This window comes from Hyphomonas sp. CACIAM 19H1, assembly GCF_003325995.1.
GTDB lineage: Bacteria > Pseudomonadota > Alphaproteobacteria > Caulobacterales > Hyphomonadaceae > Hyphomonas > Hyphomonas polymorpha.
Genome location: NZ_CP016437.1, coordinates 823,040 through 878,577, shown reverse-complemented (window position 1 = coordinate 878,577; position 55,538 = coordinate 823,040). Strand labels below are relative to the sequence as shown.

The window sequence follows — 55,538 nt, the reverse complement described above, 5'->3', positions numbered from 1 at the left end:
GCCCACAGGCGAATTCATGTCGGAAGCCGACGCCATGCTGGTGGCTGACACGCTGTCTTCAGCCGCGACCATCGATGACGCCATGACGCTCATCTATGAATCGATCTCCCTGCCGGGCAGCGCCGTGCTCTCCAATTGCTTCGGCAAATAGCCCCCGCGCTGGCCTGCCTGCTGGTTGCAAGCGCCGCGGGCGCCGAGATCCTTCCCTCTGCCTTGCCCCCGGTCCAGCCGGGCGACCTCCTGTTCAAGGGCGCCGGCACCGGCACGGGCACTCAGATCGCGGCCATCTGGTCTCAGGGCGACAAGCGCTGGGGCCATGTCGGTATCGCGGTGGCCAATCCCGATGGCAGCCTCTCGGTAATCCATGCCGATACCGGCGCGCCCCGGCAGACGGGCAAGGTGGTCCGCGTCAGCCTTGCCGCCTATCTTTCCGATGTCAGCGAGCTTGGCCTCTACCAGATCGATCTCACCGGCACGGCGCGCGCCGCCTATCTCGCCTATGCCGAAGTCGCCGTGGGGCGCCCGTTCGACCGCGCCTTCTCGCTGGAGACCGATACGCGCCTTTATTGCACCGAGCTGGTCTGGCGGGCGATGTCCGAGGCGCTCGGCGAAGACGCCCTGCCGGCCAAGAGCACGCGGCTCGGCGCAGTCTATATATCCGTGTCGGATCTGACGGAGCATCCCCTGCTGACGGAGACCGCCATGGTGCGGGCGGTGGCGGCAGAGGAAGGGGGAAAGGGTGGAGACAGGCAAACGACCCGAGCGGAAACTCGTTAGGGCTGCTCGGTTCCCCGCCTGACCCGATTGGCGAGCGGCTCGTCCGCCGCCTGCCTCCGAGGGCTATATGCGTGAGCAGCCCCCGAATCGCAAGCCCGGATTGCCGCTGCGCTATCCTCCATGCTTTCAGCATGTTACGCCATGCGCACACGACTGACGGAGGGGTTTCCGATGAAATCGCGCATACTGGCCGCAGCCAGCCTGGCGCTTGTGCTGGCGGTCACGCCGGCAATCGCCGACACGAAGAAAGACAAGACGCCGTCCAAACGCTTCACGGCGGAGCGCGTTTTCGACATGGAATACGCCACCGATCCGCAGATTTCGCCGGACGGGAAAACCATTGTCTATGTCCGCCGCGCGATGGACCGGCTGACCGACCGCGACATCGGCCAGCTCTGGAGCATCGACACGGCCACCGGCAACCACCGCCCGCTGATCGTCAGCCCCGAAGGCGCCTCCAGCCCCCGCTGGTCGCCCGATGGCTCGCGCCTCGTCTATTCCGCCAGCAATGGCGGCAAGCCGGAAATGCGCGTCTATTATCCCGATACCGGCCGCAGCCATCCGCTGGCCCAGTTCCTGCAGGCGCCGTCGCAGGCGGTCTGGTCACCGGACGGCAAGTTCATCGCCTTCTCGATGTTCGTACCCGGAGAAACGCCGAGCTTTGCCAAGGCGCCTGCAACGCCCGAAGGCGGCAAATGGAGCGATCCGGTCAAGGTGTTCGATCGCCTGCAGTTCCGCTTTGATGGGAGCGGCTATCTCAAATACGGCACCACGCAGATCTTCGTGCTCCCGGTGGATGGCGGCACGCCGCGCCAGGTAAGCTTTGAGGAAACAGACATGGGCGGGCCGGCATGGCTGGACAACACCACCCTGCTGGTTTCCGGAAACCTCGCCGAAGACCACGAGCTCGACCCCATCGAGAGCGAGATCTACGCCATCAGCCTCGGCGATCTTTCCATCCGCCCTCTGACAAACCGGGACGGGCCGGATTACGCCCCCGTTGTTTCGCCGGACGGCAAGACGATTGCCTATCGCGGCTATGACGACAAGGTACTGTCCTATCAGCAGGACAATCTCTATCTGATGAATGCCGATGGCAGCGGCGCGCGCGAGATCGCCGCAGACTTTCCCGGCAGCGTGGACCAGACCGTGTGGGCGCCCGATGGCAAGAGCCTGCTGGTATTGTCCGAAGATCATGGCGTGCTGAGCCTCTTCCGCATCACCACAGGCGGGGCCGTGACCCGGCTGCTCACCGATATCGGGGGCACCTCCATTGGCCGCCCCTATGCCTCGGGCAGTTTCTCCGTCAGCGGAGGGAAAAAGCCGCTGATCGCCTATACCGCCGGCTTTGCCGAGCGCCCCTCCGAGATTGCCTCCGCCGGCATCGATGGCAAGGACGCCAAGGTGCTCACCGCGCTGAACGACGATATCCTGCCCTATCTGGAAATGGCGCGCGTCGAAGAGATCAAGGTGCCCTCCAGCCATGACGGGCTGGAGATCGAAGCCTGGGTGGCCCTGCCGCCAGACTTCAAGGCCGATGGCAGCTTCCCGATGATCCTGGAAATCCATGGCGGGCCCTTCGCGATGTATGGCCCCTATTTCGCCAGCGAGATCCAGCGCTATGCGGCCGAAGGCTATGTCACCGTCTGGTCAAACCCGCGCGGCTCGACCGGCTATGGCGAGGACTTTGCCCACGCCATCGACCTGGCCTATCCCGGCTATGACTATGACGACCTGATGAGCGTGGTGGATGAACTCATCCGCCGCAACTATGTCAGCAAGGACCGGTTGTTCGTGACCGGAGGATCGGGCGGCGGCATCCTCACCGCCTGGATCGTCACCAAGACCGACCGCTTTGCCGCCGCCGTGTCGGCCAAGCCGGTGATCAACTGGTACACGATGGCGCTGGCCGCAGACATTGCCCAATATGTCCGCCGCCACTGGATACGCGCCGACCCATGGACCGATCCGGACGCCTTCCTCAAACGCTCGCCGATCAGCTTTGTGAACAAGGTGACCACGCCGACGATGCTGCTGGTGGGCGAGGAAGATTTCCGCACCCCCGCCTGGGAGGCCGAACAGTTCTACACCGGCCTCAAGATGAACGGCGTGGAAACCGCCCTCATCCGCATTCCCGGCGCCCCCCACCACATCACCGGCCGCCCCAGCCGCCTCATCGCCCAGACGGACAATGTGATGGGCTGGTTCGCGAAGTTTGATCCGGTGAAGCAGGCGGAGAAGAAGGACGAGGCGGCAGAATAACCAGTCCTCCGCCCTCAGATGAAACAGGAAAGCCCCGGAGCCTGCTCCGGGGCTTTTTTTGTCATTGTGAACCAACTCAGCGCGCCGGCACATGCGCCGCGATGAGGTGCGGCCCCGGCTCGCTGAAGGCGCGCTGGAGGGCGGCGTCGAACTCTTCCGCCGTGGTGGCATTCACCGCAGGCACGCCCTGCGCCTCGGAAAGCTTCACCCAGTCGATCTCCGGGCGGCCGAGGCCGAGCAGGTCAGCGGCCACGCGGCCGGGATTGCCCGCGCCGGTGCGCGCCAGCTCGATATTCAGGATACGGTAGGAATGGTTGACGAACACGACATTGACCACGTCCACGCCTTCCCGCGCCATGCTCCACAGCGCCTGGTTGGTATACATGCCCGCGCCATCGCCCGTCAGGCAGAGCACCTTGCGGCCCTTCGCGCCGGCCGCCGCGCCCAGCGCCAGCGGCATGCCCTGCCCGATGGCCCCGCCGGTCAGCATCATCCAGTCATGCGGCCGCGCCCGGCCCGTCATCAGGAAGCTCGGCAGGCCGTTGGAAACGCCGTCATCGGAAACAAACGTGCCCTCCGGCATATGGCGGGCAATCGACGCGCCGACCGTGGCGGCGTTCAGCGCGCCGGTGGGCGCGTCCGGAATTTCCAGCGTGGGCGCCGGGGCAGCCTCTGTCAGGCCGAGCGTATCTGCGAGCGCTTCGAGGATGGCCGCGCTGTCGCTTTCCGGCCCGCCGATCACCAGCGGCGTGCAGCCTTCGGGCACCAGCAGGCTCAGCTTGCCGGGATAGGCAAAGAACGCGACCGGCACCTGCGTACCGGCCACCAGCATCAGGTCCGTGCCGTCAAGGTCTGCCATCGCGCCTTCGGCAAAATACTGCATCCGCTCGGGCGCAAAGATGCCCGCCCCGCGCACCTGCCGGGGAAAGAATGTATCCGTCAGCACACGGATGCCAGCCGCCTTCAGGCGCGCCGCATGGCCAAGGCCGGGCCCCGTCAGCGCGCTGCCGCTGATCAGGATCATCGGCCGCTTGGCGGCCTTCACCGCTTTGGCCGCCGCCTCCACCCGCGCGGCGTCCGGCGCGCGCAGGAAAGGTTGGGCGCGCGTCTTGCCGGGCTTGCCGCCTTCATTCCAGGCCGAATCTGCCGGCAGGATCAGAGAGACGGGGCCCGGCACGGGGCCAAAGCTCGCCGCCCAGGCCTCGGCTGCCAACTCGCCCGTGGCGGCCACGCTGTCAGCCGATTTGATCCAGACGGAGTTGGGCCCGGCCAGCCCCATGATGTTGGAGGTCAGCGGCGCGTCATAGCGCAGATGCGGCACGGCATGATCGCCGATCACATTGATCATCGGCGTCCAGGCGCGCTTGGCATTGTGGATGTTTGCCCCGCCATTGAGGAAGCCCGCGCCCAGATGCAGCAGCGTCATCGCCGGGCGGCCGGTAACGCGGGCATAGCCATCAGCCGCGCCCGTCGCCACGCCTTCGAACAGGCAGAGCACCGAGCGGATGCGCGGCTCGCGGTCCAGCGCGGTGACGAGGTGCATCTCCGAAGTGCCGGGATTGGCGAAACAGGCAGTAACGCCATGATCTGCCAGTGTGGAAACAAGGGCCTCTGCGCCGGTCATGGCGGCGGACGTGTCGGACATGGACGAACCTCCCCTAAATTTGCTGCTGGCGTTCCCTAGCGGGTTTTGACGCCAGCGCAAAACCAAAGCGGGCCGCAGACAATTAGGAAGCAAGGGGAGCTTCCTGACTATCCGCGACCCGCCCATAAGCCAAAGGGGAATGGCTGAAGCTTCCGGTTACCCAGTCGCTCCGCGGGGCATGTTTAAGCACTTTGGATAAGGAATCGAGCCCTTAAGGGCAGGTTTCTACCCGGTAAGCGCCTTTTGCCACAGAATTTTCCGTCAAATCAGGAGTCTTGCCGCTGCAGGCGCGTCCGAATAGAGCAGGTCCAGCTGGTCTGCCCGCAACGCCTGGGTGCGCGACTGGTTGATATAGCCCTTCTCGGTGATTTCCCCCAGATCGGCGCGCGGCTCCTGGGGTTGCAGAAGGATGCGCGCAATCCGGGCCGCCGCATTAGAGTGGGCCTTGTTGTGCGCGGCAAGCCCGGCCCGCACGGCCTCCTGAACCTTGGGATGGGTGACCAGCTGATCGGCCGGCAGCGCCTCCCCCACCAGCCGCTGGCACCAGGCAAGATTGAGGAAGCCGAGGAGGCCGATCTCATCCTTGTTGAGCCCGCACACCACAGCATCCGACAGCGCCCCGCCACACGCCGCCACGGCCGCCACGCGCACCGCCCCGGCCGAAACCCAGGTGCCGCTGGCCAGCTTGAATTCCTCCACTGTGCGCCCGTCAAAGGCAAGGCCGCGCTCAGGCTGGGCAGGATCAACAAACTTCACCGCGTCGCCCAGCCGGTAATAGCCTTCTTCATCGAAGGCTTCTGCAGTCTTCTCCGGATTGCGGAAATAGCCGGGCGTAACGTTCACGCCCTTCACCCGCAGTTCCAGCTTTCCGCCCGTGGGCACCAGCTTGAACGTATTGCCCGGCAGGGGCAGGCCGATCAGCCCCATCTTGTCATTGGGCCAGTGAACGTTGGAAGCGGTCGGCGAGGTTTCCGTGGCGCCATAGCCCGCCGAGAGCGAGATACGCTCCCCGGTCACGCGCACCGCCACTTCCTGAATGCGTTCGTAAATATCCTGCCCCATCGAGGCGCCGTCATACGCCATGGAGGTGAGGCGGGAGAAGAACACTTCAGCGAGCGCATCATCCTGTTCCAGCGCCGTGGCCAGCGCCGCCCAGGCCTGCGGCACGGTGGTGTGCTGGGTGGTGGGAATTTCCTTCAGGTTACGGATCATCTCGGGAAGGCGCGCGGGCGTCGGCGCGCCCTGGCAGATATACAGCGTGCCGCCCCAGTCCAGCATGTTGTGCAGGATGGAATGGGTGCCGTAAGTGTGGCTCCAGGGCAGGAAGTTCAGCATCACCTGCGGCCCGCCGGTAATCTCGTCGAGGCGTTCCTCGTTCCACACAGAGCGGATCATCTTGGCATTGGCCGCCACCATGCCATGGGTGTTGATCACGGCTTTCGGCTCACCGGTGGAGCCGGAAGTGAGCATGTATTTGGCAACCGTTTTGGGCGTCAGGCGCGCATATGCCTCGTCCACCGCCGGTCCGGCCTGCCCGGCAAAATCCTCCAGGCTGACAGCGCGGGGCACATCGGGCGCATTGCGGGAATAGATTACCAGCCTGTCAGTGAGGTCCAGGCTGTTCAGGGCGCGCTGATATTCCTTCCCATCCTCGACATAGATGAATTTCGGGCTGGTGAGCTGGTCGATATAACCAAAGCGCAAGAGGTCCTGGCTCAGCGTGGCGTAAGCGGGCGTCACCGGCACCACAGGGCTCGCCGCCCACATCGCGCCATACATCACCAGCGCATTGTCGATGGAATTCTTCGACAGGATCATCACCGGCGCGTCCTGGCCCGCCCCTTCGCTGAGGAAAGCCGCCGCAAGGCGCTTCACCGCACCAAGACCGTCCGCATAGGTCATCCGGCGCCAGTCATTCGCGCCGGGGTCTTCCAGCCAGCGCTCGGCCAGCCACACCTGGCCGGGGCGCTCAGCGCCCCATTTCACCAGCGGCGCCAGCATATGCGGCGGGTGCGCCTTCAGGGGGTGGCCGCTGTCGAGATAGATCGTGCCATCGGCGCGCCGGTCCACCTTCAGCTTCAACGGCAGGTAAGGCACCTCGCGGAACGGAATGTGCGCAGTCTTGCTCATGGGCGAACGTCAACCTCCCCGTAGGACAGTCTGACGCCGCCCCGTTTCATGTTATTTTGCGGCCTGATTGCTCGCCCAGCGCGCGGAAAAGGGCAAGCCCCCCGCCTGCGCCTCAGCCTTCCCCGCCGGCGAGTTCCTTCAGGATGATGTACCAGTGATCGAGGCCGGAATAGAAGGCATCGACCGACAGGCGCTCGTTCAGGCCATGAGCGAAGGTGTCGTTCGGCTTGGCCGCCGAGCCCCCGATGCCCAGCGTGTCATAGCCGAGATTGCGGTAGTGCATCCCGTCCGTGCCGCCCGACGACATGTGCGGCATGACCGTCAGCCCCTCCAGCCCGCGCGCGGCCAGCGCCACATTCACCGCCGCCAGCACCTCCTCCGGCAGGTTCGATTCCGGGCTTTCCACCAGGTCCGAGACCAGCTTGATCTTCAGTCTCTCATTGCCCGCCACGTCCTTCAGCGTCTTCTCGGTCGCCTCGATGCCGACGCCGGGGAAGATGCGGCAATTGACGGTGGCCGTCGCCCGTTGCGGCAGGGCGTTCTCAGCATGCCCCGCGCGCAGCATGGTCGCCACGCAGGTTGTGCCCGTGGTGCCCACCGTAGACGGCTCCGCCCGCAGCGCGGCGATGGCGGCCTCATCTGCCGGCTTCTCGGCGAAGGCGCGCATGGCGTCCCCCAGCGGCCCCGGCGTCTGCGCGCCGGAAATCTTCATCGACGCCAGCGTCACCGGGCTGTGCATCACCGGGAACTTGTAGGCCTCGATCTTCTTCAGCACATCCGCCAGCTCGTAGATGGCATTGTCCGCCCTCGGAGCAGACGAATGCCCACCGGGATTATCGATCGTCAGCTCAAACGTGGCATAGGTCTTCTCCGAGCCTTGAATGCCATAAAGCAGCGCCTTGCCATCCATGCCCAGCGACAGCCCGCCCGCATCCGCATTCAGCACATAGGCCGGGTCGATCTTCTCAGCGGTGTACAGGGCCTGCGCGCGGGTAGACACCATGCCGGTCTCCTCGTCCCCCGACAGCGCAATGATCAGGTCGCGGCTCGGCTTGAAGCCCTCCTCCTTGAGCCGCAGGAAGGTGGAGATCAGGCTGACCACGCCATATTTGTTGTCTGCCGTGCCCCGGCCGAAGAAATAGCCGTCCTCCTCGATCAGGTCGAAGGGATAGCGCTCCCAGGTATCGGGCAGCGCATCGACCACATCCATATGCGCCAGCAGAACGATGGGCTTCTCCACCGCCTTGCCTTCCTCGGCGCGGTACCAGACCATCAGGCCCTGGATCCGCTCGCCATCATTCTCGTAATCGGTCACTTCAATGTCGGCGTCGGTGAACCCGCCCGCTTTCAGCTCCTCCACGAGATATTCCACCAGTTCGGGAACCTTCCCCTGCCCCTGCGCCGTGCGCACCGCGATGGCTTCCTCATAGAGGCTGCGGGCCTTCTGCTCATGCGGGGCGCGCGCCTCCGCAAAGGCCGGAGAGGCAGCCAGCAGCAGGGCAGCGGAAATCAGCAAGGCGGGTCTAAGCGTCATGGGGTCCTCTCGGCGGGCAGGCAGTTTCTTTCCGGCGCAACGGTATGGCCAGTCCCGCCCCTTGGCAAACCCCGCCCTGGCACGGCTTGTGCATCGCCGTTTTTCCGGCACCTATAGGCTGGGCCATTGTTCCGCAGGGCACGCGCCATGACAGACCGCAAGAACACCGCTTTTCCCCCCACACGCGCAGGGCATCTGCTGCTCGCAGGGGTGCTGGTGGCGGGCGCCGTGGCAGCCTATGCTCTGTTTCTTTCAAAATCAGGCACCGCTGACCGCCTTTCCGCCGATCCGGCCATCGAGCGGACCCTTGAAAACCTCCGAACCGTCTCGGCCGGCATCTACGCCGATGAGACAAGGCTGGCGGCCGTCCATTTCGGGGATGCATCGCCTGAAGACGAGACGGACATCCCTGCATTGGAGGACCGGATCAAGGCTCAGCGGGCAGAGGCCGCCCAGCTCTGGCAGGATCTCGGCGCGCTGATGGAGCTTCCCCCGCCCGGCGGCGGCGCTGGCGGCCTTGTCCGCTTTCCCTCCACGGCGGTGGAAAAGTCAAACTATGATCAGGTCTACCACCCCATCGTCGGGCCCCAGCCGTCCAAGATGCCGGGCGGTTTCTCCTTCCGCTTCGACCGCGTCATTCCGCAGACGGACGGTTCCCTGCTGCACCGGCTGGACGCGCGCGCGGGCGGCGCCATCAAATGGGAGCGGGAGCTGCGCCGTGCCCGCACCCAGGGCCACTACACGGTCGAAGCCACCATAGACCGCATCTGGCCGGGTGTCGTCTACGCCCCGCTCTGGCTGTTCGCCGAAGGCCCGCAGGCCTGGGGCCACGAATTCGATTTCGAACTGGTCAATGGCGCCCTGGAGTTCAACCTGCACAATGGGCGCGGCGGCTTCAACATGCACCGGGCAGAGAAGGATCTCACCGGCCACCGGATGCGCTATGAAATCATCCGCCGCCCCGGCAAGGTCACCATGCGCGCCACCAGCCTCACCGACGGCTGGGGCGAGGAACTCGTCATCACGCCGGAAAAGGTCGCCGCCTGGGCCAGACAGCCCGGCGCCCCGGAGGGTCTCACCTTCCCGCCGGACAATGTGGCCATGTTCCCGGTCACCGAGCTGTGGCGATGCAAATGGCCCGAATGGTGCGGCAAATGGGAAGACCTCCCGCCCGGCACCTATGTCGACATGATCGTTCACGGCTACCGGGTTGATCTCTGACCCCGCCAGGCACCGGTCAGGGCTCGAAACCCTCATTTTCGATATACACGACTGCGCCGCAATGCTTGCAATGAACCGCGTCCCGCTCATGGCGCGTGAGGCCGCAATTGGTGCATTCGACTTCCGCCTTGCTCGCCGGAGTGACGAGCGCCCGCAGAAGGCGCAGGAACAGCGTGACCCCCAGCAGCATGATGATGATCGGCAGGACGCGGCCGGTCCAGCCGACAAGCTCAATATCGCCATAGCCGGTGGTCGTCAGGCTGGTGACGGTGAAATAGAAGGCATCCAGATAATTCCGGATATCCGGGCTTTTGGCCACCTGATCGGCATAGACGAGCGCCGACATGATGAAGAGGAAAACCACAAGATTGATTGCCCGCTCCATCAGCACGCGGTGGAGCTGAAGATACCGGGCCAACGGGCTTTCGGTCCGCAGGAAGCTGAAAGCGCGTGCAATCCTCACGGCACGGATGATACGCAGGAAGGCATAGTTCTGCGAGACCAGCGGGGCGAACATCGTGAACACCACGATCAGGTCTGCAATGTTCATGAAGCGCAGGAAAAAACGCTTCCGTTTGGGGGAAATGTAAAAACGCGCGGCCAGATCGGCGGTAATGATCGCGCCGATCACATAGTCCAGCCAGTAATGGCGCCCCTCCTCGCCGACAAAAGGCGAGACCAGGAAATAGCTGATCGTCAGCATGTCGAACACAAGGATCGACCAGCGGAAAGTCAGCGGCCATTTGCCCACGCCTTCGTAAAGCCAGATCAGCGTCCGGCGCGGGCCGAGGGGTTTCTCCGCCGCCGCTTTGCTCAATCCTGCGGCTCCAGCGTTTCGTTGAAGCGCACGGGCTGGCCGCCGCCTTTCTTCACGATCTCGCCATCGCGCATCACAAAGCCGCCACGCACAATTGTGCCCACCGGCCAGCCGGTCGCCTCAAAACCGTCAAACTGCGTCCAGCCGCATTTCGATTTCGACCAGTCAGCCGTGATCGTCTGCTTGTGCTTCAGGTCCACAATCGTGAAGTCGGCATGATAGCCTTCGGCGATCCGGCCCTTGTCGGCCAGGCCAAACACGCGCTGCGGGCCAGCGCTCGTCAGCTCCACAAAGCGCTGCAGGCTGAGCTTTCCGTCATTCACATGCGTCAGCATCACCGGCACCAGCGTCTGCACGCCCGGCATCCCCGAAGGGCTGGCCGGATAAGGCCGCTGCTTCTCTTCAATCGTGTGCGGCGCATGATCCGTCGCCAGAACATCCACGATCCCGGCATTCACTGCGCGCCACAGCGCCTCGCGGTGGCGCGCCTCGCGCACCGGCGGGTTCTGCTGGGCAAAGCCCTTCAGCCGGTCATAACAATCAGGCGCCGCCAGGGTGAGGTGGTTGGGCAGCACTTCAACGCTCGCCACATCCTTGGCGTTCACCAGGAGGTCCATTTCCTCGGCGGTGGAGATGTGCAGCACATGGATGCGCTTGCCGGTCTTGCGCGCCAGGCGCAACAGGCGGCGCGTGGAAGAAACCGCCGCCTCCACATCGCGCACGATGATATGGCTGTTCCAGTCGCCCGTCACCGCCAGGCTGCGGCGCTCCTCAAGGCGGTACTCATCCTCCGAATGGAACGCGGCGCGGCGCTTGATGGCCCGCAGCACAGCCTCCACCCCGGCATCATCCTTGATCAGAAGATCGCCCGTCGAGGCGCCCATGAATACCTTGACGCCGCAGCAGCCGAGCATCCGCTCCATCTCCGGCAGCAGCGCCACATTGTCATGCGTCGCCCCGGCATAGAAGGCATGGTCGATGTCCATCCGTCCCTTCGCGCGGGCGAGCTTGTCCAGCATCGCATCGGGCGTGATGGTCGACGGGTTGGTATTGGGCATCTCGAACACGGCGACGACGCCGCCCAGCGCGGCCGAGCGCGCCTCGGTTTCAAGGTCAGCCTTGTATTCCAGGCCCGGCTCGCGGAAATGCACCTGCGTATCGATCACGCCCGGCAGGATGTGCAGGCCGGAGGCGCCATAAATCTCTCCCGCCGCAGCCTTGGAAAGATCCCCGATCCGGGCGATGCGCTCGCCAATGATGCCGATGTCTGTCTGGGCTTCGCCGCCAGGGGTGACGACCGTGCCGCCGCGCAGGATAAGATCGAAAACTTGGGTCATGCCCGCCTTATCGCGCCGCTTGCAGGAAAAGTCACGCGCAGGTCTGCCGTTCCGGCCGCAGACCACGCAGGCATTGCGGCCGCCGCCGGGCGGCCTTAGATCAGGCCCATGCACCGCCTTCCAGACCGCGCCATTCTCCGCCTCACCGGCCCCGACACGCTCGCCCTCTTGGAGCGCACGGTCACCCACAAGGTGATGGACTGGCCAGAGGGCGAAGCGCGCTACGGCGCCCTGCTCACCCCGCAAGGCAAGATCATTGCCGACTATATCGCCCATCGCACGGCAGACGGCGTGCTGATCGATGTGCATCAGGATGCCGCCGAAGACCTGCTCAAACGCCTGAAGATGTTCCGCCTGCGCTCGGCGGTCGAGCTTGTCCGGGATGAGGCGCTGGTCTCCGCCATCAGCGCAGACGGCGCCCCCGATCCGCGCAGCGCAAAGCTGCCGCGCCGCGCCGTGGCCCCCGCCGCAGAAGCCGCCCCCCCGCTCGAAGGCTGGGACGCGCTGACCATCGCCGCCGGCATCCCCGAATGGGGCCGCGACTACCGCGCCGCCGAAGTCTTCCCCACCGACATCAACATGGATCTGATGAACGGCATCGACTACAAGAAAGGCTGTTTCGTCGGCCAGGAAGTGGCGAGCCGGATGAAGCGCAAGGGCCTCATCCGCAAGCGCACCGTCCGCCTGCGCGGGCAAGGCCTGACGCCCGGCGCCGAAGTCCGCGCCGGGGCGCTGGTACTGGGCCAGATCACCAGCGCCGCCGCCGGCGAAGCGCTCGCCCTGATCCGCACAGACCGGTTCGCCCAGTCCATCGCCGGCCAGCAGCCCGTCACCGTCAACGAAGCCTCCGCCGAGATCGAAGGCGCGCCCTGGCTGATTGCCGAAGTCAAAGCCCATCTGGAGGCAAAGGCCGATGAGTGAACCCCATTCCTGCGGCTGGGCGCCGGTCACAGACCCGCTCTACCGCGCCTATCATGACGAAGAGTGGGGCGTGCCCGAGCGCGATCCCCGCGCGCTGTGGGAAAAGCTGCAGCTTGACGGGATGCAGGCGGGCCTCTCCTGGATCACCATCCTGCGCAAGCGCGAGAGCATCCGGCAGGAGTTTGACAGCTTCGACCCGGCAAAGCTCGCCCGCTGGACCCCCAAACGCGCCGAAAAAGCGCTGCAGAATCCCGGCATCATCCGCAGCCCCAAGAAGGTCGAGGCCGTCATCGGCAATGCGCAGGTCTATCTGGGCATGATGGAGGCGGGCGAGGATTTTTCCGATTATTGCTGGGGCTTTGTCGGCGGCAAGCCGATCATCAACAAATGGAAGAATTTCCGCGAAGCCCCCACCAGCATGGACTGGTCGGAGAAGATGTCGAAAGACCTCAAGAAGCGCGGCTTCAAATTCGTCGGGCCCACAATTGTCTACGCATGGGCTCAGGCTGTTGGCATGGTCAACGACCATGAGGTAGGGTGTCCCCGTCACAAGGGTGTGCGGGAGAGATCATGAAAACGATTATGTTTGTCACGGCAGTGGGAATTCTGTCGGGTGTCGCCGGTTGCGCGAGCGGCGCGCCATCGAACGCTTATGCCAATCCGCTCGATGCCTGCGCCAGCATCCAGGACGATGAAGACCGCGCCCGGTGCATGCAGAACATGGTGGCGGATGTCGCCCTCACAACCAAGCGGGAAAAAGACCGCAAGAAAGGTCCATGATGATGCGCCGTTTTGCTGCCGCGGGCGCCCTTCTGGCGCTGATTCCCGCCGCAGGTTGCACCACCTGGCAGGACCGGGCCGAAGCCAAGGCCCTCTCCGCCTGCCAGGACAAGGTGGACGCCGATGAGCGCCGCCTCTGCCGCGAAACCGTGATCGCGGCGGAAAAAGCCAAATATGACAAGGAGTCAGAGGCCTGGGAGGAAAACGTCCGCGCTGCCGAAGACCGGGAACTGAACCGCAAGGTCTATGGCGGCCCCGGCCAGGTCGACAAGTAAGCCCTCTTCCGGCGTCCCGGACAGCGGGTCAGCCTTGTGCTGGCCCCGCAACGCGCGTTACAGCTTGCAAAATAAGGATTTAGCAAGAAGGGCCTGACGCCTGCGGGCGGACGGGCGCCCCCGGAGACCCCTATGCCGAGCCCCGTGATTTCCGCCACAGGCCTGTGGACCCCGCCCAACTCGATTTCCAATGCAGAGCTTGTCGAAAGCTACAATGCCTGGGCTGACGGCTGGAACCTCGAGAATGCCGCCGATATCAGCTCCGGCCTGCTGGAGCCCAAGCCCCACTCCTCCGTCGAGTTCATCGAGAAGGCCTCGGGCATCAAGGCCCGCTATGTCATCGACAAGGAAGGCGTCCTCGACCCCGACATCATGACCCCGCGCATTCCCGAGCGGCCCAATGACCAGATTTCGGTTCTCGCCGAAATGGCTGTGCTGGCTGCCCGCGACGCGCTGAAACGTGCCGGCCGCGACCCCAGGGATGTCGACGCGGTGATCTGCGCGGCCTCCAACATGCAGCGCGCCTATCCGGCCATGGCCATCGAGGTGCAGGACGCGCTCGGCATTCAGGGCTTTGCCTTCGACATGAACGTCGCCTGTTCCTCGGCCACCTTCGGCATCCAGACGGCCGCCGATTTCATCCGCTCCGGCAATGCCCGCTCGGTGCTGGTGGTGAACCCGGAAATCTGCTCGGGCCACCTCAACTTCACCGACCGCGACAGCCATTTCATCTTCGGCGATGTGGCCACCGCCATCCTGGTCGAGGACGAGGCCTTCGCCCCGGCCAAGCACTGGAAGATCCTCGGCACGAAGCTGAAGACCCAGTTCTCCAACAATATCCGCAACAATTTCGGCTTCCTGAACCGCGCCGCCCCCGACGGCATCGGCGCGCCCGACAAGCTGTTCGTCCAGGAAGGCCGCAAGGTGTTCAAGGAAGTGGTGCCGATGGTGGCGGAGATGATCACCGCGCATCTCGGCGAACTCGGCCTCAAGGCTGCCGAACTGAAGCGCATGTGGCTGCACCAGGCCAACGCCAACATGAACCGGCTGATCTCATCGAAAGTGCTCGGCCACGAAGCCAGCGAAGCCGAAAGCCCCACGGTGCTGGACACCTACGCCAACACGTCCTCGGCCGGCTCGATCATCGCCTTCCATCTGCACTCGGAGGATTTTTCCCCCGGCGAGAAAGGCCTCATCTGCTCCTTCGGCGCAGGTTATTCAGCCGGCACGGTATTCGTGGAGCGCACCTAGCAGACACGCCGCGTCCTCCGTCCGCTCATCCCTGCGCAGGCGGGGATGAGCCGGAGATTGGGTTTGGCGGAAAAGCCTACTCGTCGAAGTCTTCGGTAAACAGGTCGCCCCACAGGGCGCGGCGGCTGGCGCGGGCCGCTTCGGTGACCACTATGACAGCACCGCACACCAGAACAGCGACAGGAAAACCAGGTCCGGTTGCGAATTGGTGCAGGATGTCAATCATTACGCGGCTCACCCGTTACTCTACTTGCCTGTTGGCGCGACCCACGGAAAACTCGGGACCATTGCCTCTGTTGCAAGGGTTATGCCTGACAGGCCTTAATGCGTCATTGGCAAAGCGGGGCATAAACAAGGCGAGTTTGTAACCGTATTGCCGCCGTTTATTTACCCGTACTACCAATCCCTTAAGATGCCCCCCATGGAGCCGACCCTTTGAAGCGTTCTGTTAAGCCCCCCCGCGTCTGGCAACGGATGCTGTCTGGCCGCCGTCTTGATCTGGCGCACCCCTCGCCCATGGATGTGGAAATCGAGGATATCGCCCATGGTCTTGCCCGTGTGGCCCGCTGGAACGGGCAGACGCGCGGCGAACATGCCTTCTCGGTGGCCGAACATTCCGTGGTGGTCGAGCAGATCGTGCGCAAGCTGGAGCCCGGCCTCGGCCCCGATGCCTGGCTGACGGCCCTGCTGCATGACAGCCCCGAATATGTGATCGGAGACATGATCTCCCCCTTCAAGGCGCTGCTGGGCGAAAGCTACAAGGACATCGAGGCCCGCCTGCAGGAGGCGATCCACATCCGCTTCGGCCTGAAACCCGTCACGCCGGTGAAGCTCAAGAAGCTCATCAAGAAGGCCGATCATATCTGCGCCTGGTTCGAGGCGACCCAGCTTGCCGGCTTCAGCGAGGCAGAGTCGGACGGCTTCTTCGGCCATCCGCCCGAAGGGATGAAATTCCGCCTGAAGCCGCTCTCGGCCCCCGATGCCCAGAAGGCGTTCCTCAAACGCTTCGACGATATCCAGGACGCACTCGCGGCGGAGGCCGCCTGATGCCCGCTGGCTCGCCGCTGCTGATTGGCCTCTCGGCCGTGATGGTTGCCATCCAGGAGGGCGAGCCGCATGTGCTCGTCACCCGCCGGCCAAGCGGCGAGGAAGCCCTGCCCTTCGGCCCGTTCGACCCCGACAATCACCGCACGTTCGACCTCTCCCTGCGCGGCTGGGTGCGCGAACAGACCGGCTTTGAACTCGGCTATGTCGAACAGCTCTACACCTTCGGCGACAAGGACCGCGAAACGCCCGAAGCCAGCGTGGTGGACGCGCCGCCAAACGCGCACGTCATCTCGGTCGGCTATCTGGCGCTGACGCCGGAAGAAAAGCCTGTGGCCGCCAATTTCGAGGCGCGCTGGCGCAGCTGGTATCAGTATTTTCCGTGGGAAGATCATCGCAGCGGCCGCCCCGCCCTCATCGATGCCGAGATCGCCCCGCGCCTGAAAACCTGGGCGGCGGGCAATGAACAGCGGGCCGAACGCGCGCGCATCGCCTTTGGCCTGGACAATGCCCGCTGGATCGAGGAGCGCGTGCTGGAACGCTACGAGCTGCTCTATGAGGCGGGCCTCGTGGCCGAATGTGCGCGCGATGCCGGGCTGCCCGAAGCCGGCATCCGCCTCGGCGCCGCCATGACATCCGACCACAGACGGATTCTCGCCACCGGCCTCTCCCGGCTGCGCAGCAAGATCAAATACCGCCCGGTCGTGTTCGAGCTGATGCCAGACCGCTTCACCCTCAGCGAACTGCAACGCGCGGTCGAGGCCATCCTCGGCCTGCCCCTGCACACGCAGAACTTCCGCCGCGCGCTGGAGAAGACACAGCTCGTCACCGGCACCGGCCAGATGGAAACCTCCACCGGCGGGCGCCCAGCCGAACTCTTCACCTACCGGCGCCACCCCTCCGGCGGCTTCGCCGCCCCCGGCCTCGCCACGCCGCGAAAAACTGCGGACTGAGCGCGCGCCCGTCCCGGCAAGCAAAATCGTCTGCCCCCGAACGAAAAAAGCCCCCTCCTTCCGGAGGGGGCTTTTCCATATGTTTCAGCCTTCAGGCGGGCCTTAGTGCGTGCGCACCGCGTCGGCATCGCCGGAATTGCTTGGTCCGCCGCCAAGGCTCGCCTGCAGGCGGGCCTCATCCTCTTCCGACCATTCGATCGGGGCGAGCGGTCCGGTCAGCGCCAGTTTCAGCACTTCCTGAATGTCCGACACCGGAATGATCTTCAGACCGGTCTTCACATTCTCCGGAATCTCGTCGAGATCCTTCTCGTTCTCCTTCGGGATCAGCACCGTCTTGATGCCGCCGCGCAGGGCCGCGAGCAGTTTCTCCTTGAGACCGCCAATCGGCAGCACCCGGCCACGCAGGGACACTTCCCCGGTCATCGCCACTTCGCGGTTGACCGGAACCCCGGTCAGCAGCGAGACGATGGCCGTGGTCATGGCGATACCGGCAGACGGGCCGTCCTTCGGCGTGGCGCCATCAGGCACGTGCACGTGGATGTCGGTCGTGTTGAACACGGTCGGCTTGATGCCAAGGTCCACCGAGCGCGAGCGCACCAGCGAGCTCGCCGCCTGGATCGACTCCTTCATCACATCGCGCAGGTTCCCGGTCACCTTCATCGCGCCCCGGCCCGGCATTTTCACCGCCTCGATGGTGAGGAGGTCGCCGCCCACTTCCGTCCAGGCAAGGCCGGTCACGGCGCCCACCTGATCGGTGTCGTCGGCAAGGCCATAGCGATGCTTCCGCACGCCGGCATACTGGGCGAGGTTGTCCGAAGTGATCGTCAGGCTCGGCAGGTTCTGCGTGGCAATCTCGCGCACGGCCTTGCGGGCCAGGCGGGAAACTTCGCGCTTCAGGCTGCGTACGCCCGCTTCACGGGTGTAGTAGCGGATAAGGTCGCGGATGGCGCCGTCAGTGACGATCCATTCCTCTTCCTTGAGACCATGATCCTCCCGCACCTGCGGAACCAGGTGGCGCTTGGTGATCTCCAGCTTCTCGTCTTCCGTGTAGCCGGCGATACGGATGATCTCCATCCGGTCCAGCAGCGGCTGGGGCATGTTGAGCGAGTTCGCCGTCGTCACGAACATCACGTCCGACAGGTCATAGTCGACCTCCAGATAGTGATCGTTGAACGTCGAGTTCTGCTCTGGATCGAGCACCTCAAGCAGGGCCGACGCCGGATCGCCGCGATGGTCCATGCCCATCTTGTCGATCTCGTCGAGCAGGAACAGCGGGTTGCCGCTCTTGGTCTTCTTCAGGCTCTGGATGATCCGGCCCGGCATGGAGCCGATATAGGTCCGGCGGTGGCCGCGGATCTCGCTTTCGTCGCGCACGCCGCCCAGCGACACGCGCACAAAGTCGCGTCCCGTGGCTTCGGCAATCGAGCGGCCCAGCGAGGTTTTACCCACGCCCGGAGGCCCGACGAGGCAGAGGATGGGGCCCTTCAGGCGCCCGGTCCGCTTCTGCACGGCGAGGTATTCGAGAATACGCTCTTTCACCTTGTCGAGGCCATAATGGTCGTCGTCGAGCTGATGCTCGGCTTTGACCAGGTCGGTCTCGATATCCTTGCGCTTGCCCCAGGGCAGCGACAGCAGCCAGTCGAGATAATTGCGCACAACCGTGGATTCGGCAGACATCGGCGACATCTGGCGCAGTTTCTTGATCTCGGCTTCGGCCTTGGCGCGGGCCTCATGGCTGAGCGGGGTGTCGGCAATCTTCTGGTCCAGCTCGGCCAGCTCGTCGCGGTCAGAGCCTTCGCCCTGATCGCCCAGCTCGCGCTGGATCGCCTTCATCTGCTCGTTGAGGTAATATTCGCGCTGGGTCTTTTCCATCTGCCGCTTGACGCGGTTTTTGATCTTCCGCTCCATCTGCAGCATGCCCATCTCGCCCTCCATCAGCGAGAAGACCTTCTCCAGACGGTCCTTCACCTCGGCCATCTCCAGCAATTCCTGCTTGTCGGAGAGCTTCACCGAGAGGTTCGACGCCACCTGATCGGCAAGCCGGCCAGGATCGGTCAGCTGGCTGATCGTGGTGACCGCTTCTGGCGGGATCTTGCGGTTGAGCTTCACATAGCTCTCGAACTGCTCCTGCACGGCGCGCATCAGCGCCTGCACATCGGAGCTCGCCGGCTCGGCCTCGGGGATCGCCTCAACCTCGGCTTCGAAATACTCCACCCGGTCGTGCAGCTCCACAAGGCGGGCGCGCGTGCGCCCCTCCACCAGCACCTTCACGGTGCCGTCGGGCAGCTTCAGGAGTTGCAAGATGGTGGCCAGCGTGCCGGTGGCATGCAGGTCATCGGAAACCGGATTGTCGATGGCCGCATCCTTCTGGGCCACCAGCATGATTTCATTATCGGACTCGTCGATCATCTCGAGCGCCCGGACAGACTTGTCACGGCCGACAAACAGCGGCGCGACCATGTCTGGAAAAACAACGATGTCCCGAAGCGGCAACACCGGCACTGTCTTTGTTTTTGGCATCTTAGTGCCTCCTTTGATTCGGGCCCCGCTGAGCGGCAACCCGTTATACCCTCAAAACACCGGTCAGAGCATCCTTCGGGCGACAGTCGGAATGTGGAAACCCCACCTTAACCCTTCAAGCTGAACGCTGCTCAACAATGTTGTGAATTGCGCTTACCCCCGCGTTCACTCTTCTCCTCCCCCGTTCCCGGCGCGGCAACGCACACCGCCCCCTTGCCCCACCCCGCAAACCCCGCCAGATGTTCCCCCTTGGCAGAAGGCCGAAGGTTAACAAACCTTAGCGGAACGTTAAGGAATTTACCCTCCTGTCTGCCTGCACAATTCCGCCGGTCCCCCCGGCGTTTTCAGAAGACGGAGAAGCGGCCCCATGTCCTCAGCGCGGCAGATGAAGCAAGACGACCTGCTGGCCGGCACGGCGGGCTATTCCGCCAAGGATATCGAGGTTCTCGAGGGCCTTGAGCCCGTCCGCAAGCGCCCCGGCATGTATATCGGCGGCACCGATGAGCGTGCCTGGCACCACCTCTTCGCCGAAGTCCTCGACAATGCGATGGACGAAGCCGTCGCCGGCCATGCCAGCCGCATCGAGATCAAGCTCGCCGCCGACGGCTTCCTGACCGTCACGGATAATGGCCGCGGCATCCCGATCGACCCGCACCCGAAATTCCCCAAGAAATCAGCGCTCGAAGTCATCATGACGACGCTGCATTCGGGCGGCAAATTCTCGGACAAAGCCTACTCCACCGCCGGCGGCCTGCACGGGGTGGGCATCTCGGTCGTCAACGCCCTCTCCGAACATGTGGAAGTCGAAGTCGCCCGCGACCGCACACTCTACCGCCAGGAATTCTCGCGCGGTCAGCCCCTCGGCAAGCTCCAGAAGGTCGGCGCCGCCCCCAACCGGCGCGGCACATCCGTCCGCTTCAAGCCCGACTTCCAGATCTTCGGCGACAAACTCCGCTGGCGCCCCCAGCGTCTCTTCCAGATGGCGCGCTCGAAAGCCTACCTCTTCCGCGGCGTTGAAATCCGCTGGGCGTGCGATCCCGAGCTTCTGCCCGAGGATTCCAAAGTCCCCGCCGAAGCCGTCCTCTCCTATCCCAATGGCCTGGCCGACCAGCTCACCGAAGTCTTCGGCGACAAAGGCACGATCACCGAAACCCCGTTCACGGGCCTCGTCGACATGGGCGCCGAAGGCAAGGTCGAATGGGCCATCGCCTGGACGCAGGCCGGTTTCGGCGATGCTGACGGCTTCTCCCGCTCCTATTGTAACACCATCCCGACCCCCGAAGGCGGCACGCATGAGGCCGGCTTCCGCTCGGCCATCACCAAGGGCATCCGCAATTTCGGCGAGCTGACCGGCAACAAGAAAGCCACCGAAGTCACCGCCGAAGACATCATGGGCCATTCCGGCCTCCTGCTCTCGGTCTTCATCCGGGGGCCTGAGTTCGTCGGCCAGACCAAGGACAAGCTCTCCTCCACCCATGCTTTCCGCCTTGTGGAAAACGCGGTGCGGGACCATTTCGACCATTGGCTCGCCGGCTCCCCCAAGGAGGCCAACAAGCTCCTCTCCTGGGCGATTGACCGCGCTGATGAGCGCGCCCGCCGCCGCAAGGCGAAGGAAATCAGCCGCAAGTCCGCCACCAAGAAACTCCGCCTGCCCGGCAAGCTCGCAGACTGCTCTGCCAAGGGCCCGGAAGGCACAGAACTCTTCCTCGTCGAGGGCGACTCGGCCGGCGGCTCCGCCAAGCAGGCCCGCAACCGCGAGACGCAGGCCATCCTCCCGCTCCGCGGCAAGATCCTCAACGTCGAAAGCGCGTCGGGCGACAAGCTGATGGGCAACCAGGAACTGGCTGACCTCTCGCTTGCTCTGGGTACGGAGCTTGGCCGCAAGTTCAACATCGATGAGCTGCGCTATGACCGCATCATCATCATGACCGATGCGGACGTGGACGGCGCCCACATCGCCTCGCTGCTGATCACCTTCTTCTACCGGCTGACCCCCGGCCTGATCGAGGCGGGCCGCCTCTTCCTCGCCATGCCGCCGCTCTATCGCCTCTCCAACAAGGGCAACATCCATTACGCGATGGATGATGAAGACCGTGCCCGGATCATGAAGGAACACTTCAAGGGCAACCAGAAGGTAGACATGACGCGCTTCAAGGGCCTGGGCGAGATGAACCCCGCCCAGCTTAAAGAGACCACCATGAACCCGGCCACCCGCACGCTCGCCCGCGTCACCCTGCCGGCCACCATGGACGACGAAATGGGCCCCGCCGACCTGATCAACACCCTGATGGGCAAGAAAGCCGAACTCCGCTTCCGCTTCATCCAGGAAAACGCCGCCTTCGTCGAAGAGCTGGATATCTGATCCAACCTCACCCCAAACGCAACACGTCCCCTCCCCCAGACATGGGGGAGGGCTAGGGTGGGGGCGCTCTTAAAAAAAAACGAAGCCTATCCACCCCCCAAACCCCAAAAACCCAAACCAAATCAATCCCCTCCCCCAAAAACACCCCCGCCTTATCCACCCCCTCCCGGTCCATGCTATTCTCCGGGCATGGATCATTCGCCTCGCCCCCTCAGCCATAAGACAGCCCATGATGGCCTCATCAGCCGTGCACGGAGCTTTGCGCTGTCTCTGGTGACGGAAATCGAAGACCGCCTGCCCGCAGGCCAAGGCGCGATCCTTCCTGTCTCCCTCGTCCGTATGCTGATGCAGCGCTGGCTGATCCCGGCCGAGGCGGCCATGCGCCGCGCCATCCTGCTGATCGCCGCCTCCCTGCCCCCGCTGGCCGCGCTCATCCCGGCTGCGGCCTCCGCCCCGGCCCCGCCGCAAGCCTCGCCGCGCAAGCCCCCGGAAGGCGGCGCCAGAAAATCTTCGCGCACGCCGGTTTTCAGCATGAAGGAACCCCAGCGCCGTTCGAAGGCGGACGATACCGCCGCAGACCAGCTGCGCCGCAGCCTGCTGCAGGCCGCCGCCATGGATCGCCCCTGCCGCCCCCTTGCGCCGCTGCGCCCCCTCAGAAGCCCCACCGAAGAAGCTGCCCGCCTGCAGGAGCGTTTCCTGTGCCGGCTGGACGCGCTGGCCTTCGCCATGGGCAATCCCGAGCGCGAAGCCGAACGTTTTCTCCGCCGCCAGGAGAAGGAAGCCGAAAAGCACCGCCAGATTGGCGCGCTTCCGCCGCTGCCCATCTCCTTTCAGAGGCCCTCCGGCCTCGGCGAAGAAACCGATCCGCAATTCATCAGCCTCCTGATTGATCTTAATGCGGCGGTTGCGCCTCTCTTCCCCGCCCACCCCAATACCTCCTGACGCACGGCAAAATCCCCGCCGCCCGCCTCCCCAGCCCCGCTGGGGAGGATACAGGCGTTGCATATAAAAAACCCCTCCGCTGCCGGAGGGGTTTTTTCAATTCCGAAAGGCTGGGAAGCCTCAGCCCTTGCGCACCACCGCCGTATTGGCGCGGGTCTCCGCCACGATGATCGCGTCGCCCGCCAGGATCGGCGGCTCGCCCGGAACGGCCTCTGCGCCCCACACCGTATCGCCGATCTTCACCTGCCCGGCCCCGGCCACGAAATCCTTCGTCGCCTGTCCGCGCTGGCCCACCAGCTGCGCCATCCGCTTGTTCAGCGTGGGGTGTTCCGGCGCCGCCTTGCGCAGGCCGGGGAAAACGATCCGGCTGCCGATGATCAGGATAATCGCGGCCACCAGGAATACGATCACCTGCCCGTGCCAGCCCGCCATCCCCTCCGGCGCCACGGCGGCAAAGATCGCCGTCAGCACCGCGCCAATCGAGGCCATCAGCAAGTCATACGTGCCGGTGATCATCTCCAGGCCGAAGAAGATCAGCGCCAGCGCCAGCCAGTGCCACCATGTCACCCCTGCCAGCAATGCGTCCATGTTCAGGAACTCCTCTGTCTACCGGCCGGGGCTCAGCTGCCCGTCCGTGTGGGCGGCACAGCCCCGCCCGGCGGCCGCGGCGTGGCCGAGGCAGCCTTCGCCGAGTCCGTCAGCCCACGGATGCCTTCGATAGTGCCCAGGATCGACGAGAACTCGGCCGGGATGATCACGGTGCGCTGCTGGCTGGAGGTCGCCAGCTTCTCGAACGCGGCCACATAGGCCTGGCCCAGAAAGTAGTTGATGGCGTTGACATCGCCCCGCGCAATCGCCTCGGAAACCATCGCGGTGGCCTTCGCTTCTGCCTCGGCTTCCCGCTCGCGCGCCTCGGCGTCGCGGAAGGCGGCCTCGCGGCGGCCCTCGGCCTCCAGGATCTGCGATTGTTTCTGGCCCTCGGCCTTCAGGATGGCAGACTGCTTCTCCCCCTCGGCGGTCAGGATTTCTGCCCGCTTCAGGCGCTCGGCCTTCATCTGCCGGGCCATTGCCTCGGTAATGTCGGCGGGCGGGGTGAGGTCCTTTATCTCGATCCGGGTCACCTTGACGCCCCAGGGATGGGTCGCCGCATCAATCGTGCCCAGGAGGCGCGCATTGATCTCGTCGCGGTTCGACAGCACCTCATCGAGGTCCATCGAGCCCACCACGGTCCGGATATTGGTCATGGAGAGGTTGGTGATCGCATGGGTGAGGTTGTTCACCTCATAGGCCGCCTGCACCGCATCAATCACCTGGATGAACACGATGGCATCGCAGGAGACCATGGCGTTGTCCTTGGTGATCACCTCCTGCTGGGGCACATCCAGCACGGTCTCCATCATGTTCATCCGCCGGCCGATCCGGTCGATGAAGGGCACGATGACGTGCGGCCCCGGCGCCAGCGTCTTGGTGTAGCGGCCAAACCGTTCCACGGTCCAGTTATAGCCCTGCGGCACGAATTTCAGCGCCGAGAACAGCAGGATGAACGCCACAGCCAGGGCGACGACGAAGGTGACGAATACGATGTCCATGGGTCCCTCTCCACGTTGATATCAAATCAGACTTGGGGAGAGTTTGCCGTTTTTCAATAAATCCGCAATGAAAATCGGCCCGCTACGTCCCCGCGGCAGGCCGATCATCGCCGTATTCGGTAACAGGCGCTTAAACGCGCCCTTCAGCCGGTCTCAGAGCTGGCCGAGCAGATAGTCGGCGCTGGAGACCTTGAATTCCCCGCCCTGCTCCACGTTCAGTTCGGCCACAACGCCGTCCTTCACCAGCATGGAATAGCGCTGCGAGCGCTTGCCCATGCCAAAGCCGGACGCATCAAGCTCCAGGCCAAGCGCCTGCGCAAAGGCGCCATTGCCATCGGCCAGCATCCGCACCTTCTCATCGGTATGGGAGGATTTGCCCCAGGCGCCCATCACGAACACATCGTTCACCGAGGTGCAGACGATGTCATCCACGCCCTTGGTCTTGAAGTCGCCAGCCTTGTCCACATAGCCCGGCAGGTGGCGGGCCGAACAGGTCGGTGTATAGGCCCCCGGCACGGCGAACAGGGCAACGGTCTTGCCGCCGAACACCTCAGCCGTGGTCACGGGCTTTGGCCCATCCACGGTCATTTCCATAAAAGTCGCTTCCGGCAGTTTGTCGCCCACTTTGATCGCCATGGCAGTTTTCTCCTTGCTGGCCTCAGGAGATAGGCCGCTCCGGCGCGTCCCGCAATGCTTGCCCGCCCGGCAGCCGGCAATCCGTGTCGTTTCCCCCCAACCCGGAAAACCGCCAAACCCGCCCCAGGATCGCCGCCGCCCCTTCCGCCACCGGGCAAAGCGGCATTGAAAGGGCCGTCAGAGGCGCGGGGCCGATTGTGATCCCCGCGCAACGGGCTGCAGAATCTGCGAAAGAATCTCAATTGACGCATTGCGAATGATTGTCATTTTCGACTATGGCAGACGGGTTTTCTCCAGACAGAAAGATTTCAGGAGCCCCCATGAACAGATTCATTGGCGTCAGCGCCGCCGCCCTTCTGGCGATGTCGGCCACCGCCACCGCGCAGGAAAACGAGGCCGCCACAGACGAAACCAAGGTCGAGCAGACCATCATCGTCACCGCCTCGCGCACCACCCTGCCGCCCTCAGCCCTGCCCAACACCATCCAGATCATCAGCGATGAGGAACTCTCCCTCCAGGCCCAGCTCACCGGCTCGGCGGTCGATGTCGTCTCCACGCTGGTGCCCTCCTTCTCCCCCACGCGGGAGAAGCTGTCCGGCGCGGGCGAATCCCTGCGGGGCCGCAAGCCGCTCTACCTGATCGACGGGGTGCCCCAGTCCAACCCGCTGCGCGATGGCAGCCGCGAAGGCCACACCATCGACCCCTTCTTCATCGACCGGGTGGAAGTCATCTTCGGCTCCAACGCCATTCAGGGGATCGGCGCCACCGGCGGCGTGGTGAACTATGTCACCGCCCCGGCCGCCAAGGAGGGCGAAGGCTGGACCGGCAAGCTGATGGGCCAGATCTCCGCCTCCAACGACTTCCAGGGCGATGGCTATGACTACCGCGCCGGCGCTCTGGCGGGCCGTGATTTCGGCCTCCTCGACGTAACCCTCGGCATCGCCAAGCAGAAGCGCGGCGCTTTCTATAGCGGCGATGGCCGCCGCATCGGCGTTGATGGCGCCCAGGGGGAATTGCAGGATTCCGAAAGCCTCTCCTTCTTCGGCAAGGCCGGCATCGATCTTGGCGGCGCCCGCCGGCTGGAACTGATGGCCCAGCATTTCGAGCTGGAAGGCGATGGGGACTATGTGCTCGTCAACGGCTCCCGCGCCACCAATACGCCGACGACCACCGTGCGCGGCCAGCAGGAAGGCATCATCCCCACCAACAAGGTGCTCACCTCCTCGCTGACCTATACCGACCAGGATGTGCTGGGCGGCACGCTGACCGGCCAGCTTTTCTATCAGGATTTTGAAGCCATCTATGGCGGCGGTTCGTTCGCCTCCTTCCAGGACCCGCGCATCGCGCCGGTCGGCACCCTGTTCGATCAGTCTGCGAACAATTCGGAAAAGAAGGGCCTGCGCGTTTCCTATGAGCGCGAAATGGACGCTGTGCCGGGCCTGCGCGTGATGGGCGGCCTCGATGTGCTCAATGACAAGACCTATCAGGAACTGGTTCTCACGGACCGCAACTGGGTTCCGGAAACCGAGTTCACCTCCTACGCCCCCTTCCTTCAGCTCAACCAGGCCCTCTGGGGCGAGCGCATTCACCTCTCCGCCGGCCTGCGCCATGAGATCGCGAAGCTGAAGGTGAACGATTATGAAACCCTCTACTCCTACGGCCCGCAACAGGTGGGCGGCGGCGAACCGGAGTTCGAGAAAACCCTCATAAATGCCGGCGTCACCGTGGAGGTCATTGACGGCCTCACCGCCTACACCTCCTATGCCGAAGGCTTCACCATGGCTGATGTCGGCCGCATCCTGCGCGGCGTGGAAACGCCCGGCCAGGATGTCGATACCTTCCTGAATGTCGAGCCGGTGATCTCCGACAATACCGAGATTGGCCTCGAATGGCGGCGCGGCCCGCTCTCTGCTTCGGCAGCCTATTTCTGGAGCAAGTCCGAACTTGGGTCGATCCTTGTACTGCGCAATGACGTGTTCGAGGTTGAGCGCCGCCGCACGGAGATTGATGGCTTGGAACTCTCCGGCGCCTGGGATACCCCGCTGGACGGCCTGCGCCTTTCGGGCGGCTATGCCATGCTCAACGGCCGCACCGATACCAATAATGACAACCGCGTCGACACCGACCTTGACGGCGCCAATATCAGCCCGGACCGGGTAAACCTCGCCGCCGATTATTCCGCCGGCCCCTATTCCGTCCGTGTGCAGACCCGGTCCTATCTCGACCGCACCTTCGATGGCCTGGCCGCCAATACAGACTTTGACGGCTACACCCTGGCCGATGCCTTCCTGCGCTATTCAGCCGGCTTCGGCGACATCACCCTCTCGGCGTCAAACCTCTTCGACAAGCAATACGTCACCTATGACAGCCAGACCGTTCAGCCCACCAGCAACACCCGCTTCTTCGCGGGCCGGGGCCGGGTGATTGCCCTTGCCTTCGAGAAGAAGTTTTGAGGCTGATGATGTTTCTGAGAACGGCGCACGCCTGGGCGGGCGCCGTTCTGTCTCTCCTGATTGCCGTGCTGGGGCTGTCGGGGTCCCTGCTGGTGTTCAAGAAGGACTATCTGCGCGCCGTCTTTCCAGAGGCGCGCGAGGCGGTCTCTCTGGCCCCCGAAACCCTCGGCCCGGTGCTCGACCGGATCGAGGCCACCTATGGCCCTGAAGGACTGCAATACGTTTCCCTCGGCGATGCGCATTTCGGCCTGCACAAGGCGGTCTTCCGGGATGGCGGCGGCGCCTATATCGACCGCAGCGGCGAGACGGTTGCGCGCTGGGCCAAGAACGGCCGGCCCGAAGACTGGCTGTTTGACCTTCACCACTATCTGCTGGCCGGCAACACCGGAAAGCTCATCGCCGGGGTGGCCGGCGGGGCGGCGGTTATCCTCGCCATCACCGGCCTTATCATCGTCTGGCCTACCTTGCGCATGTTCGCCTGGCGCGTCTGGCCGAAATCGGCCCTGCGCCGCGACCTCCTCGCCCAGCACCGCGACCTCGGCGTGATCTTCGCCCTGCCTATCATTCTCATCGCCTTCACCGGGTTCGCCATGGTCTATTCCGGCCCGGTGCGCGCGGTGCTGAAGGTGGTCACCCTCACCCCCGCCGAGGCGCCCTCGGCGCGCCTCGCCGCCGGGCCCGGCACCACCGACTGGACCGCCACCCTCGCCGCCGCCCAGGAGGCCTTCCCCGGCGCTTATCCGCGCCTTGCCAGCCCGCCCCGCAGCGAAGGCGCCCCGGCCTCCCTGCGCCTGCGCCAGCCCGGCGAGTGGCACCAGAACGGGCGCACCTATGTGCTGATGGACCCGGCCACCAACCGCCCCCTCGCCACCGAAGATGGCCGCGCCCTCTCACGCGCCGACCGGGTGTTCAACGCGCTCTATCCCCTGCATTCGGCCGGGATTGGCGGGCGCCTCTATGATCTCCTCTCCTTCCTCACCGGCCTCTCCCTGACCGTTCTCGGCCTTGCCGGAACCTGGACCTTCCTGCGCAAACCCAGGCGCAAGCGCCGGAAAAAGCCTGCCCTCGCAGCCTGACCCACCGGATTTTCACTTGCAAATGCCCGCTACCTGCCCCAGCCTCGGTGGCCGGAGCACGACATGCAGATTGAAACGGACCTCACCGGCAAGCTGCTGATTGCCATGCCCGGCATCGGCGACCCGCGCTTCGAGCGATCGGTGATCCTTGTCTGTGCCCACACGCCGGATTTCGCCATGGGCATCGTGCTGAACCGCCCGATGGAGGGCATCGACCTGCAGGAAATCATCGACCAGATGGATGTGCCCCAGGAGGCTGATCTGGAAGGCGTCGCCATTCTGGAGGGCGGCCCGGTGGCCACCGAACGCGGCTTTGTTCTGCACACAGATGACGTGATCTGTGACGGCGCCACGATGGAGGTGGAGGATGAGCTGTGCATGACGGCCACGCGCGAAATCCTCGCCGCGATTGCCTCATCGGCGCCGCCGCGCAAATTCGTCATGGCGCTCGGCTATGCCGGCTGGGCCGCTGGCCAGCTCGAACAGGAACTGGCGCAGAATGCCTGGCTGGTCGGCGCGCCCGATTCCGATCTCGTCTTCGGCGACGCCTATGAACACAAATGGCGCCACGCCCTCACGCGGATGGGCGTAGACCTCTCGCGGCTTCAGTCAAATGCGGGCAATGCCTGACGGCGTCACACCACCGGCGCGCGCAGCAGGTCAAACACATCGGCGCCGGAGGCTTCCAGCTTATCTTCGAGCGCTTCAAGTCCTTCTTCCTCGGCCAGTTCAAACTCGCTGCCCGAAATCGGAATGATCTGCAGCCAGACGGTCTTGCGGCCATCCTGCTCGAACACGCCGAAGTCTTCATCCCAGAAGAAAGGATGCACCAGCAGAAGATGCTGCATCGTGCTGCCGGGGAAATAGGCCTGCACCACATCCGGCAGGATCGTGCCCAGCCCAATGCTCCATTCACCGGTCTGCACCTCATGGGCAATATCGGCCAGCATCTCCACAAACGGCATTTCGTCCGCATAGAGCGCCCCGCACAGCTCCACGCCAAAGCCCATCGGCTCATCCTCCAGCACCAGTTCCCGGTCGCTGAGGCCGATGGTGGAGCAGGAAAGATAATCCCCCTCCGGCGCCCCGGAAGAGACAAGCACGTTCACGGACAATCCATCATGATAGGACTGGCCCATCACCCTGATCTCGCCGCCAAAGGCATCGGTCAGGTAATCTGCAATCGCGCGGTGCTGGGGCGTTGCCTGGCTCATTTCGTCATCCTTTCAGGAAAGCCAGCGCGCTGTCTGCGTCCATCGGACGGGCAAAGGCAAAGCCCTGGGCATAGTCAAAGCCGAGCGCCCGCAGGCGGCTGGCATCTTCACGCGCTTCCACGCCCTCGGCAGTCGAGGACATGCCCAGCCGGCTGGCCAGCAGCGTGATGGTGGAGAGGATCGTGTCATTGCGGTGTTGGCCAAGACGGCTGGTCAGGCCATGGTCGATCTTGAGGCTGTCAAACGGCAGGTCGGCCAGCCAGGCGAAGGAGGAATGCCCCGTGCCGAAATCATCCAGCACCAGCCCCGCGCCCACAGCCTTCAGCGCCATCGCGGCGGCCAGCGCATGGGTCTCGTCGCGCAGGGCGGCCTGCTCGGTCAGCTCCATCCGCAGCGCCCGCTCAGGCAGCTTGTAGCCATTCATCAGCGCCTCGATCAGCGCCGGCAGCGTGCTCTTGGTCAGCTCCCGCGCGGTGAGGTTCACATGCATGAAGAGGTCGTCGCGCTTTGCCCCCTCCCGCAGGTTCGACAGGGTTTCGGCCGAGCGGATCAGCATGTTGGACGCCAGCGCTTGATCTTCATACCGGCTGGGCGGAACGGTCTCTTCATTGCTGTCCCAGCGCGCCAGCGCCTCGAAGCCGACCACCCGGCCATCGCGCAGCGAAATGATCGGCTGGTAGACCGGGGCGAGATCCGGGCCGGGGCGCATATCGCTGGGGTCAATCTCGGGGAAGGTTTCCCCGGCCAGCAGCATGCCGCGCGCCTCGCTGTCGCTGACGAAGGCGCCGACGAAATGCACGTCCCGGCCGTTGGAGAGCCGCAGGCCGCAGCGCACCGGGCCGCCCTCACCGGTCGACAGCGCCTTGGCCAGCCGCCCCCGGCTCAGCCCCTCCACCATCTTCTCCAGCGCATCGAGAGACCAGTCCCCGGAGAGATCCGATAACAGCGTGCCGGTCTGTGCCTCGATGAGGAGGCGGCCAGCCTCGCCGCGCCAGTGCCAGCTGCCCTGGGGTTCCTTGGGGGTGCGTTTTGCCATGTGTTCTCGTTACCTAGCGGCGAATATCGCCCCTGACGAGAGCGAAAAGGATATGGTCTCGGCGCACGCCCGCAATCTCGAGGTATGCGCTCGCCCGTCCCTCTTCAGCAAATCCCGTGCCTTCCAGAACCCCGCGGGAGCGGTCATTCTCGGGCACGATCCCCGCCTCGATCCGGGCGAGGTTAAGCATCGGAAACGCCCATGTGCACAGGGCTTTCACCGCTTCCTTCATATAGCCTTGGCCGGCATGGGGCTCGCCCATCCAGTAGCCGAGGCTGGCGCTGTTGGCCGGCCAGCCGCGCACCTGTGTCAGAGAGGCACCGCCCAGCAGCGCATTGTCAGACAGCCGGCGGATGAGGAACACATAGCCCGTGCCCGCTTTCCAGGCCTTGGTCCAGGCGGTGACGCGCCGCTGCCAGTCCTTGCGGCTCAGCGCATCGGCCGGCCAGCTTGGCTCCCACGGCTCAAGGTAGGCGCGGCTCACCGTGCGCAGCGCGGCCCAGTCTTCATAGTCGCTCTTGCGCGGCGCCATCAGCACCAGCCGCTCTGCCGCGATAACCGTATCGAGCGGCACAAACGCCATGGACCCGGCCTAGCCTGCGAAGGCCGCAATGCGGGCGCGCACCGCCGCCGGATCAGAGGCAAAGCGCTCGAACACTTCGCCCCGGCCCAGAAGCTCGGCGCAGCGGCTCGGCAGCGGGGCGTCTTCGCCGGTCGCTTCCTTCACCGTTTCGGGGAACTTGCTCGCCGCTGCCGTTGCCAGCACCACGGTCGCCGCCGCATCCGAGGGCTTGAGGCCCCGTGCCGTCTGCGTGCCAACCGCCGTATGCGGACAGATCAGCCAGCCGGTCTCGGTGCGGAACCGCTCCATCTCGGCCAGCGTATCGGCATTGTTCACCGAAGCGGCGGAAAGCCCGGTGCAGGAGAGGCGCGCCCTGGCCGTCTCCGGCAGCTCTGCCTCGCCCGCCTGGGCATAGGTTTCGTAGGTCCGGCGCACAGCCTCCGCGTCGCGGCCCGTCACTTCGAACAGCAGGCGCTCGAAATTGGACGGCACGGCAATGTCCATCGCCGGGCTGGGCGTTGCCACAGCGGCCTGGCGGGTCATCCGGCCGGTGTTGAACACCCGGGCCAGCGTGTCGTTTTCATTCACCGCGCAGCGGATTTCGAGGCCGCCCGGAAGCAGGCCGCAGCGGGCCGCCACATAGCCGGCCAGCGCGTCGCCCATATTCCCGCTCGGCACCACGAAGCGCAGCGCCCGGTGGCCGAGCTGCGCGCTGGCGGTGGCGTAATAGACCGCCTGCGCCGCAATCCGTGCCCAGTTGATGGAGTTGACGCCCGAAAGGCCGATGCTGGCGGCAAACGCCTTGTCGGCAAACATCGATTTGACCATCGACTGGCAGTCGTCAAAGTCTCCGTCCACGGCGATGTTGAGGACGTTCTCCGCGCCCGTGGTCGTCATGAACAGGCGCTGCACCGGCGAGACCCGCTCATGCGGATGCAGGATCACCAGGCGCACATTCTTCGCCCCGGCAAACGCTCCGGCAGCGGCCCCGCCGGTATCGCCGGAAGTCGCGCAGGTCACCGTCATCCGCTGGCCCGAGAGGCCGAGGAGATAGTCATAGATCTGGCCGATGATCTGCATCGCCACATCCTTGAAAGCCAGCGTCGGCCCATGGTGCAGTTCCATCAGCCAGAGGCCGGGGCCAGCCTGCGTCAGCGGCGCTACAGAGCGGTGGGCAAAGCGGCCATAGGCCTTCTCGCACAGCTGGCGCATCACATCCTTGGGGATGGCGTCGCCGGCAAAGGCAGAGAGAATGCGCGCGGCGGTTTCGGCATAGGGCTTGCCGGGTGTGGCCGGCGCAATCTGCGGCCAGCTTTCGGGCACATAGAGGCCGCCATCAGCCGCAAGACCGGCAAGGCACGCGCCGGCAAAATCGACAGGCTCTGCCTGACCCCGTGTCGAGATATACTTCACTTACTCGTCTCCCGCCTGAAGCGCAGCCGCCCGCGCTGGTAATGGAAGGCCAGATACACACCGGCGAGCGCCATGGCGAGGCCCCACCAGGTGATTGCATAGCCAAAATGCCGCTCTGGCGGCAGGCGCGCGCTGTCGCCCGGCATCAGCAGAGGGTTGGCGACCGGCTGAGGCGCCGGATAGTCCGCACGGATCAGCGTTTCCGGCTCGAACACGCGGGGGATCACCCGCGCCGCCAGATCCGCCGGCAGCGAGGCGGCCAGCCGCTCGGGGTCCAGCGCATAATAGATGCCCTTCTCCGGATCATCCTCTGTGGTGAACGCGTTGCGCCGCTGGGGCGGATGCCAGAGGCCGCGCAGCGTCAGCGTCTGGGGCTCGCCGGCGGGGTTCACCGGCGGCGGCTCGATCGAATAGGTAATCGTCAGCGGCAGGAAGAGGATGCCCTCTGCTGTCTCGAACGCGGTCACCTGCCGCCAGGCGGCGTCACCATCGGCATAGGCATAGACGATCTTCTCGGTGCCCGGCAGCGTGGTGCCGGCGATCTCGGCCCAGTCCGGCTCGGCACCCTTCTGCGCCATCTTCTCCGCATAGCGCCCCCACTGCCAGTTGCCGAACATGATCAGGATGGCGAACGCGATCACGCTCAGCACGGTCATGACGGGTAAGGGGCGGAACATCATCGGTCGGATCCAGGACAAATCGGGACAAGCACGTCCCCGGAAAGACAAAGCCCGCCAGCGCTGAAACACCGGCGGGCCAGATTGTGTCATCCCTTACCGCCCCTTGGGACGGCGCAGAGACTTAGTGGCCGCTGCCGCCATGGATGAGCCACGGAGCCACATAGACGAAGGCGAAGAGGAAGAGCCACACCACGTCCACGAAGTGCCAGTACCAGGCGGCAAATTCGAAGCCGAGATGCTTCTTCGGCGTCAGGTTGCCGGCATACATGCGGATCAGGCAGACGATCAGGAAGATCGTACCGATCACCACGTGGGCGCCGTGGAAACCCGTGGCCATGAAGAAGGCCGAGCCATAGAGCGTGCCGTCATACGAGAAGGCCGCGTGGCTGTATTCGAGAACCTGAAGACCGGTGAAGCCGAGGCCGAGCAGGATCGTAACGATCAGGCCGAGCTTTGCACTCTTCATGTTGCCATGAGCCAGCGCATGGTGGGCCCAGGTGACCGTGGTGCCCGAGAGCAGCAGGACGAGGGTGTTCATCAGCGGCAGGTGGAAGGGGTCAAACATCGTGACGCCTTCGGGGGGGAACTGCTTGAAGCGCTCAAGCCCTTCCTGGAACAGCGCGTTTGCCGAATCCCAGTGCGCGCCGACGCGGGCATCCCAGAAGATGGCGAATTCGAAGAAGGACCAGAACCAGGCCACGAAGAACATCACCTCGGAGGCGATGAACAGGATCATGCCATAGCGCAGGCCGATCTCGACCACGGGCGTATGATCGCCCACGCGGCCTTCCTTGATGACGGTTGCCCACCAGCCGAACATGACCCAGATGACCATGGCAAAGCCGATGGCCATGAGCCACCAGGTGCCTTCAGCCAGGCCAAACAGGCCTTTCATGTAGGTCACACCGCCGATTGCGAGAACGGTGACCGCCAGCGAGCCGAGGAGCGGCCACGGCGAGGGGTTCACCAGGTGATAATCGTGTTTGACGTCGCCGCCGGCCATTTTCTCAATCCCCTCCGGAATCGCCACAATACTTTGGCGCTGTTTATCGCTTGCGCGCGCCTTTTCGCAACTGTTTCAGCCCGGCGTGGCCGGATTTGCCGCACCCCCGCCCGCCGGCGCGTCAGGCGCCGCTGCAGGCACAGGCCCGGACACTTCGGTGCGCGGCCCGTTATACGTGCCACTGTCAAAGAAAGTGTAGCTGAGTGTGATAGTTTCGAGATTCTTCGCCACCCGGTCTTCGACCATGTTGGGCGAGATGAAATAGACCACCGGCAGCTTGCGCGTTTCCCCGGCCGCGATCACGCGCTCAGAAAAGCAGAAGCATTCCAGCTTGTTGAAATACGGCCCCGCCAGGTGCGGCGTCACATTATAGCTCGCGATGACGCGGATTTCGCGGTCGGTCGGGTTGGTGACCTCGTAGAAGGCCAGGCCATGCTGGCCGATCTGGACCGTCTGGGGCCCCTGCAGCGCGCGGAATTTCAGCGGCGTATCGGCCACATTCGCGTCGAAGCGGACCTCAACCGTCTGGTCGAGCATTTCCTTCGGGCCTTCGGTAGCCACCCGCGTGGTGCCGCCAAAGCCGGTCACTTCACAGAAAGCCGAATAAAGCGGCTCTGCCGCAAAGGCGAGCGTCAGCATACCGGCGGCAAATCCGCCCGCGATCAGACCAATCCTTGCGTTCGACAGACCCATTACATCCGCCCCGAAATGCCTGTTCCGGTTGCCAGCCGGATGATGGTGGTGATCATCACCAGAACGACGAAACCGGCAAGGGCCAGACCCAGCCACAGGTTCCGCTTCTTGCGGGCGGCGAGTTCTTCCGGCGTCATCCGGCGCACGTCCGGCTTGAGGGTCGGATCTTCCATATCAGCCTCCGATGACCGGGAAATGCAGCCCGGCGGCATGCTCCACCAGCACCGCGCCAAACAGGGCGAAGAGGTAGAGAATCGAGAAGAGGAATGTGTTGCGGGCGAGTTTCATGTCCGCCCCCGGGGCGCCGTCATCCCCCGCCTTCGAGCGCAGGATGGCCAGCGCGCAGACGAGGAAGACCAGGCCGCCCACGCCGGCGGTAACCGCGTAGATCCAGCCGCCAAGACCGGTCGCCAGCGGGCTGAGCGAGACGGGAATCAGCACCAGCGTGTAGATCAGGATCTGCAGGCGCGTGGCCTTTGCCCCATGCGTGACGGGCAGCATCGGCACCGAGACCTTGGCGTATTCCTTGTGCGCCAGCAGCGACAGCGCCCAGAAATGCGGCGGGGTCCAGAAGAAGATGATGGCGAAGAGGATCCAGGCGTCCAGCGGCGTGTTGCCGGTGACCGCCGCCCAGCCAATGACCGGGGGGAAGGCCCCTGCGCCGCCGCCGATGACGATATTCTGCGGCGTCGCCCGCTTCAGCCACATCGTGTAGATGACGCCGTAATAGAAGATCGAGAAAGCCAGCAGCCCGGCGGCGAGCCAGTTGGACGCCAGCCACATCAGCATCACCGACACGCCTGACATGATGAGGCCCATGGCAAGGGCCTCTTCCTTCGGCACGGCGCCGGACGGGATCGGCCGCGTGGACGTGCGGCTCATCACGGCGTCAATGTCCGCGTCATACCACATGTTGATGGCGCCTGCTGCGCCCGAGCCGAGCGCGACGGCCAGCACGGCAATTGCCGCCATGGCCGGGTGCATGGTGACGCCCGTCATGCCGCTGGCAGCGGCCAGACCTGCGACCGCTGTGAACACCACCAGCATCATGATGCGGGGCTTCATCAGGTTCACATAGTCAGCAGCCGTGGCGGGGCGTTTGCTGGATGTCGTGTGCGTGTCAGTCATAGGCGGGCTTATAGCGGTTTGCCTCGGCGGATGCGCTCAAAAACGGCGTCTGCGATGCATATGGCAAAGATGACGAGGGAAAGCAGCGCGACATATTCAGCGAGCATGGCGATCATTGATAGCTGCTCGAAGCTCGACTCATAGTCGATAAATCGCTTCGGAGGGTCCCGGAACGCAACCGAGAGTGACGACCAGAGGGCAAGTAAAGCTGCCATCGTAGCCGTACCCCAATGCAAATAAGCAAGAACTTTACGAAACCGAATTCCGGTTACACGGGGCACCAACCAGTAAAACAGTGCAAATACCAAGAACCCACCGAAAACGTAGAATGTGAAGCCCCAGTCATGCACAAAGTAGTACGAATCGTAGAGCCCATGATCGGGCATTCGGCTGTTCAATGCATGCGCAATCGCGACCGCTGCAAGAACCGAGATGCCTCCGCTAAGCGCAAACAGGCTGGCCAAGAGAAATCCGAGCGGGACGAAACGGTTCTGAAGCATCAGCCTTCTCAAAGCAAAACGGCCCTCCGCACTCTCATGCGAAGGGCCGTCTGATTTCAAGCCTTTGTCAGGCCGGGCGCTTAGTGGCCGCCCTTGTTCGTGACCACCGGCAGTTCGTTATACTGGTGGAACGGCGGCGGGGACGGCAGGGTCCATTCCAGCGTCGTTGCGCCTTCGCCCCACGGGTTGCCATGGCCATGCTCATCCACGGTGGCCTTGCGGCGCTGGATGAAGGCAACAGCCAGCGAGAAGAAGAAGATCAGCGTGGCAACGAGGGTGATGGCGTAGCCGATCGACGACCAGTGGTGCCAGGTGGCAAAGCCATCTGCATAGTCGATGTAGCGGCGCGGCATCCCCTGCAGACCCAGGAAGTGCTGCGGGAAGAACAGGACGTTCGAACCGATGAACATCAGCCAGAAGTGCAGGCCGCCGAGGAAGCTGTTGTACTTGATGCCGAACATCTTCTCGAACCAGTAGTACCAGCCGGCGAAGAGACCGAACACGGCGCCGAGCGACAGCACGTAGTGGAAGTGGGCCACCACATAGTAGGTGTCGTGCAGCGTATGGTCGACACCGGCATTGGCCAGCACCACGCCCGTCACACCGCCCACGGTGAACAGGAAGATGAAGCCGATGGCCCAGAGCATCGGGAGTTTGAACTCGATGGAGCCGCCCCACATGGTAGCGATCCACGAGAAGATCTTGATGCCGGTGGGCACCGCGATGACCATGGTGGCGGCCACGAAGTAGGCCTTCAGGTCCACGTTCATGCCGACCGTGTACATGTGGTGGGCCCACACGACGAAGCCGATCACGCCGATGGACACCATGGCATAGGCCATGCCGAGATAGCCGAAGATCGGCTTTTTCGAGAAGGTCGACACGATGTGGCTGACGATGCCGAAGGCCGGCAGGATCATGATGTACACTTCGGGGTGGCCGAAGAACCAGAACAGGTGCTGGAACATCACCGGGTCGCCGCCGCCAGCAGGCACGAAGAATTGTGAGCCGAAGTTACGGTCGGTCAGCAGCATGGTCAGCGCGCCAGCGAGCACCGGCAGAGCCAGAAGCAGCAGGACGGCGGTGATCAGCATACCCCAGGCGAACAGCGGCATCTTGTGCAGCGTCATGCCCGGTGCGCGCATGTTCAGAATGGTGACGATGAAGTTGATGGCGCCGAGGATCGAGGCGATACCGGCGGTGTGCAGCGACAGGATCAAGAGGTCCATCGACGGGCCGGGGTGGCCGGTCGAGCCGGAGAGCGGCGGATACAGGGTCCAGCCGCCGCCGAAGCCGTTACCGGCAGAACCGCCCGGAACCACCATCGACAGGATGGCCAGCACGAAGGCAGCCGCCGTCAGCCAGAACGAGATGTTGTTCATCCGCGGGAAGGCCATGTCCGGCGCGCCGATCATCAGCGGCACGAACCAGTTGCCGAAGCCACCGATCAGCGCGGGCATCACCATGAAGAAGATCATGACGAGGCCGTGATAGGTGATCACGACGTTGTAGAAATGCTTGGCCGCGGCAACGGCAGCGTCGCCTTCCAGGCCGAAGAAGGTGGTCTGGATCCACAGCATCGGGCCGATGCCGGGCTCAGCAAGCTCCCAGCGGATCAGGCCCGACAGCGAATAGCCGACGATACCCGCGATCAGCGAGAAGATGAGGTACAGCGTACCGATGTCCTTGTGGTTCGTAGAGAAGAACCAGCGCGCAAAAAAGCCGGGTTTGTGATCGTGGCTGTCGTGGCCGTGATCGAGGGCGACTTCGTCCATAGGCATGGGAAAGGCTCTTTCTCTCGGAACTTAGTTAGAAGCGAATTTGGTTTCGGTTTCAGCCGAAGCGATCTGGCTCACCGAAGCGGCGGCGCCGTCAAAATCTCCAGCCTTCATCAGCTCAGCCCAGGCATCGAATTGTGCCTGCGGAACCACGCGGACCTCGATCGGCATGTAGGCATGGTCAACGCCGCAGAGTTCCGAACACTGGCCGTAATAGACGCCCGGCTCCCGCACGAGGAACCAGCCTTCGTTCAGGCGGCCGGGGATGGCATCCACCTTGATGGCGAATGCCGGCACGGCCCAGGAGTGGATCACGTCAGCGGCCGCGGTGTAGAAACGGACATAGCGGTTTGCCGGAACGACCATCGGATAGTCGGTCGACAGCAGGCGCAGGCCATCGGTGGGATCGGAGGCGCGGCCCTTGTGGATGCCGTTGGAAACGAATTCCACAGGTTCGCCCGTCTCATCGACGATATCGGGATAGGTGTAGGTCCAGTTCCACTGGTTGCCCTGGATCTTGACGTTCACGAAGCCCTCTTCCGCCGCATCGGGGAAGTAGTTCTTGGTGAAGGCCTGATGCTCGGCCGACTTGCCCTCCGCCAGCAGCTGCTTGGAGGTGGCAACGATCTGGCCAAGGTTCGGCGTGACGTTCTGATAGAACAGGTTCGGGAAGGAGAGGCCCGCAATGCCAACCAGGATCAGCGCCGGCACAACCGTCCAAACGATCTCGATGGTGGTGTTGTGGCTGAACTTGCGGGAAACCTTGTTCGCCTTCTGGTTATAGCGGACCACGATCCAGATGAGCAGCGCCAGCACCAGCAGCGTGATGGCCGTGATGATCACGAGCAGCACGTTGTGGAACTCATGAACGCGCTCAGCGATTCGCGTCGCCGCGGGCTGCATGTTGATCGCGCCGTCTACAGGCTCGGCCGCAAAGGCCGGTGCGGCCAGCATGGCAGCGGAGAGGGCGGCAAGGATGTGTCGCACGGATTCAACCCCAATTCGTCTCAATTTGGCCTCTAACTATACCAGCCGCGCTGGGAACCCCAGCGTTTTCCTCGCTCAAAATTGTCGCAGCGCATCGCCCGGCCGGGGGCAGAGTGCTATACTCTTCTTACAACGAAATACGGGAGGAAAACATGGTCCGTACAGTTGTATTTACGGCCCTTCTGGCCGTTTTGGCCCCTGCGGCCACCGCGCAGGTAACCGTCATCGGTGGCGGGCTGGCTACGGATTGTTACGAAGCGGCGAAATACGGATTGCTCAGCCAGGTGGCTGCGGAAGAACTCTGCACGCGGGCCCTGGAGCATGAGGCCCTCAATCTGACCAATCGCGCCGCCACCTTCACGAATCGGGGTGTTCTGCGGATGCGGCAGGGCAAGCTGGATGCGGCGCTGAGCGATTATGCCGCCTCAAAGCGCATCTCGCCAAACTCCGGCCCCACCTGGCTGAACGAAGGCGCCGCCTACATCCTCAAGCAGGATTACAACTCTGCCCTGGTGTCGCTGGACAAGGCCATCGAACTCGATTCGTCCGACCTCTACGCCGCCTATTACAATCGCGGCCTGGCCCGCGAGCGTACCGGCGATGTGGAAGGGGCTTATTACGACTTCGTCAAATCGAAGGAACTCAAGCCGGACTACACGCCGACAGATGACCAGCTCGCCCGGTTCACGGTGGTGACGAACTGAAACGCTCAGGGCGGATGTTGACTATCCGCCCTGAACCCGGCCCCGCCTCAGGCGAGGAAACCGCCCGACACATCCACAATGCTGCCGGCGATGTAGCCTGCGTCCGGCCCGGCAAGGAACACGGTGGCGGCGGCCACTTCCTCAACGGTGGCAACGCGGCGGATGGGGTGGGCATCCATCACGGAGTCCGGCAGCTTGCCGGCGGCGGCGGTCCCCATATCGGTCAGCATGATGCCCGGCTGCACCACGTTCACCGTGATGTTGCGGGGCCCCAGATCCCGCTGGACGCCCTTGGCATAGCCGGCAATCGCCGCCTTGGTGCCCGAATAGTCGGCCACGCCGGGGAACGGCACCTTGCTGCCAAGACCCGAGCCGATGAAGATGATGCGTCCGCCATCGGAGAGCTTGCGGGACGCTGCCCGCGTTAGGGCCACCACGCCCAGGACATTGACCTGCCACTGGCGGTCATACTCGGCCGTCTCGAGCGCCGGATCGTCCACCGTGCGCCCCTGAACGGCGACGGCGGCGTTGTTGACCAGAATGTCCAGCTTGCCGAAGTGCGCCGCAACCTGATCGACCAGCGGCCCGGCCGTGGCCAGATCCCCCTGATCAGCCTGGATGGCCAGCGCCCGCACGCCCTTTGCCTTTAGTTTCTCGACCACGGCCTCAGCCTTCGCCGCCGAGGCGGTGTAGCTGATCGCGACATCTGCGCCCTGATCGGCCAGCGCCTCGGCAATGGCCGCGCCAAGCCCGCGCGAGCCGCCCGTGACCAGGGCAACCTTGCCCTTCAGTTTCGTCGACATGAGATATCCTTCTCGTGTTCGGGGCCGCAGTTGCAGCCCCGATGATTATTTCGTAACGATTGTTACGATACCGTCTGGTATGATATGAGATGGGACGCGGTCAATCTATTTTGTAATGATCGTTATGATAACAGAGTTGAGCTGAGCTAATGGGACGCCACCGGCAATTCGATGTGGAGAAAGCGCTCGATGCGGCGCTCTGCGTCTTCTGGCGCAAAGGCTATGAAGGCGCCTCCTATACCGACCTGACCGAAGCCACCGGCGTGGAGCGGCCTGCCCTCTACGCGGCCTTCGGCAACAAGGAAGCCCTCTTCCGGAAGGCCCTGGATCGCTATCAGGAGCGGTATCTCGATTATTTTCCTGAGGCGATGAACCTGCCGACCGCGCGGGAAGTGGCCACAAAGATATTCTGCGCTGCAATCCAGCTGAATACCGCATTTCCGGAGAACACCGGATGCCTGATGATCAACGGCGCGCAAGCGGGTTCTGATGAAGCTGAGCCGGTGAGGCAGGCGTTGATCGATGCGCGGGCCGAAGGCGAGGCGATGCTGCGGGAGCGGTTCGTACAGGCCAGAAAAGACGGGGATCTGCCCGAAACTTCGAACCCAGAGGCCCTCGCCACATTCGTGATGGCCGTCCTGCATGGCATGGCCATGCAGGCGAAGGCCGGGTTCAGCCGGGAAACGCTGCTGGCGGTGGCCGAGCAGGCCCTGGCCGTCTTTCCGCCTGCCCCACCCGCAGGCTGAGACTTGTACGCAGACGCGGAAGCCCGCATCTTGGGAACATGACCCAATCCCCCCTGCCTTTTGACCTGAAAGCCGCTGCCGACATTCTGGCGGAGGCCACCCGCGGCGCCGATGATGGCGATCTTTATGTGGAGCGCTCGCGCTCGGAGAGCTTCGTGTTCGACGATGGCCGGCTGAAATCGGCCGCCTATGACACCGATCAGGGCTTTGGCCTGCGCGTGGTGGCAGGCGAAGCGCAGGGCCAGGGCTATGCCTCGCAGCTGACACTGGATGCCATCCGCCGCGCCGCGGACACCGCCGCCCAGGCCAAGCGCGGCCATTCGGGGAAGCTCGCCACCGGCCCTCAGCCGACCAACCGGCGCCTCTATGCCCCCATCGACCCGACGCTGGCGCCCGCCTTTACCGACAAGACAAACCTGCTGGCCGAGATCGACGCCTTTGCCCGCGCGGCCGACCCGCGCGTGGTGCAGGTCTCCTGCTCGCTATCGGGCAGCCATAGCGAGATCGACATCCTGCGCCCGGATGGGGCCCATTTCCACGACATCCGCCCGCTGGTGCGCCTCAACGTGTCGGTGACGCTGGAAGAAAACGGCCGGCGCGAATCGGCCGGCGCCGGCGCGGGCGGGCGCGCGGCCTATGACGAGTGGATCGCGCCCGAGCGCTGGAAAGCCATGGTGGCCCGCGCCATCCAGAAAGCTTCGGTGAACCTCAAATCCATTCCCGCCCCGGCAGGGGAGATGGAAGTGGTACTCGGCCCAGGCTGGCCCGCCGTGCTGCTGCACGAAGCGGTCGGCCATGGCCTGGAGGGCGACTTCAACCGCAAAGGCACCAGCGTCTATTCCGGCCAGATCGGCCAGCAGGTGGCCGCCAAAGGCGTCACCGTGATTGATGACGGCTCCATTGATGCGCGCCGCGGCTCGCTCTCCTTCGATGACGAAGGCACGCCGACCCAGCGCACCGTGCTGATCGAGGACGGCATCCTCAAAGGCTATATGCAGGACCGGATGAATGCCCGCCTGATGGGTATGGCACCCACCGGCAATGGCCGCCGCGAAAGCTATGAAGCTTCCACCATGCCGCGCATGACCAACACCGTGATGCTGGGCGGAGACAAGGATCCCAAGGAAATCGTCGCCTCTATCAAGCGCGGCCTCTGGGCGGTGGATTTCGGCGGCGGACAGGTGGACATCACATCGGGCAACTTCGTCTTTCAGTGCACGGAAGCTTACCTTGTCGAGAATGGCAAGGTGGTGGCCCCGGTGAAGAATGCCACGCTGATCGGCCATGGGCCGACCGTGCTGCGCGATGTGACGATGATCGGCAACGACTTTGCCATGGATGATGGCGTTGGCGTGTGCGGCAAGGCCGGGCAATCGGTGCCTGTGGGCGTGGGCCAGCCGACGCTGAAAGTCGGTTCCCTGACGGTTGGGGGAGCTGGCTGACGCAGCGATGAATATCCAGTCGATCCTTGCTTCGATGTTTTCCCTGAAGGGAAGCGACCGGAACACGCCGCCCGTGCAGCGCCTTTCGGCGCGCGAGGCGCATGACAAGCTGGCCGCAGGCGAGATCACGCTGATTGATGTGCGCACGCCGCAGGAATGGCGCCAGACCGGCACCGCGCCGGGGGCGCAGCGCATCACCCTTCAGGGCAAGGACTTTCTGAAACAGGTAATGCACGCCGCCGGCGGCTTTGACGCGCCGGTAGCGTTTATCTGCCGCTCGGGCCAGCGCTCCGGCCAAGCCGCCGCGCAGGCGCGCGCGGTGGGCTTCACGCAGGTTTACAATGTGGTGGGCGGCATGGAAGGCCCCGGGGGCTGGCTGTCTGAGCGCCTGCCGGTCTCGTTTTCCTGATGTCCTCCAGGCCCCGCCATTGCTGCGGGCGTGCCCCTTCATGACCCGGCCGCTGCTCATTCTGGTCGGCCTGATCTTCACCGGCCTTGCCATTATCGGCGCCATCCTGCCGGGTATGCCGACGACCGTATTCCTGATCGTGGCGCTGTGGGCGTTTGCGCGCTCGTCCGAGCGGATGACACGCTGGCTGGAACGCATCCCGATTCTCAAGACCGCGCTTCAGGAAGCCCGCCGCTTCGAGGAACGCCGCGCCGTGCGCCCGGAAGTGAAGCGCGTGGCGGTCGGCTTTGCCTGGGGCTCAGCGGTGGTGACCGCGGGTTTCACCCAGTCGCTCACCAAACCCCTCGTGCTGGTCGTGGCGCTGGCGGCGGTCGCCGCAACGGTCGTGATGATCCTCATACCGACGGACCGGGAACCGCCGCCGCTCTGAGGCCGTCAGGAAATGAGCGGGTCCACACATCCTTTGAGCTCTGTCCGGTCTGGGATTGAGTCCGGCATACCCTCAATCTGGTATTCAAGCGGATAGACGATATTGTTTCGCTGAACGATCCGGCCATCACGCCGGCCCGGCATGAACCGCACTTCTTCCATCGCCGCTGTCGCGCTGGCGCAGAACTCCGGATGCGAACAGCGCGGATGAATGTTGCTGGTGCGCCCGCGCGTATCCACGGAAAACTCAACCTCGCAATACCCCTGCAGCATCACGCGGGCAGCGCCCACGGGGTAAGAGGGCATGGGCGGCCGGACAGGACGAGGCTCCACGTCCGGCAGACTCCCCTGCGCCAATACCGGCGGCGCGCTCAGCGCCGCTATCAGCAGCCCCGTCATCAAAGCCCTGAAAATCACCCGCGTCTCCCGCAATCAATGCGGGAAGGTTAGTCTCCGGAAAAATGCCAATCAAGCCGCTTCAGCGCACCCAGGCGCCGGGCGTGTTCGTGCGATAGCCGAGCGCCTGATAGGCCGCGTCGATCAGGCTCTGGCCGCGCTCGTTCAGCAGCAGGCCGCCGCCCATCTGGTTCATGGTGTAGCTGAACGCCATGCGCGCTTCGGGATCAGCGAAACCAATTGAGCCGCCCGCGCCGACATGGCCGAAAGCGGCCTCGCCCATGATCGCGCTGGTGCCGGGGCCGAGATTGAGGCCACGATTGTCCATCGATTTCATATAGCCCGACGCAAAGCGGGTGGGGATCAGCAGCGTGGCGTCGCGCTGGGTGGCGGTGGTGACGCGGCCCATGGCGGCGAGACGGTCTGCCGAGACAAGCTTTCCGGAATTGGTGGCAAGCTCCGTATACCACGCCACCTGCCCGCGCGCATTGGAGAGGCCGCCGCCCCCGCCAATCTCGGCCGCCTGCCCCTTGCGGTCATTGAAATCCCAGCCGCCGGTGTTGAGGAAGGATTTGTGCTGGATGGAAGCCGGGTCCGTCATCAGCGCGATGGTAAATTCCGTAGGCTGATCGGTCGGCTGGGGCTGATACATGCGGATGGGGGCGATGTGTACCTGCTCGCTTTCCGGCAGGCCGATCCAGAATTTCGCGCCGGTCTTCTCCGCCACTTCCTCCCGGAAAAACGTGCCGAGCGATTTGCCGGAAACGCGGCGGACAAGCTCACCCACCGTCCAGCCGAAATTGATCATGTGATAGCCGTTGCGCGTGCCCACTTCCCAGAAGGCTTCCTCATCCGCCATGCGGCCGGCCATATAGTCCCAATCGGCAAAGCCGCCGGGCTTTACCGGATCGCGCAGCGTGGGCAGCGCGCTCTCATGGTTCAGCATCATCTGAATGGTGGTCTTTTCCTTCCCGTTCTTCGCAAATTCCGGCCAGTAGTCCTTCACCAGCGCATTGGGATTGAGCTGCCCCCGGTCGATCAGGATATGGGCGCAGGTGGCCACCGCCGCCTTGGTGCAGGAGAAGACAATGGAGACGGTGTCTTCCTGCCAGGGATCGCTGGTTTCGGGATTGGCCATGCCGCCCCAGAGGTCCACCACCGTCTGCCCGTCCACCGACAGGCAGACCGAGGCGCCCACCTCGCCGCGCGCGGCAAAATTGCGCTCAAATTCCTCACGCACCTTCGCGAATTTCGGATCGCATTTTCCCTGCACGCTGGCGGCCATATTCATTCCTCCCGAGGTTCTTTTGCCCGGAACGTTAGCCGGTTTGGGCCCGTTTGCGAGGGCTGACCATGCGTCAGCCTCCAAAGGCGCGCTTTGACAGGCGGCGCGGGTGGGCGCAGGTTCAACCCACAACAATGTCAGACGGGGGAGGTTCCATGACTGTTGAACTATTGGCGGCGCTGATCGTGATTGCGCTGGGGTTGGTGCAGGTGATCCTGCAGGCAATCGAATTCCGGCGCGTCCACGGCGTGCCCTATGCCAACACCGCGCAGGACGCGCCGCCGGCCGAGCCGGATTCCCTGCTGCTGGGCCGGCTGACGCGGGCACTGCGCAACCTGCATGAAACGCTGCCCTTCTTCCTGGGCGTCGTGATCATTCTGGCGCTGATGGATCATTCCACAGCGGCCACGCGCATCTCTGCCCTCATCTTTGCCGGGGCCCGGGTTGTCTATCTGCCGCTCTATGCGATGGGCGTGCCTTACCTGCGCGGCCTTGTCTGGACGGTCTCTTTCGCGGCGCTGATCGCGCTGGTCGCCTCCGCCCTTAGCGCGGCAGACTGGGCGGGCCTGCTCGCCAGCCTCTGAGGCTGACCCCAGCCCCAAACGAAAAGGGCCGCCCCGATGGGACGGCCCTTTTTTTGCATCTGGACGCGCCGAAGAAATCAGGCTGCCGGTTCCTCGGTTTCGTCCTTGGTCGGCTTTTTCTTCTTCGGCGGCTCGGCAATATATTTGAAGGTGAGTTCCTCGGCCTTCTTGTCGAGATCGATCTGGACCACGCCGCCCTTCTGGAGCTTGCCGAAGAGGAGTTCCTCCGCCATCGGCTTCTTGACGAATTCCTGGATCGTGCGGGCCAGGGGCCGCGCGCCCATCTCGGCATCGAAGCCGCGCTTGGCCAGCCATTCGCGCGCCGGTTTGGACACCTCGATGGAAACGTTGCGATCTTCCAGCTGAACTTCCAGCTGCAGGATGAACTTCTCCACCACGCGGTCGATGATTTCCGGCGTCAGGCCGCCGAAGGTGACGATCGCGTCGAGGCGGTTGCGGAATTCCGGCGTGAACATGCGCTTGAGCGCTTCTTCCTGTTCCTCTTCTTTCTTGCCGCGGCCAAAGCCGATGGAGTTTTTCGCAGCGTCCGAAGCGCCCGCATTGGTCGTCATGATGACGATGACATTGCGGAAGTCGACCTTGCGGCCATTGGCATCGGTCAGCGCGCCGTTATCCATCACCTGCAGCAGGATGTTGAAGAGATCCGGGTGGGCCTTCTCGATCTCGTCGAGCAGCAGCACGCAATGCGGATGCTGATCCACGCCATCGGTGAGCAGGCCGCCTTCATCATAGCCGACATAGCCCGGAGGCGCGCCGATCAGACGGCTGACGGTATGACGCTCCATATATTCCGACATGTCGAAGCGGAGCATTTCCACGCCCATGATGGACGCAAGCTGCTTGGCAACTTCTGTTTTGCCGACGCCCGTGGGGCCGGTGAACAGGTAGGAACCGATCGGCTTGTTGGGCTCGCGCAGGCCCGCGCGGGCAAGCTTGATCGAGGCCGACAGCGCTTCGATGGCTTCGTCCTGGCCGAACACAACCCGCTTGAGATCGCTTTCCAGCGATTTGAGCGCGGCCGCGTCGTCGGACGTGACCTGCTTGGGGGGAATGCGCGCGATCTTGGCGACGACCGCCTCGATATCCCGCGCGCCCACGGTTTTCTTGCGCTTAGATGCTGGCAGCAGCCATTGCGCGGCCCCTGCCTCGTCGATCACATCGATCGCCTTGTCGGGCAGCTTGCGGTCGGTGATGTACCGGTCCGACAGCTCGACCGCCGATTTGATGGCGTCGTTGGTGTATTTCAGGCCGTGGAAATCCTCGAACTTCGACTTCAGACCCGTGAGAATCTTGATCGTGTCCGGAACGGTCGGCTCCACCACATCGATCTTGCGGAAGCGGCGGGACAGCGCGCGGTCCTTCTCGAAGTGCTGCTTGTATTCCTTGAAGGTGGTCGAGCCCATGCAGCGCAGGCCGCCGGACTGAAGCGCAGGCTTCAGGAGGTTGGACGCATCCATTGCGCCGCCCGAGGTGGCGCCCGCGCCGATGATTGTGTGGATCTCGTCGATGAACAGGATGGCTTTCTCCTGCTGCTCGAGTTCCTTCATCACCGATTTCAGGCGTTCCTCGAAATCACCGCGATAGCGCGTGCCGGCCAGCAGGGCGCCCATGTCGAGCGACCAGATGATGGCGTCGTCCAGGATTTCGGGTGCTTCGCCATCGACGATGCGCTTGGCCAGGCCTTCGGCAATCGCTGTCTTGCCCACGCCAGGGTCGCCGACGAGGATCGGGTTGTTCTTGTTGCGGCGGCAGAGCACCTCAATGCAGCGGTTGACCTCCATATCGCGGCCGATCAGCGGGTCGATCTTGCCGGCCCGCGCCTTGGCGTTGAGGTTCACGCAATAGGTGTCGAGTGCCTCGTGGCCCTGCTTCACCGGTTCTTCCTCTGAGGCTTCTGCGCCGCGCGGGGTAGACGGGCGCGACATGCCCGGCTGCTTGGCGACGCCGTGGGAGATGAAATTGACCGCATCATACCGCGTCATGTCCTGCTCCTGCAGGAAGTAGGCGGCATGGCTTTCGCGCTCGGAGAAGATCGAGACGAGGACGTTGGCGCCCGTCACTTCTTCCCGGCCGGAACTTTCGACATGCAGGATGGCGCGCTGTACGACGCGCTGGAACGCGGCGGTCGGCTGCACCCGGCCCTCGCTGTCATCCACGATGAGGCTCGACAGCTCCTCGTCGATATAGCGGGTCAGGTCTCCGCGCAGGGCCTCTATATCTACCTTGCAGGCCCCCATGACTTCGCGGGCGTGCTCATCATCTGTGAGCGCCAGAAGGAGATGCTCGAGCGTGGCATACTCATGATCGCGTTCAGACGCGAGCGTGAGGGCCTTTTCGAGGGCCGTTTCGAGAGAGGGGGAGAGACGTGGCAAGGGATGAAGCCTTCCGGGGGTATGTGTGAACGTGGCCTGTTGTTTGTATATAGTGGCTTAGTCTTCTTTCTCCATGACGCACTGGAGAGGATGTTCATGTCGGCGTGCAAGATCGAGCACCTGGGCTACCTTCGTCTCGGCAACCTCATATGTATAGACCCCGCACAGCCCCACACCCTTCTGATGGACGTGAAGCATGATCCGGGTCGCCTGTTCGCGGGAGCGGTTGAAGAACCGCTCGAGGATGAACACGACGAATTCCATCGGCGTGTAATCATCATTCAGCAGGAGTACCCGGTAGAGCGACGGCTTCTTGGTCTTGATCCGCGTTTCAGTGGCCAGGTCAAAGCCTGTGCCATCCCCGTCCCCCGGCTGGCTGCCCCCTGGGCTGCCGGAGTTCGATGATCCATTCATCCGGACCGGGTCGAAATCGCTGCTCATGCTGATCAAGATATACGTTCCTGTGAGAGATTGAAGATGCATTTACCGTCTAAATCCAGCTCTGCACGCTTTCGTGGCAGCGCTCCATTGGGGCCCCGGCGTCAGGTGGCGGCAGGAATGGATGACGGGCGGGCGTCTTCAATGTTCCTTTTTCGAGCGGGCCTGGAAGGCCCTGTTGATGCGGCTGCCGGGCCTGAGAGACAGGCGCTCGGCAATCAGTGAGTCGGCTAGCCCATGGATTTTGCCACGGATGGCAGCTTCCGTAAGCGTCCAGTCGATGACATCGCGCTGGGCATGGCTGCCACCGAAGGTGCCGTAGATCTGGCGCGCCGGGAAAAGCAGCTCGGCGGCCTCCATATAGTGTCCCCGGTCGAAGGCGACGAGTCCCTCGATCACAGGCCGGCCGGTTTGTGCCATCCAGTCGCGCATTTCCCCAGGTTCTGCGCCCTCGGCGGCGACCAGCAGGTCGAGCGCGTCATTGCGGCGGCCCGCCCCGATGAAGGCCATGGCGGCGTGCATGTCGTTGAAGGGATAGCAGCGGCCATCGGCATGCTGGGTCCAGGCCTCGGCCAGCTCGTCCCAGCGTTCGCCCACATCCACGCCGATCACCTGCAGCCGCCAGAGCAGGGCGGCGGCGTCCGCCAGGTTCATCGCGATGGTGCTTTCCCCGGCGCGGATCTCGTCATCATAAAGCTGCAGCGCACTTTCGAACTCGCCCAGTTCCAGATGGCAGAGCGCCAGATGCCACCAATTGTGGATTTTCAGGAAACTGTCCGGCTGGGCCCAGTGCGCCCTTCGCCGGCGGATGAAATCGCGCCCCTCCTCGGCCCGGCCCTGCATTTCCATCACATGCGCGACGGCATGATGGGCCCAGGCGTCGTCGGCCTCCTTCTCCAGCGCTTCGCGCCCGGCCGCTTCGGCGCGGGGATAATCGCCCGCCTCCTCAAGGCCGAAGGCCAGCATGCCCAGCAGGAATGACCGCTCAGGCACCTTATCCCAGGCGGGCAGCGCGCGAGCGATCCGGTCGCGCAGATTGCGGGCGTTCGCCGTGAGGAAGTCGATTTGGTGTCCCGCCAGCAGGGCAAGGTAATCGCGCGGATGGAAGGCCGACCACATGTCCAGCACGCGCCCCGCCACAGTCCAGTTGCCGACAGTGGCTGCCTGCAGCGCCTCGATATGGGCCACCTCGCGCTCGCTGGGGGCGGGGTGCTCCTTCTCGATGTCCCGCAGGATGCGCCGCGCGCCGGCGGTCGCGCCCGGCTCGGTCGACATCACATAGATCCAGGCCTTGGCGATCTTCGCCATGCCGAACTCGGGCGAATCGGCAATCGCATCATCCAGCGGCGCCACCGGATCACCCCGGAACCGCGCAAAGCGGCGGCAGGAAAGATCAAACAGTTCGGCTGCCTTCGGGCTTGCGCCCGGCAGACTGTTTCCCTGACGGTCCTGTATCATCGCGGCTTCCCCCAGACGCAGATTCCCGCCGACCATAGATCGGTTCTGGCCGGGGGCAAACCATGGCCCGAAAAGACCAAAGGCCGGACCAACCGGCCCGGCCTTTCTAATCTACGCTTCCACTCTACTGCCGGGCGTTGGGAGGAAACGCCGGAGCCGGAAAACGGATCGGGATGTTACTTCGCCAGACGGCCCATGAACGGCTTGGCGGCTTCGCGCCAGGCGCCCATGCAGAGTTCAGCCTGAGCGGTGACTTCTGCGGTGTAGGCGGAGAACATCGACTTGGCATAGCCAGACTGGATTTCGAAGAGTTCGCGCGGGTCGCGGGCCGAGGCCAGCGCCTGGGTCAGCTCGACACCTTGCTCCATCGCCTGGGTCATGAAGTTCATGTTGCGGCTGCCGATTTCGCGCATCGTCTCGCTCGAAACAGCGGCGCTGTCTTTCAGCGCTTTGACGCCGTCTTCGGTGTATTCGGAAAACTTGGAAGCGAAGCCTGCGAGCGTGTCCATGCCGGCTTCGATTTTCTTGGTGGCAGCCTCGGTCGGACGGGCTTCAGCCTTTGCGCGGGAGGCAGATGTGGTCGTCTTAGCCATGGGGACATCCTTTTTATACGGGGGGCGTGGACTGTGCTTTATATAGCACACCCCCTTCGCGACCGCAATAAATTTTGTGCGCCGCAACATTAATCATTTTGCATGGGATTTGCATCGCAGCTGGAAATTACAAAACATTGAGCTGCTCATCCTGCGTTAAGCAGTGGTCAATAGAATTGGCTGAATCTAGGGTGGTCCTGGATGGTCCGGGGGGCGTGTTTAGTTCTGGAGGGTGCCGCCTATGGCAGCAGAAGTCTGGTCCCGTGCGTTCCGCGGGTCCGCCATCGCCGCCTCAGTAACCATTACCGCCGCCGTCATGGCGCCGGCTGCGCATGCTGAGAAATATGCCGCGATCGTCGTTGATGCAGATACCGGGGAAGTGCTTCACGCACGTAACCAGGACGATCCGCGCTACCCAGCATCGCTCACCAAGGTGATGACCCTCTATCTGCTGTTTGACGCCATCGATGCCGGCGAAGTCAGCCTCAAGGACAAGATGAAGGTCTCGCGCAACGCCGCTGCGCAGCCGCCTTCGAACCTGCGCCTGAAAGCCGGCGACACCATTTCCGTCGAGGATGCGATCTTCGCCCTCGTCACCAAATCCGCCAATGATGTGGCCGTTGTCGTTGCCGAACATCTCGGCGGGTCCGAGCGCAAGTTCGCCAATCAGATGACGGACAAAGCCAGCGAGCTTGGCCTTGCCAACACCACCTTCCGCAATGCGTCCGGCCTGCCCAACACGGCGCAGCTGACCACCGCGCGGGATCTGGCGATCCTGGCAGATGCCCTGCTGGATAATCACGGCGACTATTACCATTACTTCCAGACCCAGCGCTTCAGCTGGGGCGGGATGACCTACAAGAGCCACAACAATCTGATCGGCCCTGTCGATGGGGTGGACGGGATCAAGACCGGCTATACCCGCGCTTCGGGGTTCAACCTGATGACCTCGGCCGAACGGGACGGGCGCCGCATCATCGCCATAATGCTGGGCGGCGCTTCGGCAAAGTCGCGCGATGCCCATGTCACCGAGCTTGTCGAATCGGCCTTCGTCTCGATCGGCCAGACACCGGAAGTGATCGACCCGAACGCGCGGCTCGTCTCCTTCGCGTCGCTCTCCACGCCGCTGAACCCCAACGCCGCCGCCGAGCCGATGCTGAACGGCCGCCCGCTCAGCGCCATCCTCGCCGAGAACAACGGCAAGCAGCCTGTCTCCATGCTGCGCGAAGTCGAAGTGGAAGTGGGCGAAGGCGATGCCAGCGAGCAGGCTTCTGCCGCCGCCGAAGTGACCGCGCAGATCACCGATACGCCGGACTATGACGTGCCCAACACGCTGTCGGTCACAAGCTATGCCCCGACGCAGGCCTCTGTGAGCGCGCCTGCCAGCGCCCCGCAGATCCTGCCGGCTCTGACCTTCGATGGTATTTCGGTGTCTGAATATGAAGCCCGCCAGGCCGCCAAGGCCGCTGCCGGCAAGTCGGTGTCGGACTATACCCGCCGCCAGCTGCGCCGCTGATCATGGCCGCGCCCTCCGGGGCGCTGGCCTGCGGGGCTTGAAGCCAGGGTCTATTTCTAGGACAAGGCCGCTGACCAGCTTGGTGTGCGGAGTTGCCCTGCCTTGACCACACAATCCGATCTCGATCTCGCCCGGAATGTCATCCGCACAGAGCGGGAGGCGCTCGAAAAGCTGGAACAGGCCATCGGCCCGTCGATGGAGCAGGCGGTCAACACCATCCTCGCCACCGACCGGCATGTGATCGTCGCGGGCGTCGGCAAGTCCGGCCATATCGGCCAGAAGATCGCCGCCAGCCTCGCCTCCACCGGCACGCCCTCTTTCTTCCTGCATCCGACCGAAGCCAGCCATGGCGATCTCGGCATGATTGTGCCGGGCTCGGTCGTGATCGCCATTTCCTATTCCGGGGAAAGCCGTGAGCTGATCGATCTGCTGCGCTACTGCAAGGGCAACGCCATCCCCCTCATCGGCATGACCCGCGCGCGCGAATCGACGCTTGGCCGCTATGCCGACGTGCTGCTGGAAATGCCCACCGTTCCCGAAGCCTGCCCGAATGGCCTCGCCCCGACGTCTTCAACCACGATGGCCCTGGCGCTGGGCGACGCGCTGACCATTGTGCTGATGGCGCGGCGCGGCTTCTCGCGGGAAGATTTCGGCTCCCGCCATCCCGGCGGCAAGCTGGGGCGCACGCTTCAGACGGCGGGTGATTATGTAAACGACCAGACGGATCCTCTGCCGCTGACCGGCAGTGATGCGAGCTTTGCGCAGCTGGTGATCGCCGTGTCCGAAGGGCGCAAGGGCTGTGTCGGCATCGTCGACGGAAATGGCCAGCTGATCGGCATGGTCACCGATGGCGACCTGCGCCGCGCCATGCTGGCAGGCCGGACCGAGGCCGGCGCGCTGGAGGTGATGACGCCCCGCCCCCGCACCATCGATCCCGCCGCGCGGATGATGACGGTGATCAAGAGCTTCAGCGAAAACCGCATATCGAACGCCTTCGTGGTAGACGAGGCCGGCAAGCCGCTCGGCCTGATCGACATGAAAGATCTGCTCGCTGAGGGCTATGTCTGAGGCGAAGCAGGCGCCTGACTGCGTCAGGACGCCTGCCCTCATCCGCTTTTACTTCGTCAGTTCGAACAGCACGCTGACATTCGCTGTGACGCCAACTTCACCGCCGGCAACCGGGGTTGATTCCATCATGCCGTCAGCCATCGCCATGCGCGCCATCTGCGGCATCGGCTGCGGGCTGTACTCATAGCCCTCGCTGATCGTCACGATGCGGGCGACGCGCAGGCCCGCCGCGGAAGCGTAAAGCTCTGCCTTGGCAATCGCGTCTTTCATTGCCTTGGTGCGCGCTTCATTGCGCACTTCCTTGTCGTCATCGATCGCGAAGCTGACGCCCGAAAGCGTGTTGCCGCCCGCCGAGACCAGACCATCGAGCGTATCGCCCAGACGGGCCAGATCCCGCACGCGTACGGTCACCTGATTCGACGCCACATAGCCGGCGAGCTTCTGTACGCCGCGTTTCATACCGTCGCGGCCGGCAGTTTCGACATAATCGTAACGCGGCTGCAGGCTGAGACCGGACGTCTGCATGTCGCGGTCGGCAATACCAGCGGCCCGCAGGGCTTCGAACACGCCGTTCATCGCCGCAGACTGCGCGGCCATCGCCTCTTTCGCCGTCGCGCGTTCCTCAGTGACGCCCGCCGTGATGAAGGCGATATCCGGCGCCCGGTCGACGCGGGCTTCTGCGGAAATCTGAAGGGTGGTTTCAGGCTGGATAGAGTTGGGGTGACCCATCTGCGTGCTCCCGGCAGGTGCTGTGTAGGCGGCGGCGCCCTGCGCACAGGCAGCAGGCGCGAGGGCGAAAGCCAGCGCGATGGCAGACAAAGTTGCATGTTTCATGGTGAGTGACCTCATTTGCCCGAGAATTGGGTCTGTCTGTCTTGTCTGCCGAAGAAGGCCGTTGCGTGGCAAGCCCGCGGCCCTTAAACGACATCCCGGTGGGGCCTGTAGCTCAGTTGGTTAGAGCGGACCGCTCATAACGGTTTGGTCGCAGGTTCAAGTCCTGCCGGGCCCACCATCCCCACTTTTGTCCGGCCCGGACACATAGGTAACAGACTGTTCCGGAGAGATAGGTTACACTTTCGCCCCGAACGGGTTGTCTACAGTCTGTAGTGTCCTTGCCTCGAGATCAACATATCCGAGGTCATATTGCATGAACGAGACGAGCCATATTCCGTCATCGACTTCCTTCAGGCCGACGCGTTGACCGGCGAGGACTGAGGAGATGTTGATCTTCTTCCGGTGCATGCACAGGCGTCCGCAGGCAGTGATCATGGCCTCGTGATCGTGGAACGGATACTCGATGTCCGGCAGGCCGCTGAAGGGGCGCGGTGACGGGGTGTAGACGCTCGCTGGGCAGGCCATGGCGAGCCCTTCATGGGGCCGTTCGGTGTTGAACTCCTGGATGAAGTGATCGAAGCGGTCCTGCTGCTGGAGATGATTTGCGGCGGCCGGCTTTGTGGTTTCATTCTTCAGGGTGAGATGCATGCGTTCGTGGCGGCCGTTCTGCTGAGGATGTCCTGGCCGGATGCGCTCGATCGCGATGCCCAGCCTCAGCCACCAGACCGAGAGACGGGAGAGGTTGTAGAGCCCGTTGGGGCTGGCAAAGGGCACGCCATTGTCACTGCGTATGGCCTCCGGCAGTCCCCGCTCCTGGAAGAGCGTGTGGAAGGCTTCGATCACGCCGGCCTCCTTCGTGCTTTCCAGGGCCTCGCAGGCAAGGATGAAGCGCGAGGCGTGATCGGAGACGGTCAGAGGGTA

Annotated in this window: 54 protein-coding genes, 1 tRNA gene, 1 other RNA gene and 1 pseudogene (1 of these 57 cut by a window edge); 25 read left to right on the top strand and 32 right to left on the bottom strand. The window is 63.9% G+C overall.

The features are described 5' to 3' along the window. Positions 1-151, top strand: partial view of a hypothetical protein gene (locus BBF93_RS04250; RefSeq protein WP_114105068.1) — the 3' end only. 233 nt of this gene lie to the left of the window's left edge; only the last 151 of its 384 coding nucleotides appear in the window; its start codon lies off the left edge, out of view; its stop codon occupies positions 149-151. Beyond that, positions 136-549, top strand: a pseudogene (locus tag BBF93_RS20005) (hypothetical protein); the annotation flags it as partial. The gene BBF93_RS04250 and the pseudogene BBF93_RS20005, both read left to right, overlap by 16 nt. Positions 550-740: 191 nt before the next feature. Here BBF93_RS20005 and ffs read toward each other — a convergent pair. Further along, positions 741-833, bottom strand: an RNA gene (gene ffs / locus BBF93_RS04240) — signal recognition particle sRNA small type. 115 nt (positions 834-948) lie between these two features. On the opposite strand from ffs, the gene BBF93_RS04235 reads away from it, so the two are divergent. Next, complete coding sequence (locus BBF93_RS04235) at positions 949-3,039, top strand: S9 family peptidase (RefSeq protein ID WP_114105067.1); 2,091 nt, start codon at positions 949-951, stop codon at positions 3,037-3,039. A 76-nt stretch (positions 3,040-3,115) separates the two neighbouring features. Here the strand turns inward: BBF93_RS04235 and BBF93_RS04230 are convergent, their stop codons facing one another. From BBF93_RS04230 to BBF93_RS04220, 3 genes are all read right to left on the bottom strand, one after another. Beyond that, positions 3,116-4,663, bottom strand: a complete 1,548-nt coding sequence (locus BBF93_RS04230) for an acetolactate synthase large subunit (protein WP_114106996.1) — start codon at positions 4,661-4,663, stop codon at positions 3,116-3,118. A gap of 282 nt (positions 4,664-4,945) precedes the next feature. Continuing rightward, positions 4,946-6,814: a feruloyl-CoA synthase gene (locus tag BBF93_RS04225; RefSeq protein ID WP_114105066.1), complete on the bottom strand. Its 1,869-nt coding sequence runs from the start codon at positions 6,812-6,814 to the stop codon at positions 4,946-4,948. Between the two features lie 112 nt (positions 6,815-6,926). After that, positions 6,927-8,348: a M20/M25/M40 family metallo-hydrolase gene (locus tag BBF93_RS04220; RefSeq protein ID WP_114105065.1), complete on the bottom strand. Its 1,422-nt coding sequence runs from the start codon at positions 8,346-8,348 to the stop codon at positions 6,927-6,929. Positions 8,349-8,495: 147 nt separating this feature from the next. On the opposite strand from BBF93_RS04220, the gene BBF93_RS04210 reads away from it, so the two are divergent. After that, on the top strand, positions 8,496-9,569 hold the full coding sequence (locus BBF93_RS04210) for a hypothetical protein (RefSeq protein WP_162786399.1): 1,074 nt from the start codon (positions 8,496-8,498) through the stop codon (positions 9,567-9,569). A gap of 16 nt (positions 9,570-9,585) precedes the next feature. Here BBF93_RS04210 and BBF93_RS04205 read toward each other — a convergent pair whose 3' ends face one another. Together BBF93_RS04205 and BBF93_RS04200 are read right to left on the bottom strand one after the other, a co-directional pair. Beyond that, entirely contained in the window at positions 9,586-10,386 is an 801-nt protein-coding gene (locus tag BBF93_RS04205) for an ion transporter (RefSeq protein ID WP_233349266.1), read from the bottom strand. Continuing rightward, on the bottom strand, positions 10,383-11,723 hold the full coding sequence (locus BBF93_RS04200; RefSeq protein ID WP_114106994.1) for a dihydroorotase: 1,341 nt from the start codon (positions 11,721-11,723) through the stop codon (positions 10,383-10,385). The genes BBF93_RS04205 and BBF93_RS04200 overlap by 4 nt, the downstream gene beginning before the upstream one ends. Positions 11,724-11,831: 108 nt before the next feature. Between BBF93_RS04200 and BBF93_RS04195 the strand changes: the two genes are divergently transcribed. The 5 genes from BBF93_RS04195 to BBF93_RS04175 all read left to right on the top strand — a co-directional run bounded on the left by BBF93_RS04195 (position 11,832) and on the right by BBF93_RS04175 (position 14,950). Further along, positions 11,832-12,644: a folate-binding protein YgfZ gene (locus BBF93_RS04195; protein WP_114105062.1), complete on the top strand. Its 813-nt coding sequence runs from the start codon at positions 11,832-11,834 to the stop codon at positions 12,642-12,644. Next, entirely contained in the window at positions 12,637-13,218 is a 582-nt protein-coding gene (locus tag BBF93_RS04190) for a DNA-3-methyladenine glycosylase I (RefSeq protein WP_114105061.1), read from the top strand. Before BBF93_RS04195 ends, BBF93_RS04190 begins: the two co-directional genes overlap by 8 nt. Continuing rightward, the gene (locus BBF93_RS04185; RefSeq protein WP_035598730.1) at positions 13,215-13,424 is read left to right on the top strand and encodes a hypothetical protein; all 210 of its coding nucleotides are present in this window, start codon (positions 13,215-13,217) and stop codon (positions 13,422-13,424) included. Before BBF93_RS04190 ends, BBF93_RS04185 begins: the two co-directional genes overlap by 4 nt. After that, positions 13,421-13,699 (top strand): hypothetical protein, encoded by a 279-nt coding sequence (locus BBF93_RS04180; RefSeq protein ID WP_114105060.1) that lies wholly within the window; start codon positions 13,421-13,423, stop codon positions 13,697-13,699. The genes BBF93_RS04185 and BBF93_RS04180 overlap by 4 nt, the downstream gene beginning before the upstream one ends. A gap of 132 nt (positions 13,700-13,831) precedes the next feature. Next, positions 13,832-14,950 carry a beta-ketoacyl-ACP synthase III gene (locus BBF93_RS04175; RefSeq protein ID WP_114105059.1) on the top strand — a complete coding sequence of 373 codons (1,119 nt, stop codon included), beginning with the start codon at positions 13,832-13,834 and terminating at the stop codon, positions 14,948-14,950. Positions 14,951-15,026: 76 nt separating this feature from the next. Here the strand turns inward: BBF93_RS04175 and BBF93_RS19450 are convergent, their stop codons facing one another. After that, positions 15,027-15,176, bottom strand: a complete 150-nt coding sequence (locus tag BBF93_RS19450) for a hypothetical protein (protein ID WP_157532788.1) — start codon at positions 15,174-15,176, stop codon at positions 15,027-15,029. Between the two features lie 248 nt (positions 15,177-15,424). Between BBF93_RS19450 and BBF93_RS04170 the strand changes: the two genes are divergently transcribed. Next, complete coding sequence (locus tag BBF93_RS04170; RefSeq protein ID WP_035598738.1) at positions 15,425-15,997, top strand: YfbR-like 5'-deoxynucleotidase; 573 nt, start codon at positions 15,425-15,427, stop codon at positions 15,995-15,997. Next, positions 15,997-16,947, top strand: coding sequence for an NAD regulator (locus BBF93_RS04165; protein ID WP_035598741.1), 951 nt, complete (start codon positions 15,997-15,999; stop codon positions 16,945-16,947). Before BBF93_RS04170 ends, BBF93_RS04165 begins: the two co-directional genes overlap by 1 nt. A gap of 102 nt (positions 16,948-17,049) precedes the next feature. On the opposite strand, the gene lon is transcribed toward BBF93_RS04165, so the two are convergent. Then, on the bottom strand, positions 17,050-19,467 hold the full coding sequence (gene lon / locus BBF93_RS04160; RefSeq protein ID WP_114105058.1) for an endopeptidase La: 2,418 nt from the start codon (positions 19,465-19,467) through the stop codon (positions 17,050-17,052). Between the two features lie 367 nt (positions 19,468-19,834). Here lon and parE point away from each other — a divergent pair, with 367 nt between their 5' ends. Then, on the top strand, positions 19,835-21,829 hold the full coding sequence (parE, locus tag BBF93_RS04155) for a DNA topoisomerase IV subunit B (protein WP_114105057.1): 1,995 nt from the start codon (positions 19,835-19,837) through the stop codon (positions 21,827-21,829). 189 nt (positions 21,830-22,018) lie between these two features. Beyond that, entirely contained in the window at positions 22,019-22,771 is a 753-nt protein-coding gene (locus BBF93_RS04150) for a hypothetical protein (protein WP_114105056.1), read from the top strand. A 120-nt stretch (positions 22,772-22,891) separates the two neighbouring features. On the opposite strand, the gene BBF93_RS04145 is transcribed toward BBF93_RS04150, so the two are convergent. The 3 genes from BBF93_RS04145 to BBF93_RS04135 all read right to left on the bottom strand — a co-directional run bounded on the left by BBF93_RS04145 (position 22,892) and on the right by BBF93_RS04135 (position 24,996). Further along, on the bottom strand, positions 22,892-23,359 hold the full coding sequence (locus BBF93_RS04145) for an NfeD family protein (protein WP_114105055.1): 468 nt from the start codon (positions 23,357-23,359) through the stop codon (positions 22,892-22,894). Between the two features lie 32 nt (positions 23,360-23,391). Further along, complete coding sequence (locus BBF93_RS04140; RefSeq protein ID WP_035598753.1) at positions 23,392-24,360, bottom strand: SPFH domain-containing protein; 969 nt, start codon at positions 24,358-24,360, stop codon at positions 23,392-23,394. A gap of 153 nt (positions 24,361-24,513) precedes the next feature. After that, positions 24,514-24,996: a peroxiredoxin gene (locus tag BBF93_RS04135; RefSeq protein WP_114105054.1), complete on the bottom strand. Its 483-nt coding sequence runs from the start codon at positions 24,994-24,996 to the stop codon at positions 24,514-24,516. A 320-nt stretch (positions 24,997-25,316) separates the two neighbouring features. Here BBF93_RS04135 and BBF93_RS04130 point away from each other — a divergent pair, with 320 nt between their 5' ends. The 3 genes from BBF93_RS04130 (at position 25,317) to BBF93_RS04120 (ending at position 29,155) form a co-directional block, all read left to right on the top strand. Continuing rightward, entirely contained in the window at positions 25,317-27,449 is a 2,133-nt protein-coding gene (locus BBF93_RS04130) for a TonB-dependent receptor (RefSeq protein ID WP_114105053.1), read from the top strand. A 5-nt stretch (positions 27,450-27,454) separates the two neighbouring features. After that, a complete protein-coding gene (locus tag BBF93_RS04125) occupies positions 27,455-28,525 on the top strand; it encodes a PepSY domain-containing protein (protein ID WP_114105052.1) in 1,071 nt (356 codons plus the stop codon). 63 nt (positions 28,526-28,588) lie between these two features. After that, positions 28,589-29,155: a YqgE/AlgH family protein gene (locus tag BBF93_RS04120; RefSeq protein ID WP_035598768.1), complete on the top strand. Its 567-nt coding sequence runs from the start codon at positions 28,589-28,591 to the stop codon at positions 29,153-29,155. 5 nt (positions 29,156-29,160) lie between these two features. Here the strand turns inward: BBF93_RS04120 and BBF93_RS04115 are convergent, their stop codons facing one another. The 12 genes from BBF93_RS04115 to coxB all read right to left on the bottom strand — a co-directional run bounded on the left by BBF93_RS04115 (position 29,161) and on the right by coxB (position 39,519). Continuing rightward, entirely contained in the window at positions 29,161-29,739 is a 579-nt protein-coding gene (locus tag BBF93_RS04115; RefSeq protein ID WP_114105051.1) for a suppressor of fused domain protein, read from the bottom strand. A 4-nt stretch (positions 29,740-29,743) separates the two neighbouring features. Continuing rightward, positions 29,744-30,775 carry an EAL domain-containing protein gene (locus BBF93_RS04110; RefSeq protein WP_035598774.1) on the bottom strand — a complete coding sequence of 344 codons (1,032 nt, stop codon included), beginning with the start codon at positions 30,773-30,775 and terminating at the stop codon, positions 29,744-29,746. Positions 30,776-30,788: 13 nt separating this feature from the next. Next, positions 30,789-31,358: a GNAT family N-acetyltransferase gene (locus BBF93_RS04105; protein WP_051612552.1), complete on the bottom strand. Its 570-nt coding sequence runs from the start codon at positions 31,356-31,358 to the stop codon at positions 30,789-30,791. Positions 31,359-31,367: 9 nt separating this feature from the next. Next, positions 31,368-32,750: a threonine synthase gene (thrC, locus tag BBF93_RS04100; protein ID WP_114105050.1), complete on the bottom strand. Its 1,383-nt coding sequence runs from the start codon at positions 32,748-32,750 to the stop codon at positions 31,368-31,370. After that, a complete protein-coding gene (locus BBF93_RS04095) occupies positions 32,747-33,430 on the bottom strand; it encodes an SURF1 family protein (protein WP_162174039.1) in 684 nt (227 codons plus the stop codon). The genes thrC and BBF93_RS04095 overlap by 4 nt, the downstream gene beginning before the upstream one ends. A 121-nt stretch (positions 33,431-33,551) precedes the next feature. Further along, the gene (locus tag BBF93_RS04090; RefSeq protein ID WP_035598780.1) at positions 33,552-34,433 is read right to left on the bottom strand and encodes a cytochrome c oxidase subunit 3; all 882 of its coding nucleotides are present in this window, start codon (positions 34,431-34,433) and stop codon (positions 33,552-33,554) included. A gap of 75 nt (positions 34,434-34,508) precedes the next feature. Continuing rightward, positions 34,509-35,126: a cytochrome c oxidase assembly protein gene (locus BBF93_RS04085; RefSeq protein WP_035598782.1), complete on the bottom strand. Its 618-nt coding sequence runs from the start codon at positions 35,124-35,126 to the stop codon at positions 34,509-34,511. After that, positions 35,126-35,299 carry a hypothetical protein gene (locus tag BBF93_RS19665; protein WP_199285919.1) on the bottom strand — a complete coding sequence of 58 codons (174 nt, stop codon included), beginning with the start codon at positions 35,297-35,299 and terminating at the stop codon, positions 35,126-35,128. The genes BBF93_RS04085 and BBF93_RS19665 overlap by 1 nt, the downstream gene beginning before the upstream one ends. A gap of 1 nt (position 35,300) precedes the next feature. Next, positions 35,301-36,254: a heme o synthase gene (cyoE, locus tag BBF93_RS04080; RefSeq protein ID WP_114105049.1), complete on the bottom strand. Its 954-nt coding sequence runs from the start codon at positions 36,252-36,254 to the stop codon at positions 35,301-35,303. An 8-nt stretch (positions 36,255-36,262) separates the two neighbouring features. Beyond that, entirely contained in the window at positions 36,263-36,754 is a 492-nt protein-coding gene (locus BBF93_RS04075) for a hypothetical protein (protein ID WP_035598789.1), read from the bottom strand. A gap of 80 nt (positions 36,755-36,834) precedes the next feature. After that, the gene (ctaD, locus tag BBF93_RS04070) at positions 36,835-38,535 is read right to left on the bottom strand and encodes a cytochrome c oxidase subunit I (RefSeq protein ID WP_114105048.1); all 1,701 of its coding nucleotides are present in this window, start codon (positions 38,533-38,535) and stop codon (positions 36,835-36,837) included. A 24-nt stretch (positions 38,536-38,559) separates the two neighbouring features. Next, complete coding sequence (gene coxB / locus BBF93_RS04065) at positions 38,560-39,519, bottom strand: cytochrome c oxidase subunit II (RefSeq protein ID WP_114105047.1); 960 nt, start codon at positions 39,517-39,519, stop codon at positions 38,560-38,562. A gap of 152 nt (positions 39,520-39,671) precedes the next feature. Here coxB and BBF93_RS04060 point away from each other — a divergent pair, with 152 nt between their 5' ends. After that, on the top strand, positions 39,672-40,223 hold the full coding sequence (locus BBF93_RS04060) for a tetratricopeptide repeat protein (RefSeq protein WP_114105046.1): 552 nt from the start codon (positions 39,672-39,674) through the stop codon (positions 40,221-40,223). 47 nt (positions 40,224-40,270) lie between these two features. Here BBF93_RS04060 and BBF93_RS04055 read toward each other — a convergent pair whose 3' ends face one another. Beyond that, a complete protein-coding gene (locus tag BBF93_RS04055) occupies positions 40,271-41,026 on the bottom strand; it encodes an SDR family NAD(P)-dependent oxidoreductase (RefSeq protein ID WP_035598799.1) in 756 nt (251 codons plus the stop codon). A gap of 149 nt (positions 41,027-41,175) precedes the next feature. Here BBF93_RS04055 and BBF93_RS04050 point away from each other — a divergent pair, with 149 nt between their 5' ends. The 4 genes from BBF93_RS04050 to BBF93_RS04035 are packed head-to-tail and all read left to right on the top strand — an operon-like array spanning position 41,176 to position 44,053. Next, on the top strand, positions 41,176-41,772 hold the full coding sequence (locus tag BBF93_RS04050) for a TetR/AcrR family transcriptional regulator (RefSeq protein ID WP_114105045.1): 597 nt from the start codon (positions 41,176-41,178) through the stop codon (positions 41,770-41,772). Positions 41,773-41,810: 38 nt separating this feature from the next. Beyond that, positions 41,811-43,214, top strand: a complete 1,404-nt coding sequence (gene tldD / locus BBF93_RS04045; RefSeq protein ID WP_114105044.1) for a metalloprotease TldD — start codon at positions 41,811-41,813, stop codon at positions 43,212-43,214. 7 nt (positions 43,215-43,221) lie between these two features. Next, positions 43,222-43,623 (top strand): rhodanese-like domain-containing protein, encoded by a 402-nt coding sequence (locus tag BBF93_RS04040; RefSeq protein ID WP_162786398.1) that lies wholly within the window; start codon positions 43,222-43,224, stop codon positions 43,621-43,623. Positions 43,624-43,663: 40 nt separating this feature from the next. Beyond that, entirely contained in the window at positions 43,664-44,053 is a 390-nt protein-coding gene (locus tag BBF93_RS04035) for a YbaN family protein (protein ID WP_035598808.1), read from the top strand. Between the two features lie 5 nt (positions 44,054-44,058). On the opposite strand, the gene BBF93_RS04030 is transcribed toward BBF93_RS04035, so the two are convergent. Beyond that, entirely contained in the window at positions 44,059-44,469 is a 411-nt protein-coding gene (locus BBF93_RS04030) for an energy transducer TonB (protein ID WP_162786397.1), read from the bottom strand. A 61-nt stretch (positions 44,470-44,530) separates the two neighbouring features. Further along, complete coding sequence (locus tag BBF93_RS04025) at positions 44,531-45,733, bottom strand: serine hydrolase domain-containing protein (protein ID WP_114106993.1); 1,203 nt, start codon at positions 45,731-45,733, stop codon at positions 44,531-44,533. A gap of 155 nt (positions 45,734-45,888) precedes the next feature. On the opposite strand from BBF93_RS04025, the gene BBF93_RS04020 reads away from it, so the two are divergent. Continuing rightward, entirely contained in the window at positions 45,889-46,317 is a 429-nt protein-coding gene (locus BBF93_RS04020; protein WP_035598812.1) for an MAPEG family protein, read from the top strand. A gap of 77 nt (positions 46,318-46,394) precedes the next feature. Here the strand turns inward: BBF93_RS04020 and clpA are convergent, their stop codons facing one another. The 4 genes from clpA to BBF93_RS04000 form a co-directional block, all read right to left on the bottom strand. Continuing rightward, positions 46,395-48,710 (bottom strand): ATP-dependent Clp protease ATP-binding subunit ClpA, encoded by a 2,316-nt coding sequence (gene clpA, locus BBF93_RS04015; RefSeq protein ID WP_035598814.1) that lies wholly within the window; start codon positions 48,708-48,710, stop codon positions 46,395-46,397. A 57-nt stretch (positions 48,711-48,767) separates the two neighbouring features. Beyond that, entirely contained in the window at positions 48,768-49,124 is a 357-nt protein-coding gene (clpS, locus tag BBF93_RS04010; RefSeq protein WP_035598890.1) for an ATP-dependent Clp protease adapter ClpS, read from the bottom strand. Positions 49,125-49,289: 165 nt separating this feature from the next. Then, entirely contained in the window at positions 49,290-50,606 is a 1,317-nt protein-coding gene (locus BBF93_RS04005) for a tetratricopeptide repeat protein (protein ID WP_114106991.1), read from the bottom strand. A gap of 176 nt (positions 50,607-50,782) precedes the next feature. Continuing rightward, a complete protein-coding gene (locus tag BBF93_RS04000) occupies positions 50,783-51,199 on the bottom strand; it encodes a phasin (RefSeq protein WP_162786396.1) in 417 nt (138 codons plus the stop codon). A gap of 241 nt (positions 51,200-51,440) precedes the next feature. Here BBF93_RS04000 and BBF93_RS03995 point away from each other — a divergent pair, with 241 nt between their 5' ends. Together BBF93_RS03995 and BBF93_RS03990 are read left to right on the top strand one after the other, a co-directional pair. Next, positions 51,441-52,715, top strand: coding sequence for a D-alanyl-D-alanine carboxypeptidase family protein (locus BBF93_RS03995; RefSeq protein ID WP_114105040.1), 1,275 nt, complete (start codon positions 51,441-51,443; stop codon positions 52,713-52,715). Positions 52,716-52,817: 102 nt separating this feature from the next. Beyond that, entirely contained in the window at positions 52,818-53,783 is a 966-nt protein-coding gene (locus BBF93_RS03990; RefSeq protein ID WP_233349265.1) for an SIS domain-containing protein, read from the top strand. Positions 53,784-53,831: 48 nt separating this feature from the next. Here the strand turns inward: BBF93_RS03990 and BBF93_RS03985 are convergent, their stop codons facing one another. Beyond that, positions 53,832-54,617, bottom strand: a complete 786-nt coding sequence (locus tag BBF93_RS03985; RefSeq protein WP_051612556.1) for an SIMPL domain-containing protein — start codon at positions 54,615-54,617, stop codon at positions 53,832-53,834. 101 nt (positions 54,618-54,718) lie between these two features. Between BBF93_RS03985 and BBF93_RS03980 the strand changes: the two genes are divergently transcribed. Continuing rightward, positions 54,719-54,795, top strand: a tRNA-Ile gene (locus tag BBF93_RS03980). Positions 54,796-54,851: 56 nt separating this feature from the next. Here the strand turns inward: BBF93_RS03980 and BBF93_RS03975 are convergent. Further along, the coding region (locus BBF93_RS03975; RefSeq protein ID WP_162786395.1) for an integrase core domain-containing protein at positions 54,852-55,538 on the bottom strand (687 nt) is incomplete at its 5' end.

Excerpts from the sequence above, each read along its gene's own strand:
- tldD (WP_114105044.1), top strand. The coding sequence starts at position 41,811 with ATGACCCAATCCCCCCTGCCTTTTGACCTGAAAGCCGCTGCCGACATT.
- BBF93_RS03995 (WP_114105040.1), top strand. The coding sequence starts at position 51,441 with ATGGCAGCAGAAGTCTGGTCCCGTGCGTTCCGCGGGTCCGCCATCGCC.
- BBF93_RS04120 (WP_035598768.1), top strand. The coding sequence starts at position 28,589 with ATGCAGATTGAAACGGACCTCACCGGCAAGCTGCTGATTGCCATGCCC.
- cyoE (WP_114105049.1), bottom strand. The coding sequence starts at position 36,254 with ATGACTGACACGCACACGACATCCAGCAAACGCCCCGCCACGGCTGCT.
- BBF93_RS04090 (WP_035598780.1), bottom strand. The coding sequence starts at position 34,433 with ATGGCCGGCGGCGACGTCAAACACGATTATCACCTGGTGAACCCCTCG.
- BBF93_RS04050 (WP_114105045.1), top strand. The coding sequence starts at position 41,176 with ATGGGACGCCACCGGCAATTCGATGTGGAGAAAGCGCTCGATGCGGCG.
- lon (WP_114105058.1), bottom strand. The coding sequence starts at position 19,467 with ATGCCAAAAACAAAGACAGTGCCGGTGTTGCCGCTTCGGGACATCGTT.
- BBF93_RS04005 (WP_114106991.1), bottom strand. The coding sequence starts at position 50,606 with ATGATACAGGACCGTCAGGGAAACAGTCTGCCGGGCGCAAGCCCGAAG.
- BBF93_RS04035 (WP_035598808.1), top strand. The coding sequence starts at position 43,664 with ATGACCCGGCCGCTGCTCATTCTGGTCGGCCTGATCTTCACCGGCCTT.
- BBF93_RS04115 (WP_114105051.1), bottom strand. The coding sequence starts at position 29,739 with ATGAGCCAGGCAACGCCCCAGCACCGCGCGATTGCAGATTACCTGACC.
- BBF93_RS04225 (WP_114105066.1), bottom strand. The coding sequence starts at position 6,814 with ATGAGCAAGACTGCGCACATTCCGTTCCGCGAGGTGCCTTACCTGCCG.
- BBF93_RS04060 (WP_114105046.1), top strand. The coding sequence starts at position 39,672 with ATGGTCCGTACAGTTGTATTTACGGCCCTTCTGGCCGTTTTGGCCCCT.
- BBF93_RS04170 (WP_035598738.1), top strand. The coding sequence starts at position 15,425 with ATGCTGTCTGGCCGCCGTCTTGATCTGGCGCACCCCTCGCCCATGGAT.
- BBF93_RS04150 (WP_114105056.1), top strand. The coding sequence starts at position 22,019 with ATGGATCATTCGCCTCGCCCCCTCAGCCATAAGACAGCCCATGATGGC.
- BBF93_RS04145 (WP_114105055.1), bottom strand. The coding sequence starts at position 23,359 with ATGGACGCATTGCTGGCAGGGGTGACATGGTGGCACTGGCTGGCGCTG.
- BBF93_RS04105 (WP_051612552.1), bottom strand. The coding sequence starts at position 31,358 with ATGGCGTTTGTGCCGCTCGATACGGTTATCGCGGCAGAGCGGCTGGTG.
- BBF93_RS04220 (WP_114105065.1), bottom strand. The coding sequence starts at position 8,348 with ATGACGCTTAGACCCGCCTTGCTGATTTCCGCTGCCCTGCTGCTGGCT.
- BBF93_RS04140 (WP_035598753.1), bottom strand. The coding sequence starts at position 24,360 with ATGGACATCGTATTCGTCACCTTCGTCGTCGCCCTGGCTGTGGCGTTC.
- BBF93_RS04175 (WP_114105059.1), top strand. The coding sequence starts at position 13,832 with ATGCCGAGCCCCGTGATTTCCGCCACAGGCCTGTGGACCCCGCCCAAC.
- BBF93_RS04190 (WP_114105061.1), top strand. The coding sequence starts at position 12,637 with ATGAGTGAACCCCATTCCTGCGGCTGGGCGCCGGTCACAGACCCGCTC.
- BBF93_RS04055 (WP_035598799.1), bottom strand. The coding sequence starts at position 41,026 with ATGTCGACGAAACTGAAGGGCAAGGTTGCCCTGGTCACGGGCGGCTCG.
- BBF93_RS04000 (WP_162786396.1), bottom strand. The coding sequence starts at position 51,199 with ATGGCTAAGACGACCACATCTGCCTCCCGCGCAAAGGCTGAAGCCCGT.
- BBF93_RS04235 (WP_114105067.1), top strand. The coding sequence starts at position 949 with ATGAAATCGCGCATACTGGCCGCAGCCAGCCTGGCGCTTGTGCTGGCG.
- BBF93_RS04025 (WP_114106993.1), bottom strand. The coding sequence starts at position 45,733 with ATGGCCGCCAGCGTGCAGGGAAAATGCGATCCGAAATTCGCGAAGGTG.
- BBF93_RS04095 (WP_162174039.1), bottom strand. The coding sequence starts at position 33,430 with ATGATGTTCCGCCCCTTACCCGTCATGACCGTGCTGAGCGTGATCGCG.
- BBF93_RS04040 (WP_162786398.1), top strand. The coding sequence starts at position 43,222 with ATGAATATCCAGTCGATCCTTGCTTCGATGTTTTCCCTGAAGGGAAGC.
- clpS (WP_035598890.1), bottom strand. The coding sequence starts at position 49,124 with ATGAATGGATCATCGAACTCCGGCAGCCCAGGGGGCAGCCAGCCGGGG.
- BBF93_RS04085 (WP_035598782.1), bottom strand. The coding sequence starts at position 35,126 with ATGGGTCTGTCGAACGCAAGGATTGGTCTGATCGCGGGCGGATTTGCC.
- BBF93_RS04165 (WP_035598741.1), top strand. The coding sequence starts at position 15,997 with ATGCCCGCTGGCTCGCCGCTGCTGATTGGCCTCTCGGCCGTGATGGTT.
- BBF93_RS04200 (WP_114106994.1), bottom strand. The coding sequence starts at position 11,723 with ATGACCCAAGTTTTCGATCTTATCCTGCGCGGCGGCACGGTCGTCACC.
- BBF93_RS04125 (WP_114105052.1), top strand. The coding sequence starts at position 27,455 with ATGATGTTTCTGAGAACGGCGCACGCCTGGGCGGGCGCCGTTCTGTCT.
- ctaD (WP_114105048.1), bottom strand. The coding sequence starts at position 38,535 with ATGCCTATGGACGAAGTCGCCCTCGATCACGGCCACGACAGCCACGAT.
- BBF93_RS04210 (WP_162786399.1), top strand. The coding sequence starts at position 8,496 with ATGACAGACCGCAAGAACACCGCTTTTCCCCCCACACGCGCAGGGCAT.
- BBF93_RS04020 (WP_035598812.1), top strand. The coding sequence starts at position 45,889 with ATGACTGTTGAACTATTGGCGGCGCTGATCGTGATTGCGCTGGGGTTG.
- BBF93_RS03985 (WP_051612556.1), bottom strand. The coding sequence starts at position 54,617 with ATGAAACATGCAACTTTGTCTGCCATCGCGCTGGCTTTCGCCCTCGCG.
- BBF93_RS04195 (WP_114105062.1), top strand. The coding sequence starts at position 11,832 with ATGCACCGCCTTCCAGACCGCGCCATTCTCCGCCTCACCGGCCCCGAC.
- BBF93_RS04230 (WP_114106996.1), bottom strand. The coding sequence starts at position 4,663 with ATGACCGGCGCAGAGGCCCTTGTTTCCACACTGGCAGATCATGGCGTT.
- BBF93_RS04185 (WP_035598730.1), top strand. The coding sequence starts at position 13,215 with ATGAAAACGATTATGTTTGTCACGGCAGTGGGAATTCTGTCGGGTGTC.
- BBF93_RS04180 (WP_114105060.1), top strand. The coding sequence starts at position 13,421 with ATGATGATGCGCCGTTTTGCTGCCGCGGGCGCCCTTCTGGCGCTGATT.
- BBF93_RS04135 (WP_114105054.1), bottom strand. The coding sequence starts at position 24,996 with ATGGCGATCAAAGTGGGCGACAAACTGCCGGAAGCGACTTTTATGGAA.
- parE (WP_114105057.1), top strand. The coding sequence starts at position 19,835 with ATGTCCTCAGCGCGGCAGATGAAGCAAGACGACCTGCTGGCCGGCACG.
- BBF93_RS04110 (WP_035598774.1), bottom strand. The coding sequence starts at position 30,775 with ATGGCAAAACGCACCCCCAAGGAACCCCAGGGCAGCTGGCACTGGCGC.
- BBF93_RS04130 (WP_114105053.1), top strand. The coding sequence starts at position 25,317 with ATGAACAGATTCATTGGCGTCAGCGCCGCCGCCCTTCTGGCGATGTCG.
- BBF93_RS19665 (WP_199285919.1), bottom strand. The coding sequence starts at position 35,299 with ATGGAAGATCCGACCCTCAAGCCGGACGTGCGCCGGATGACGCCGGAA.
- BBF93_RS19450 (WP_157532788.1), bottom strand. The coding sequence starts at position 15,176 with ATGATTGACATCCTGCACCAATTCGCAACCGGACCTGGTTTTCCTGTC.
- BBF93_RS04075 (WP_035598789.1), bottom strand. The coding sequence starts at position 36,754 with ATGCTTCAGAACCGTTTCGTCCCGCTCGGATTTCTCTTGGCCAGCCTG.